General features: G+C 50.8%; 55 protein-coding genes (2 of these 55 cut by a window edge). 27 read left to right on the top strand and 28 right to left on the bottom strand.

Annotated elements, in window-relative coordinates; genetic code table 11:
* Positions 1-214: the 5' end (the start) of a prohibitin family protein gene (locus AC1S52_RS32210; RefSeq protein WP_482033141.1), read on the bottom strand. It extends 602 nt beyond the left edge of the window; 214 of the gene's 816 nt are visible here — the first part of the coding sequence; its start codon is at positions 212-214; the stop codon falls past the left edge of the window.
* A gap of 227 nt (positions 215-441) precedes the next feature.
* On the opposite strand from AC1S52_RS32210, the gene AC1S52_RS32205 reads away from it, so the two are divergent.
* Positions 442-1,200 (top strand): FkbM family methyltransferase, encoded by a 759-nt coding sequence (locus AC1S52_RS32205; RefSeq protein WP_482033140.1) that lies wholly within the window; start codon positions 442-444, stop codon positions 1,198-1,200.
* Between the two features lie 74 nt (positions 1,201-1,274).
* On the opposite strand, the gene AC1S52_RS32200 is transcribed toward AC1S52_RS32205, so the two are convergent.
* Entirely contained in the window at positions 1,275-2,129 is an 855-nt protein-coding gene (locus AC1S52_RS32200; protein WP_482033139.1) for a prephenate/arogenate dehydrogenase, read from the bottom strand.
* 130 nt (positions 2,130-2,259) lie between these two features.
* On the opposite strand from AC1S52_RS32200, the gene AC1S52_RS32195 reads away from it, so the two are divergent.
* The 3 genes from AC1S52_RS32195 (at position 2,260) to AC1S52_RS32185 (ending at position 6,586) form a co-directional block, all read left to right on the top strand.
* Positions 2,260-3,804 (top strand): pentapeptide repeat-containing protein, encoded by a 1,545-nt coding sequence (locus AC1S52_RS32195; protein WP_482033138.1) that lies wholly within the window; start codon positions 2,260-2,262, stop codon positions 3,802-3,804.
* 326 nt (positions 3,805-4,130) lie between these two features.
* Positions 4,131-5,750 (top strand): helicase C-terminal domain-containing protein, encoded by a 1,620-nt coding sequence (locus AC1S52_RS32190; protein WP_482033137.1) that lies wholly within the window; start codon positions 4,131-4,133, stop codon positions 5,748-5,750.
* Positions 5,751-5,974: 224 nt separating this feature from the next.
* Positions 5,975-6,586 (top strand): hypothetical protein, encoded by a 612-nt coding sequence (locus tag AC1S52_RS32185; RefSeq protein ID WP_482033136.1) that lies wholly within the window; start codon positions 5,975-5,977, stop codon positions 6,584-6,586.
* On the opposite strand, the gene AC1S52_RS32180 is transcribed toward AC1S52_RS32185, so the two are convergent.
* Positions 6,529-7,761 carry an ABC transporter ATP-binding protein gene (locus tag AC1S52_RS32180; RefSeq protein ID WP_482033135.1) on the bottom strand — a complete coding sequence of 411 codons (1,233 nt, stop codon included), beginning with the start codon at positions 7,759-7,761 and terminating at the stop codon, positions 6,529-6,531. The two genes, AC1S52_RS32185 and AC1S52_RS32180, sit on opposite strands and share 58 nt — an antisense overlap.
* Before the next feature lie 118 nt (positions 7,762-7,879).
* Between AC1S52_RS32180 and AC1S52_RS32175 the strand changes: the two genes are divergently transcribed.
* Entirely contained in the window at positions 7,880-9,562 is a 1,683-nt protein-coding gene (locus AC1S52_RS32175) for an ABC transporter permease (protein ID WP_482033134.1), read from the top strand.
* A 270-nt stretch (positions 9,563-9,832) separates the two neighbouring features.
* Here AC1S52_RS32175 and AC1S52_RS32170 read toward each other — a convergent pair whose 3' ends face one another.
* Positions 9,833-10,339: a hypothetical protein gene (locus tag AC1S52_RS32170; protein WP_482033133.1), complete on the bottom strand. Its 507-nt coding sequence runs from the start codon at positions 10,337-10,339 to the stop codon at positions 9,833-9,835.
* Positions 10,340-10,409: 70 nt separating this feature from the next.
* On the bottom strand, positions 10,410-12,857 hold the full coding sequence (locus AC1S52_RS32165; protein ID WP_482033132.1) for a GAF domain-containing protein: 2,448 nt from the start codon (positions 12,855-12,857) through the stop codon (positions 10,410-10,412).
* Between the two features lie 323 nt (positions 12,858-13,180).
* Here AC1S52_RS32165 and AC1S52_RS32160 point away from each other — a divergent pair, with 323 nt between their 5' ends.
* From AC1S52_RS32160 to ffh, 3 genes are all read left to right on the top strand, one after another.
* The gene (locus tag AC1S52_RS32160; RefSeq protein WP_482033131.1) at positions 13,181-13,399 is read left to right on the top strand and encodes a BrnT family toxin; all 219 of its coding nucleotides are present in this window, start codon (positions 13,181-13,183) and stop codon (positions 13,397-13,399) included.
* 39 nt (positions 13,400-13,438) lie between these two features.
* Positions 13,439-13,675 (top strand): hypothetical protein, encoded by a 237-nt coding sequence (locus AC1S52_RS32155; protein ID WP_482033130.1) that lies wholly within the window; start codon positions 13,439-13,441, stop codon positions 13,673-13,675.
* Positions 13,676-13,858: 183 nt separating this feature from the next.
* Positions 13,859-15,313 (top strand): signal recognition particle protein, encoded by a 1,455-nt coding sequence (gene ffh, locus AC1S52_RS32150; protein WP_482033129.1) that lies wholly within the window; start codon positions 13,859-13,861, stop codon positions 15,311-15,313.
* Between the two features lie 326 nt (positions 15,314-15,639).
* Here ffh and AC1S52_RS32145 read toward each other — a convergent pair whose 3' ends face one another.
* Positions 15,640-18,474: a GUN4 domain-containing protein gene (locus AC1S52_RS32145; RefSeq protein ID WP_482033128.1), complete on the bottom strand. Its 2,835-nt coding sequence runs from the start codon at positions 18,472-18,474 to the stop codon at positions 15,640-15,642.
* A gap of 234 nt (positions 18,475-18,708) precedes the next feature.
* Between AC1S52_RS32145 and AC1S52_RS32140 the strand changes: the two genes are divergently transcribed.
* Both AC1S52_RS32140 and AC1S52_RS32135 read left to right on the top strand, forming a co-directional pair.
* On the top strand, positions 18,709-18,894 hold the full coding sequence (locus AC1S52_RS32140; RefSeq protein ID WP_482033127.1) for a hypothetical protein: 186 nt from the start codon (positions 18,709-18,711) through the stop codon (positions 18,892-18,894).
* The gene (locus AC1S52_RS32135; protein WP_482033126.1) at positions 18,872-19,201 is read left to right on the top strand and encodes a Uma2 family endonuclease; all 330 of its coding nucleotides are present in this window, start codon (positions 18,872-18,874) and stop codon (positions 19,199-19,201) included. The genes AC1S52_RS32140 and AC1S52_RS32135 overlap by 23 nt, the downstream gene beginning before the upstream one ends.
* Positions 19,202-19,308: 107 nt before the next feature.
* On the opposite strand, the gene AC1S52_RS32130 is transcribed toward AC1S52_RS32135, so the two are convergent.
* Positions 19,309-19,452 (bottom strand): hypothetical protein, encoded by a 144-nt coding sequence (locus AC1S52_RS32130; protein ID WP_482033125.1) that lies wholly within the window; start codon positions 19,450-19,452, stop codon positions 19,309-19,311.
* Between the two features lie 26 nt (positions 19,453-19,478).
* On the opposite strand from AC1S52_RS32130, the gene rpsP reads away from it, so the two are divergent.
* The 4 genes from rpsP to AC1S52_RS32110 all read left to right on the top strand — a co-directional run bounded on the left by rpsP (position 19,479) and on the right by AC1S52_RS32110 (position 22,107).
* Entirely contained in the window at positions 19,479-19,727 is a 249-nt protein-coding gene (gene rpsP, locus AC1S52_RS32125; RefSeq protein ID WP_482033124.1) for a 30S ribosomal protein S16, read from the top strand.
* On the top strand, positions 19,720-20,121 hold the full coding sequence (locus AC1S52_RS32120) for a KH domain-containing protein (protein ID WP_482033123.1): 402 nt from the start codon (positions 19,720-19,722) through the stop codon (positions 20,119-20,121). Before rpsP ends, AC1S52_RS32120 begins: the two co-directional genes overlap by 8 nt.
* Positions 20,122-20,126: 5 nt before the next feature.
* Positions 20,127-21,083, top strand: a complete 957-nt coding sequence (locus AC1S52_RS32115; protein ID WP_482033122.1) for a PhoH family protein — start codon at positions 20,127-20,129, stop codon at positions 21,081-21,083.
* A 106-nt stretch (positions 21,084-21,189) separates the two neighbouring features.
* Positions 21,190-22,107, top strand: coding sequence for a hypothetical protein (locus tag AC1S52_RS32110; RefSeq protein WP_482033121.1), 918 nt, complete (start codon positions 21,190-21,192; stop codon positions 22,105-22,107).
* Between the two features lie 7 nt (positions 22,108-22,114).
* On the opposite strand, the gene AC1S52_RS32105 is transcribed toward AC1S52_RS32110, so the two are convergent.
* Both AC1S52_RS32105 and AC1S52_RS32100 read right to left on the bottom strand, forming a co-directional pair.
* Positions 22,115-23,071: a pentapeptide repeat-containing protein gene (locus tag AC1S52_RS32105; protein ID WP_482033120.1), complete on the bottom strand. Its 957-nt coding sequence runs from the start codon at positions 23,069-23,071 to the stop codon at positions 22,115-22,117.
* A 287-nt stretch (positions 23,072-23,358) separates the two neighbouring features.
* Entirely contained in the window at positions 23,359-24,729 is a 1,371-nt protein-coding gene (locus AC1S52_RS32100; RefSeq protein ID WP_482033119.1) for an AAA family ATPase, read from the bottom strand.
* 209 nt (positions 24,730-24,938) lie between these two features.
* On the opposite strand from AC1S52_RS32100, the gene AC1S52_RS32095 reads away from it, so the two are divergent.
* Positions 24,939-25,493: a hypothetical protein gene (locus tag AC1S52_RS32095; protein WP_482033118.1), complete on the top strand. Its 555-nt coding sequence runs from the start codon at positions 24,939-24,941 to the stop codon at positions 25,491-25,493.
* 263 nt (positions 25,494-25,756) lie between these two features.
* On the opposite strand, the gene AC1S52_RS32090 is transcribed toward AC1S52_RS32095, so the two are convergent.
* From AC1S52_RS32090 to AC1S52_RS32080, 3 genes are all read right to left on the bottom strand, one after another.
* Positions 25,757-26,005 (bottom strand): hypothetical protein, encoded by a 249-nt coding sequence (locus AC1S52_RS32090; RefSeq protein WP_482033117.1) that lies wholly within the window; start codon positions 26,003-26,005, stop codon positions 25,757-25,759.
* A 147-nt stretch (positions 26,006-26,152) separates the two neighbouring features.
* Positions 26,153-26,341: a hypothetical protein gene (locus AC1S52_RS32085; RefSeq protein WP_482033116.1), complete on the bottom strand. Its 189-nt coding sequence runs from the start codon at positions 26,339-26,341 to the stop codon at positions 26,153-26,155.
* Entirely contained in the window at positions 26,320-27,234 is a 915-nt protein-coding gene (locus tag AC1S52_RS32080) for an alpha/beta fold hydrolase (protein WP_482033115.1), read from the bottom strand. Before AC1S52_RS32080 ends, AC1S52_RS32085 begins: the two co-directional genes overlap by 22 nt.
* 279 nt (positions 27,235-27,513) lie before the next feature.
* Between AC1S52_RS32080 and speB the strand changes: the two genes are divergently transcribed.
* From speB to frr, 4 genes are all read left to right on the top strand, one after another.
* Complete coding sequence (gene speB, locus AC1S52_RS32075) at positions 27,514-28,422, top strand: agmatinase (protein WP_482033114.1); 909 nt, start codon at positions 27,514-27,516, stop codon at positions 28,420-28,422.
* A gap of 3 nt (positions 28,423-28,425) precedes the next feature.
* Positions 28,426-28,962: a thioredoxin family protein gene (locus AC1S52_RS32070; RefSeq protein ID WP_482033113.1), complete on the top strand. Its 537-nt coding sequence runs from the start codon at positions 28,426-28,428 to the stop codon at positions 28,960-28,962.
* A 109-nt stretch (positions 28,963-29,071) separates the two neighbouring features.
* A complete protein-coding gene (gene pyrH / locus AC1S52_RS32065) occupies positions 29,072-29,800 on the top strand; it encodes a UMP kinase (protein ID WP_482033112.1) in 729 nt (242 codons plus the stop codon).
* On the top strand, positions 29,787-30,335 hold the full coding sequence (gene frr, locus AC1S52_RS32060) for a ribosome recycling factor (RefSeq protein ID WP_482033111.1): 549 nt from the start codon (positions 29,787-29,789) through the stop codon (positions 30,333-30,335). Before pyrH ends, frr begins: the two co-directional genes overlap by 14 nt.
* A 76-nt stretch (positions 30,336-30,411) precedes the next feature.
* On the opposite strand, the gene AC1S52_RS32055 is transcribed toward frr, so the two are convergent.
* The 4 genes from AC1S52_RS32055 to AC1S52_RS32040 form a co-directional block, all read right to left on the bottom strand.
* Positions 30,412-30,588 (bottom strand): hypothetical protein, encoded by a 177-nt coding sequence (locus AC1S52_RS32055; protein ID WP_482033110.1) that lies wholly within the window; start codon positions 30,586-30,588, stop codon positions 30,412-30,414.
* On the bottom strand, positions 30,588-34,805 hold the full coding sequence (locus tag AC1S52_RS32050; protein WP_482033109.1) for a CHASE2 domain-containing protein: 4,218 nt from the start codon (positions 34,803-34,805) through the stop codon (positions 30,588-30,590). Before AC1S52_RS32050 ends, AC1S52_RS32055 begins: the two co-directional genes overlap by 1 nt.
* Positions 34,806-34,824: 19 nt before the next feature.
* A complete protein-coding gene (locus AC1S52_RS32045) occupies positions 34,825-36,180 on the bottom strand; it encodes a P-loop NTPase fold protein (protein ID WP_482033108.1) in 1,356 nt (451 codons plus the stop codon).
* A gap of 127 nt (positions 36,181-36,307) precedes the next feature.
* A complete protein-coding gene (locus AC1S52_RS32040; protein ID WP_482033107.1) occupies positions 36,308-36,778 on the bottom strand; it encodes a GNAT family N-acetyltransferase in 471 nt (156 codons plus the stop codon).
* Positions 36,779-37,059: 281 nt separating this feature from the next.
* Between AC1S52_RS32040 and AC1S52_RS32035 the strand changes: the two genes are divergently transcribed.
* Positions 37,060-37,662: a diheme cytochrome C gene (locus AC1S52_RS32035; RefSeq protein WP_482033106.1), complete on the top strand. Its 603-nt coding sequence runs from the start codon at positions 37,060-37,062 to the stop codon at positions 37,660-37,662.
* 108 nt (positions 37,663-37,770) lie between these two features.
* A complete protein-coding gene (secA, locus tag AC1S52_RS32030) occupies positions 37,771-40,605 on the top strand; it encodes a preprotein translocase subunit SecA (protein ID WP_482033105.1) in 2,835 nt (944 codons plus the stop codon).
* A 57-nt stretch (positions 40,606-40,662) separates the two neighbouring features.
* Here secA and AC1S52_RS32025 read toward each other — a convergent pair whose 3' ends face one another.
* The 4 genes from AC1S52_RS32025 to clpS form a co-directional block, all read right to left on the bottom strand.
* The gene (locus AC1S52_RS32025; RefSeq protein ID WP_482033104.1) at positions 40,663-40,791 is read right to left on the bottom strand and encodes a hypothetical protein; all 129 of its coding nucleotides are present in this window, start codon (positions 40,789-40,791) and stop codon (positions 40,663-40,665) included.
* A 2-nt stretch (positions 40,792-40,793) separates the two neighbouring features.
* Positions 40,794-41,633 (bottom strand): carbohydrate ABC transporter permease, encoded by an 840-nt coding sequence (locus tag AC1S52_RS32020; RefSeq protein ID WP_482033103.1) that lies wholly within the window; start codon positions 41,631-41,633, stop codon positions 40,794-40,796.
* A 96-nt stretch (positions 41,634-41,729) separates the two neighbouring features.
* Entirely contained in the window at positions 41,730-42,629 is a 900-nt protein-coding gene (locus AC1S52_RS32015; protein WP_482033102.1) for a CPBP family intramembrane glutamic endopeptidase, read from the bottom strand.
* Positions 42,630-42,642: 13 nt separating this feature from the next.
* A complete protein-coding gene (gene clpS, locus AC1S52_RS32010) occupies positions 42,643-42,924 on the bottom strand; it encodes an ATP-dependent Clp protease adapter ClpS (RefSeq protein WP_482033101.1) in 282 nt (93 codons plus the stop codon).
* A 166-nt stretch (positions 42,925-43,090) separates the two neighbouring features.
* Between clpS and AC1S52_RS32005 the strand changes: the two genes are divergently transcribed.
* On the top strand, positions 43,091-43,720 hold the full coding sequence (locus AC1S52_RS32005; RefSeq protein WP_482033100.1) for a hypothetical protein: 630 nt from the start codon (positions 43,091-43,093) through the stop codon (positions 43,718-43,720).
* A 23-nt stretch (positions 43,721-43,743) separates the two neighbouring features.
* Here the strand turns inward: AC1S52_RS32005 and AC1S52_RS32000 are convergent, their stop codons facing one another.
* The 6 genes from AC1S52_RS32000 to AC1S52_RS31975 form a co-directional block, all read right to left on the bottom strand.
* Positions 43,744-43,938 (bottom strand): hypothetical protein, encoded by a 195-nt coding sequence (locus tag AC1S52_RS32000; protein WP_223047966.1) that lies wholly within the window; start codon positions 43,936-43,938, stop codon positions 43,744-43,746.
* Between the two features lie 393 nt (positions 43,939-44,331).
* Positions 44,332-45,006, bottom strand: coding sequence for a hypothetical protein (locus AC1S52_RS31995; RefSeq protein ID WP_482033099.1), 675 nt, complete (start codon positions 45,004-45,006; stop codon positions 44,332-44,334).
* A gap of 244 nt (positions 45,007-45,250) precedes the next feature.
* A complete protein-coding gene (locus AC1S52_RS31990; RefSeq protein WP_482033098.1) occupies positions 45,251-46,975 on the bottom strand; it encodes a CHAT domain-containing protein in 1,725 nt (574 codons plus the stop codon).
* 270 nt (positions 46,976-47,245) lie between these two features.
* A complete protein-coding gene (locus AC1S52_RS31985) occupies positions 47,246-49,594 on the bottom strand; it encodes a protein phosphatase 2C domain-containing protein (RefSeq protein WP_482033097.1) in 2,349 nt (782 codons plus the stop codon).
* Positions 49,595-49,705: 111 nt separating this feature from the next.
* Entirely contained in the window at positions 49,706-50,608 is a 903-nt protein-coding gene (locus tag AC1S52_RS31980) for a glycerophosphodiester phosphodiesterase family protein (protein ID WP_482033096.1), read from the bottom strand.
* Positions 50,589-50,837 (bottom strand): DUF6737 family protein, encoded by a 249-nt coding sequence (locus AC1S52_RS31975; protein WP_482033095.1) that lies wholly within the window; start codon positions 50,835-50,837, stop codon positions 50,589-50,591. Before AC1S52_RS31975 ends, AC1S52_RS31980 begins: the two co-directional genes overlap by 20 nt.
* 261 nt (positions 50,838-51,098) lie before the next feature.
* On the opposite strand from AC1S52_RS31975, the gene pcrA reads away from it, so the two are divergent.
* Positions 51,099-53,456: a DNA helicase PcrA gene (pcrA, locus tag AC1S52_RS31970; RefSeq protein WP_482033094.1), complete on the top strand. Its 2,358-nt coding sequence runs from the start codon at positions 51,099-51,101 to the stop codon at positions 53,454-53,456.
* Positions 53,457-53,470: 14 nt separating this feature from the next.
* On the opposite strand, the gene AC1S52_RS31965 is transcribed toward pcrA, so the two are convergent.
* A complete protein-coding gene (locus tag AC1S52_RS31965) occupies positions 53,471-53,662 on the bottom strand; it encodes a hypothetical protein (protein WP_482033093.1) in 192 nt (63 codons plus the stop codon).
* Positions 53,663-54,062: 400 nt separating this feature from the next.
* On the opposite strand from AC1S52_RS31965, the gene AC1S52_RS31960 reads away from it, so the two are divergent.
* The 3 genes from AC1S52_RS31960 (at position 54,063) to AC1S52_RS31950 (ending at position 56,088) form a co-directional block, all read left to right on the top strand.
* Entirely contained in the window at positions 54,063-54,422 is a 360-nt protein-coding gene (locus tag AC1S52_RS31960; protein WP_482033092.1) for a rhodanese-like domain-containing protein, read from the top strand.
* 215 nt (positions 54,423-54,637) lie between these two features.
* On the top strand, positions 54,638-55,717 hold the full coding sequence (gene hrcA, locus AC1S52_RS31955; RefSeq protein ID WP_482033091.1) for a heat-inducible transcriptional repressor HrcA: 1,080 nt from the start codon (positions 54,638-54,640) through the stop codon (positions 55,715-55,717).
* A gap of 89 nt (positions 55,718-55,806) precedes the next feature.
* Positions 55,807-56,088, top strand: coding sequence for a hypothetical protein (locus tag AC1S52_RS31950; protein ID WP_482033090.1), 282 nt, complete (start codon positions 55,807-55,809; stop codon positions 56,086-56,088).
* Between the two features lie 322 nt (positions 56,089-56,410).
* Here the strand turns inward: AC1S52_RS31950 and AC1S52_RS31945 are convergent, their stop codons facing one another.
* Positions 56,411-56,617 carry a hypothetical protein gene (locus AC1S52_RS31945; RefSeq protein ID WP_482033089.1) on the bottom strand — a complete coding sequence of 69 codons (207 nt, stop codon included), beginning with the start codon at positions 56,615-56,617 and terminating at the stop codon, positions 56,411-56,413.
* Here AC1S52_RS31945 and AC1S52_RS31940 point away from each other — a divergent pair.
* Positions 56,617-56,972, top strand: partial view of a tetratricopeptide repeat protein gene (locus tag AC1S52_RS31940; RefSeq protein ID WP_482033088.1) — the beginning only. The gene runs 373 nt beyond the window's last position; 356 of the gene's 729 nt are visible here — the first part of the coding sequence; its start codon is at positions 56,617-56,619; the stop codon falls past the right edge of the window. The two genes, AC1S52_RS31945 and AC1S52_RS31940, sit on opposite strands and share 1 nt — an antisense overlap.

Genomic DNA, 56,972 nt, shown 5'->3' with positions numbered 1-56,972 from the left:
GCACGGTCAGGTCATACATATCGACTCTAGAAACTAGCGGTGGCTTCAAGTGTATTCCTTCCAGTAATACGCCATCCTGCGCCTTTCCCAAGACACTTAAGACACCCGCCTCACCAGGATTGATGATGACAAAGGAATTTAGTCCGATGAAAGCAAGAATCCCCAGCAGAACCAGTCCTACTGTGGTTAACCAATTTTGTGTTTGTGTTTTCACGTCGTCTTTCCTTTATGAGGCACTCTATGACGATAGGTGTTTATGTAAGGTATCTGCAAGGGTTCCTATTTTCGAGTAGTCAAAGAATGGTAGGCTGAAAGCCTTGTAAATAGAAGCAATAGAATGTTTACTCTAGTACTGCGCGGCGTAAGTTTAGCCCCTATGGGGAAAGAGCCAGGTATAGTAGGCGATTTGTGCCACACCTTACTAGTTTCATCAACGAAAAAATGAAAGAGTTTGTTCAATTAATTCTGGGAAAGTTTGGCTATCGTCTGGTGCGTACAGAAACTCTTTCAGTTAGTCCACCCGCACCCACCCCCAGCACTCCCCTCGATCAGTTCTTTACAGTGCTACAAGGGCTGGGATTTCAACCGACCCATATTTTAGATATCGGAGCCAATCGTGGCGGTTGGACAAGGCAAGCTCTCCGCTTTTTTCCAGACTGTGCCTATACGTTGATTGAGCCTCAAGCACAGCTCAAGGCTCAAATCGCTGATTTATTAGAATCAAATTCAAAACTTCAGTGGATTACAGCGGGAGCTGGGAATGAGCATAAAACTCTCAAGTTTACGGTTTGCGATCGCGACGACAGCAGCAACTTCCGATTCTCCAGTGAAGCAGCCGCAGCCCATGGATTAAACCAAATTGAAGTGGAAGTTTTTCCCTTAAATGATATTATTGCTAACCTTAATGCGCCTATTCCAGAAATGGTCAAAATAGACGCTGAAGGTTTTGATTTAAAGGTAGTTTCAGGAGCTTCTAAACTAATTGGAAAAACTGAAATTTTCTTACTAGAATCAGGAATTTGCGCTAGAGAAATTGAGAATACACTAGCAAGAAATATTGCTGTCATGGAGCGATTGGGCTATGTTCCCTTTGATATTACCGATCTCAACCGTAGCCCAACCCACGGGGTGTTATGGCTCTGTGAAATGGCATTCATCAAGCGAGATAGTCCGCTTTTAAAGCCGGTCGTTTTTTACTGATGGAGACTGGCAGAAATTCTGCTGTAAAGAGTGGATGAGTCACCCATCTACTCATCTAACCAAAAACTCAAAACTCAACTCTCCCTGCCCCTCTCCACAAAGTCTGGTCTTGCTTGCTGAGTTTGCCTTAGAGCTTGTTCCAGAGAAGTCCAATCTTCTTGCTCAATTTGAGCAATGAACTGACTAAGCACTTCCTGGTAAGCCGAGAGCGATCGCACCAGGGCTACCCGGTTGTATTTTGCCATCATCATCCCTAACTCTGGATTTCCCCCACCCACCCGACTGGTATCCCGAAACCCCGAACTGGCAAGTGCTTTAGCAAGGTCTAAAACAGTCGGACTGGTTTCGCCCAGACAGGCAGCAATCAAGCTGGCACTCGTTATCACAGGCAGGTGAGAGATCCAGGCAACCGCGCGATCGTGATCATCAGGATGGCAGTGGTAGATTCGGACTTGCAGAGGGCGCACAATCTCTTCGACTAACTTTGTGGCACTGTCCGGGGTTGATTCCGTTGGGGTTAAAACATAAGGAGCATTCACAAACAAACCGCGCAGAGCCGCTTCAATTCCACTTTCAGCGGTTCCTGCCATCGGGTGTCCCCCAACAAAATTTGCCCACAGGGGCGAAATCGCCTCTACTACCCAGCCCTTAACCGAACCGACATCGGTCAATACAGCTTCAGCCCCAAGATGGGGGATAAGTTCTTCAACGGTTGATTGCATCACTCCCAACGGAGTACAAATAAAGATTAAATCGGCATTATTCATCAAGGTCAGGCTGGTACTTGCATCATCCACCGCGCCACGAGCGATCGCCCGCTGGCAGGTTTCCTGCTTGCGGCTCACGCCTGCAATGTAATGCCCCTGCGATCGCAAATCCAATCCCAGTGATCCACCAATCAATCCCAGCCCTACAATGCCAATATTCATGCCTGCTTCTCCTGGCTCTTACACAGTCCAGCGTCATACAGTCTAAAGTCCAACAGGCATATTTAGTTTAAATCTGGGCACGCTAACGTTGGGTTTTCAGCATCAACCTGGACAGGTAAAAGGGAATTTGATGAAAGCTGAGGAATTTCTAAGCAAATATGCAGAGGGCAGACGAGATTTTCCCGGAGCCAATCTGGCTGAGGCAAACTTGAGTGGGGCAAACCTGAGCGGAACCGATCTCAGTGGAGCAAACCTGAGTGTGGCAAACCTGAGTGGAGCAAACCTGAGCGGGGCAAACCTGACCAAAGCCAAGCTCAATGTTGCCAAGTTGAGCGGTGCAAATCTGGGCAAAGCTAACCTTTCTCAAGCAATTCTCAACGTTGCCAATTTGACTCTGGCAGATCTGAACGGGGCTGAAATGAGTCAGGCATCGCTTGTGCGTGCCGAATTAAGCAGGGCTGACCTGAGTGGAGCCAACCTGAGCCGTGCTAACTTCAGTGGGGCAGATCTTAAGGACGCGAAGTTGCGGCATGTGAACCTGTCAAATGCCAATCTCAGTCGGGCAGACCTGAAGTGGGCAACCTTTACATCTGCCAACCTCTCTCAGGCAAACCTGCATGGAACAGACTTAAGCAGTGCCGACTTTAACGGAGCCGACCTCAGCAGTGCCGAGCTTCGGCAGGCAAATATGAGCCGCGCTAACCTGCGGGGCGCAAATTTGATTGGGGCAAACCTGCGCTGGGCAGACCTCAGTGGCGCAGATCTCAGTGGCGCAGACCTCAGCGGGGCACGGTTAAGTGGGGCAAATCTGACCGGGGCAAGTTTGAGCAATGCTACCCTGTTGGGTACGACCCTGGTACATGTAGATCTGACCCGCGCAAATTTGATTGGGGTTGACTGGGCAGGAGCCGATCTGAGCGGAGCCACCCTGACTGGGGCAAAACTTCATGCAACTCCTCGGTATGGAGTCAAAACGGATGGCTTAATTTGCGAATGGGTTGATCTCAGCCCAAATGGAGATCAGAGCAAGATCTATCGGTTGGCAGAAGAAACCAATAGCCCCTTCTTTCGGGAAACTTCGCCCGCCGTTCGGATTACGGTTGATGCCATGCTGGATCACGATGCTCACCATGCTCTGGCACTCAGCTATCGTCAGATTGCTCAGCACTACAAAGTCCCATCCAACCCACCCAGCATCCAGATTGGTCGCCGCCGAACGACACTTACGTTTGACCTGGAAAGTGATTACGAGTTATTTTTGCTATCTTTTATCGTGGTTTTGCCTTTTAAGGATGCAGCCGATATCCAAAAAGTTGCGATCGCTCTGATTAAACTGACGCAATCGCCAGAAGTAGCCCACAGCCTGGGAAATCCCAAAAAGGTTCAGCCATTAACTGACAGTATTAATCACGTTTTGGTCCGATCAAGCGGACTCACCCTATCCGAAAATTCCCTTAATGCCCTTGGGAAAATCAAATTCTTTCAGGCTCCGACCAAAACAGCCCTGATCAACTCTAGTAATCGCTCCTTAACCATTTACAGTCATCCCACGTTTGGCAAACGAATCGTTGATCAGACTGACCCCATCACCGCCGCTCTGATCATCAAACCAGAACATCCTCCCGAATTACCCTCCCTATCGACTCTGGTTGACTTTATTCAGGGGTTTCATTAGAGGGGAGTTTTGAGTTGAGCGTTTTGAGTTGAGCGTTTTGCAGGATATGGGTAAAGGGCAATAGGGCAGCCCCGTATCCTATGACAAAGCTTGGCAAACTCCCTTTTTTATGCCCTATTCCCTTTGCCTTCCGGGTATGAGAGATTAAGACATCTCCGGTTAAGAAGTTGAAATTTCCTGGTCATGGTGAACCCTTGTACAGGTGAGGAAGAGGAGTGGTATCGCTTGCGTCTGCTGGTAGGCACACTTTCTGGCATAGTAGCAGCAAAGTTTGTGAATACTAGGGTTGTCGGTGCTTTTAACATCTGTGCCAGAATGAAGGTCATTTGGTAGACGAGGGTCTGAAATCTGTGATTGAGGTAGAAGTCCACCAGCAGTTACGTGCTTACCTGCGAGAGCAGGGCAAGCCTTACTGGTCGCATCATCTGACGATGGCGCGTCTGGTAGCGCGTGCGTTGCGCCTGGGACGGAATGCTTTGATGCAAACAGATTCCCTTTCCCGCTATCAAGGGCGTTATCGTCTGAGCTACCTGGTGTCTATCCTGATGTGGCAGGGACCGGTTGTGTTGGTGGCAACTGAGGCAGTACAGCAGAGGCTACTGATGGTAGAGATCCCGCAGTTGCGCCAGTGGATTCAATCTTGTAAGCCAATTCAAACAGGCGATCGCTTCCCCGATCCTGGTTTTCAGGGATTGTTCCTGACCACGCCTGAGAGCTGGTTGAGCGATCGCCTGTTTGAACAAGGGCGCTTTCCAGAGGGAATTCCCACCATCTTGGATGGCGTTGATGATCTGGAAGACTGGACCTGCGATCAGTTGGCTACGCGCCTTCAACCAAGTGACTGGGATGAACTGATGCTTGCCTGCCCCGGTCACGTTGAATCGATTCGGGATGCTCGTGTTCAGTTGACGAAAACCATCTTTGAGCGTCCGGCAAACCCCTACGAAGGTTTTCTGCTAGACCCCTACGAGCGAGAGATTCTAGAAGATCTGCTGCAAGCTCTTCAAACCCCCTCCTTTTCTCCCCTCTCTTCCTCTCTTCCCCTGCCTCCCTCCCCCCCTCTCTCCCTCCCCCCCTCTCCCCTGCTTCCCCAATCCTGGCAACGGTTTTATCAATCACTCCAATCTGAAAAATCCTTACTTTGGGCTGACATTGCCCGACGACAGGGGCAGTTTTTTCTGAACTGTGGTCCGATTGAGATTGCGTCTACGCTGGCTCCTGTGTGGTTAAAGCAGCCGATTGTGTTAATTGGAGGGGCACTCGATCTGGATACAGAAGCAACCGTTTACCGTCAACGGCTGGGGCTTGGAGACCTCACTTGTCTGAAGTTTGCCAGCGATCGCCAGGATGAGTTAATCCATCTTTATCTGCCTGACAAACTGCCCATGCCGAATACCCCGGAATTTCAGCAAGCGCTAATCCGGGAAATGCATACCTTGTTGAGGGTCAGTTTTAGTGCCCAGGGTCTAACGGTTTTGATTGTTGGCGATGTTCCCCTGAAGGCACAGGTCGGTTCAGTTCTGGCATCTGAATTTGGCTCCCGTGTTCAGGTTGAGCGCACCTGCCTGGATGATAACGGTGTGCTGGTGACCGGCTGGGAGTTCTGGCAGCAACATCAGAGCGTGTTGCCCGCTCCTCAACTGCTGGCGATCGCCACGTTGCCCATTCCCTCCTTAGAAAATCCTCTGGTCGCGGGGCGGGTTGCCCATTACAAGCAACAGCGCCAGGATTGGTTTCGTCTTTACCTGCTACCGGAAGCGTTAAGCAAATTGCAGCAAGCGATCGCGCCCGTGCGAGAACGCCAGGGTGTAGTCGCCCTTCTGGATAGCCGTGTCGTTCACCGCAACTATGGCAATCAGGTTCTAGCTGCCCTCCATCCTCTAGCACGTCTCAGTTATCTAGATGCCAGTCTATTCAACCAATCAGACTGTTCCTTGCTTGAGTAGAGCCACCCCCATTCCTCACCTTATCCCTCCCACCTGCTAACTCCTGCATTTCTAACCAAGCCTCTACTTCATGCAAAAGGCTATTGACTAATATTCTCAAGTGTTTTTAATATTAGACTTGGTCTTCCTGCAACTTCATCTGAGTGAAAAAGTTCTTTTCTCATAAAAAAATATTGATTTGGTTATTCTGGATGGGTTCTTTGGGGCTACATGGACTGCTCCTCATGGTGCCAATGTCTGCTCCAGAGCAGCCAGTTGAAGAGAAGACCGTGAAGGTGGTTGCACGCCCCAAGCAACCTGTTCCGAAGCCGCCATCCTCACCGGTGATTGCCAGGAAGCCTCCTGTAGCAAAGGCAAAGCCTTCACCCAAGCCATCCCTTCCCCAGCGTCCCCCAGCCATCATTGCCAGTCCTACGCCAATCCCCACGCCGGACCCAACAGCAGAAGCTCCTAAACCCTCTCCCTCCCCCTCTCCTCAACCCGATCCATCTCCTACTCCAGAAGAATCTGGTCTGGGAAAATTGCTGTCCACCTTTGCGGAAGTTGATGGAGCCAAACCGGGCTGTCAAAATGGCAAGAAAGATTGCTGGCGATCGCAGAACACCCAAATGCGGTCAGTCGCAGATGACCTGAAGCAACGCTTTGAGGCTCAAGGTTACAAGATTGAGGAAAAGGATGATCTGTCCGAAACAGGCATGAAGATTTATGAGGTCTCAAAACCGAGTAAACCCCCTTCTTCCTACCTTCACTTTTTTTCAACTAGACAAGGAACCGTTTATTATCTTAACTCCGAGCCTTTGAGTGTTGCAGAACTGGAAAATATTGTTGGAGTGTGATGGTTGCTTGGGAACACCCTCAGCGTGGAGTCAAGCACTGATAGCCTGACCCGAGTTCCAATTTGTAAGGGATTTTCGGTGGTGCTGCGGGCGTGGAGCCTTAGCCCAGAGGGAACGACCACACAATAGCGATGTTCCCGCCCCAAAAACTGGCGATCGCGCACCACTGCCACCCCTGCTTCATCTGGCTCCAGGAAACAATCCTCCTGGCGAATCATCAAATCCGCCAGCAGTTCTTTAACCTCTGAATTTTGAGCCTGAGTACTCAAACCCAAACCATTCTCCTGCTCCTCTGCTCCTCCGCTCCTTTGCTCCTCCGCCCCTCTGCTCCCCTGCTCCTCTGCTCCCATCCTTACATCACTGCCATCAAAGCATCCCACCTCCGTTTCCCACCGTTGCCCATCCCACCGGGCAGGCAGAAAATTCGCCTGGGTGACAAATTCAGCCACAAAGCGGGATGCCGGTTCCTGATAAATCGTCTCTGGCGCTCCCAATTGCTCCATCTGCCCCTGATGGATGACAGCCACCCGATCGCAGATGGAAAGCGCTTCTTCCTGATCGTGGGTGACAAACAACGCAGAGGTTCCTGTTTGCTTCAGAACATCCCGAATTTGCTGGCGTAGCCGTAACCGCACCTGGACATCCAGATTACTCAACGGTTCATCCAGCAAAATCAGGGCTGGTTGGGGAGCAAGGGCACGGGCAAGGGCAACCCGTTGCTGTTGACCTCCCGAAATCTCGTGGGGATAGCGTTTTTCCAGCCCTTGTAGCCCCACCAGGGCGATCGCCTCTTCCACCCGTTGTCTAATTTGGAGGGGAGAGTAGCGGCGAAACCGCCGCCGATTTCTCAGTCCAAAAGCGACATTGCCTGCTACAGTCAGGTGGGGAAACAGGGCATAGTCCTGAAACACCATCCCTACATCCCGCCGTTCTGGTGGTAGCCAGTATCCGCCGCCTGCAACGGTTTGCCCATTTAGCTGAATGATTCCCGCCTGGGGTTGTTCAAATCCAGCAATTAACCGCAGTAGAGTGGTCTTGCCACAACCAGAGGGACCCAAAAGCCCTAAAATATCGCCCTGGTAGAGCTTTAAGCTGATATCACTGACAGCAGCAGGGGTTTGGGGAGAAAAGCGTTTGGTGACGTTCTCCAGTTGCAGAATAACGGACTGGCTCATTAGAGAATTTCAGGCAACCTGAGGCTTTAAACAAATTGTTGAGACTAATCATCAACAATTTCGGTACCTTAGTAAAGGAATTTCTGAAATTCTTTCTCATTAAATGGCTTGAAACACTGTGGTAAACCGCGATCTTCCCACCGCTCCCTCTCGCCTGACCCTCCAGGCTCCTTCGGCTTATCTTTGGACTGTGGTGGTAGGGGCGATCGCCCTACTGCTGGCGTTACCCGTGCTGGTTATCCTGAGTACGGTCCTGGCGGATGCTGGAGAGGTGTGGAAACACCTGGCAGAAACCGTTTTATGGACCTACGTTGCCAATTCCCTGTGGCTCATGTTGGGAGTCGGTGCCGGTGTGACTGTGATTGGCACAGGAACCGCCTGGCTGGTGACGATGTGCCGGTTTCCAGGTAGGTGGCTGTTTCAGTGGGCGCTACTACTCCCCCTGGCGGCTCCCGCATACATCCTGGCATACGTGTATACCGAGCTATTGGCGTTCTACGGGCCGGTGCAAACGGGATTGCGCAATGCCTTTGGTTGGGAAAGCGTGGCGGACTACTGGTTTCCCAATATCCGATCGCTGTGGGGAGCGATTCTCATGCTGACCCTGGTGCTGTATCCCTATGTCTATCTTCTGGCGCGATCAGCGTTTTTGAGTCAATCGGTTGCCATGAGAGAAGCCAGTCGTAATTTAGGTTGTGGACCATGGCGCAGCTTTTTTGCCGTTGCCCTGCCTCTGGCGCGTCCGGCAATTATGGCTGGGTTGGCGCTGGCATTAATGGAAACTCTGAATGACTTTGCTACAGTGCAGTTTTTCTCCGTCGATACCTTCACGACTGGGATCTATCGCACCTGGTTTGGGCTGGATGAACGGCTGGCGGCATCCCAACTGTCGGCGTGCCTGTTGCTGTTTGTGTTCTGGCTGGTGTTCCTGGAACGCTGGTCGCGGGGACGGGCGAAGTACTACCAGACAGTGAGTTCCCAGCAACAGATGGTGGGTTATCACCTAGGCTGGTTGGCAGCGATCTCCGCCTTCCTTGCCTGCTTGATCCCTGTCAGCCTTGGTTTTCTGGTGCCGGGAGGAATATTGCTCAAAATGGCGCTGGCAGACCCCAGCCAGTCTTTTGATCAACGATTTTGGAGCTTTGCCACCCATAGCCTGATCTTAGCCCTGGTAACGGCTGCCCTGGCAGTGGTGATTGCTATTGTGATGGCGTATGGTTTGCGCCTGTACCCTACTTTAGGAATCCGGCTGGCAACCCAGACGGCGGCAATGGGCTATGCGGTTCCTGGTTCGGTGATTGCAGTTGGTATCCTGGTGCCCATTGGGGGGTTGGACAATGCGATCGATGCCTGGATGCAAGCTAATTTCGGCATCTCCACTGGTTTGCTGTTGAGTGGCACCATTGCGGCTCTGGTCTTTGCCTACCTGGTGAGATTTCTGGCAGTTTCATTCAGCACCGTGGAGGCGAGTTTGACCAAAATCAAGCCCAGCCTGGATGATGCCTCTCGCAGCCTGGGGCATGGCACCCTTAGCACGCTGGTACGAGTCCATATTCCGTTAATGCTGGGCGGATTGCTGACCGCTGCAACCCTGGTGTTTGTTGATGTGATGAAGGAACTGCCTGCAACCCTGATTGTCCGTCCCTTTAACTTTGATACGCTGGCAGTCCGGGTCTACAACCTCGCCTCTGATGAGCGGTTGGCAGAGGCATCGGGGGCAGCCTTGGCGATCGTGCTGGTGGGGTTAATGCCCGTCATCCTGCTCAGTCTGGGCATGAGCAGAGCAAAGAGATCGAATTAACCGAAGGGGAGAGGGGCGAGTTGAAAGTTGAGAGTTGAAAGTTACAGCCGTTTTCATTTGAATTCACTACACCCCCCACCCTATACCCCCCACCCAAGATCGCCCCTTGCCGTAGGTTAGGTAGAGCGCCAGCGAAACCCAACACCCACAAACCACCTCCAGCCTACAGCGATCTACAATTTTGAAAAAGTGTTGAATTGCTCCTTTTGCGTAGTTAGTAATGTTGGGTTTCCTGTCGTCAACCAACCTACAAGTCGGGCGATCCTACTGTTACAGCGGATGGTTCGGCATCTTGGGGAGTTCCTGTCGCTTCCACTTAGCGACAACAGAGTCGCGGTAGAGTAAGGGCAGCACAGTGTTCTGGCCCATGTGCAGAAACTCATCGCGGGAGCACATCCTGCCCCTCTCAACAATAGGCTTGGCGCAAATCTTCTTGATCTTGGGGTGCTCGAAACTCGCGTCTATTTCATGTGCGAAGACGTTCCTCACTTGGCGGACTGCGTCGATTTTGTCGCGCTCGTCTTTTGTGATTAGTCCGAGGAGATATGCAAACTTGGTCTTCCCCGAAAGTGAGCCGAGGGGGGCGTAGGGATCTTCAAAGAGATCTTCGACGTCCTTCGAGTCAAGCAGGAAGCTCTTGATGATCCGTTGCAAGCACCCTTCAATATGCGAAGCAATAACTAATGTGATACCGCGATCACTCTCGCCAGCCGAGTGTTTCAGCACGGTCAGAAGCTCCTCGGCTCGCATCAACTCCCTTTGCTCATCGTCCGTCATAGGCGCTAAACCCTTCACGTCCTCGCTGGTTTAACGGTTCGGCTGAGCGGTTGTAAGTAACCAATCGCCTTCATCTTTCATCCTTCCCTTCTGGCAGCACTCTAACGCGAGCGTATTTCAAGCCGTTGACTCCCTGGAGGGGCTGGACTGAGCCTCGTTCGATCGCGCGATCGACCCATCCCTCTCGCGTCAAATAGCGCAGATATTGCTGATACTCATCCCATTCTTCTTCAGTGGAGTAAACCAGAGTCAGCATTCCTGGCTGAGTAATCCGAGTCTGAGTTTCCTCATCAATCGCCTTATCAATCCGCTTCTTCACAATTTCATAGCGGGTGTCGCGGGTGCCCCGCACATCAAATAACCGCTCCGTGGTTTCGTCATGAAAAATATCCACGGTTAAATCCTGCACCAGAATCAGGTGGGTTACCTGCATGCTGGTATCGTATTTTTGCTGTAAGCCCATTGCCGTGCGGGCACAGTCACAGACGGCTTGTAGCTGCTCATAACGCAGGCTGCGAAGCTGGAACCTACCAAACTTAGGGTCTATAGACTTTCCGGCATAAATCATATGGTCAATGCCATCCGTTGACTCCAGATCACAATAGTGGGGACTGATCTGCTGCATTTTTACCTGCCAGCGTTCCCAGGTTTCCCGCAACAAATTATTGATTTTGCCCACCATCTCGTCATAGCGGGTGCGTGCCCGGTACACACACTGATGGTCGTTATCACAGGCAGCCCGATAGGCATTGACGGCAGCGGCGGCGGCATCACCACACGCAGCAAAATAGTCGAAATACGACTCCAGATTGTCTCGCAGGTAGCGGATACCAGACACCTCTGCATCGACTGTGACAGATTCCTGCAAGCGCTGAACATACTCCAACAGGTCAAGGCGAAGTTGTTGACCCAGGGCTACCTCTTGAGCAACGCAAACCGCTTCTACCACTGCCAGCCCCAGACGAAACTGTTCTAGCAAATCTGTCTGGATTGCCCGGTTGCGTTCATCAGACGACCCACGAATATCTGAGATGCCATACAGTGGGTAGACTTCGGTAAACACAATCGGTTCGGGTGGCAATCCCAGGCTACGGTGCTCTGCCTCTTGAAGAAAACGCCATTCTACAGCAGGGTGAATATTGGTAATAAACCGTCGCTGCATTAGTTGTCGTTGGGCATCGGTCAACGCGGCTGTAAAGGTTGGGATCAATTGTTCGGCATGGCAACAGTCCAGAGCATCAAAATTATGGGGGCGATCGCTCAGCAGGGCAACAACCCCCACCACAGGATAGGAAATTTTGGATTTCAGATTTGGGATTTCAGATTTGGGATTCTCCTCGTCTCCCCATCCCCCCATCTCCCCATCTTCCCCATCCCCCTCGGCTCCCCATCTCCCCATCTCCTCCGCTCCCCTACCTGCAATCTGAGGCACCAGCGGAATCAGCAACAGAGATCGCACCCCCAACGCCAGTAACTTCTGCCCCACTTCACTGTGGCAGTTGTCTGCCAGGTCAGAAACCGCAAGCACCTGATTCGTTTGCACCGCTTGCAGGAAATGGGAGTTCTGCAAAGATTCGAGGGAGTAGGTGGAATGATCCAGTTCCTCACTCACTGAACCTGTGAAAAGGCGGGTCTGATTGCCTTCAATGCAGAGGATAACAGCATTTTGGGCACGGAAGAGTGATTGCATCTGCCCATTCACTTCGCAAAATTTCTCTGGCTGCAAAATCGAGTCCTGATTAATCAATAGCTGAGTGATTCGACGCATCGTTTCGCGATCGGTCACATCTACCCCTTCCAGCAGCAACCACCCTTCTACGCGATAGTTCTCCAGATTTAACCGCTGCTCTAACTGTTGAAACTGATGCGGGTCAGTCAATTGCCGTTCCAGTTGCTCGACTGTCATTTGCTGCAAGCCCAGATCAGCAAACTCATCCAACAGGGAATTTAAGCGAGTAATGGCTAATTGCTCAGACCGGAACCAGAACTCGATATGGCGGGGGGCTGCATAAAGGGGACTTTGCAGCGTCAACATCACTGGCTCATCCAGCAAGCGACAGCCACGCGGATCAACTCGGAAAAAATCCCGAAACACCAGATGTAACAAATGCCTGCGATACAACCGCTGCACTGCCACATGATCTGCTTCTGAAAGTAAGTGGTTCAGAACATCCCCCAAATTTCTCCCCAAATTTTCTGGGTTCTCAGCAGACAGGCGATCGCCCCCTATGCCCACCAGCTTGCAAAAATAATCGTTGGCATACCTCAGAGCCAGTGTGGTTGGTTCAATCACTGCCACCAACAGCCGACTACAGCGCTGAAAATAATTCAGCCAATCTGTGCGCTCTACCAAAGCCTGAAGTTGCTGAATTTCAGCCACATCCGGAAACTGAGCAGCTAATTTTCGTAACCCAAGGTTCCCTGCCTGCTGGTTTCGAGTTGGGTTTTCGAGAGGTTGAATATCCCGTGCCGTGGGGTTCTCCAGCGACACTCCAGCCACTGATTCAGAAGTGTGCATAGATCCGCAATTCCTATGACGATTCAGGTTTAAAGTCTGTCCAAAAAATCCCTGGATTGACTACGGGCTTTGGCAATTAGGGTTTTTCAGATAGGCTTTTAAGCTCTAGTTTGCCTCTTTTGCCTGCGTGAATCTACGTTTAAAGTACATTCTTATTCCTTCTTTCACATCACCCTTTTTCACACCTTCAGCTTTGTTGAAAATAGGGGAACATGGAAGTGATGGAAAAATTTGGAACGAGGAGAGCGGTAATCTATCTATTGCAATTCAAACGCTAGTGTACTGATTGACTCAGGGAAAGAAGCCATCACCTGCTTGGGAGCATGATATTTGATTGGGATGAAGCAAAAGCCAAAAGCAATCTTGTCAAGCATAATGGTTCCTTTGATGAAGCTGCTTCTGTTTTTGATGATCCGTTATTTCTGACCTTTGCCGACCCGGAACACTCCCTTCAAGAGCAGCGTTTCATTATTATGGGAGAATCAGCCAAAGGACGATTAGTAGTTGTCGCCTATACAACCGTGCAGGCACCACACGCTTAATCAGTGCCCGTCTAGCTACCCGTAAGGAACGTAAAGCTTATGAGTCAGACCTTTGAAATGGATGATGACTTGCGCCCTGAATATGACTTTACCCAACTTTCAGTTGTAGCGCGGGGTCAAGGACGAAAACGTTCCCCCCTAACTGTCCAGTTAGATCCCGATGTGGCAGCAATTTTTCCAGATTCTGGAGCAGTCAACGAAGGGTTACGCCTGTTGATGAGGCTGATTCAACGGTCATCACCTCAACCAAGTACACAGTCTGTAACTTTATCATAAGAGACTAAATGACTAGTTGTTAGCTACAAATACCCTCAAATGCTCCGTATCATCCCGTCGTGAAAAGCTTTTCTATAAACTTTAAATATTAGCTACGGGGGAGTGAGCACTCTAACCCTGTCACTCTGACATCTGCGCTAGTCTAACACCTGATACCCGAATCGTTCTGTCTAAGAGACACCTATGTTTGAAGCCCTTTCCGATCGCCTCGAATCTGCCTGGAAAAAGCTGCGCGGTCAGGACAAAATCTCCGAATCGAATATTAAGGAAGCCGTGCGGGAAGTCCGCCGTGCCCTGCTGGAGGCAGATGTTAACCTCCAGGTTGTGAAAAACTTTGTGGCAGAGGTGGAAACCAAAGCCCAGGGCGCGGAGGTTGTTGCTGGGGTGCGACCCGATCAGCAGTTTATTGAAATTGTCTACAACGAGCTGGTGGCGGTGATGGGGGGCGAAAATGAACCCCTGGCAGAGTCGCCAACAGCCCCCACCATCATCCTGATGGCAGGCTTGCAGGGAACCGGGAAAACGACGGCAACAGCCAAACTGGCGCTGCACCTGCGTAAGGAAAAGCGCAGCACCATGCTGGTGGCAACGGACGTTTACCGACCGGCGGCGATCGACCAGTTGATTACGCTGGGTAAACAAATTGAGGTGCCGGTATTTGAGTTGGGCAAGGATGCAAACCCGGTGGAAATTGCCCGTCAGGGGGTCGAGAAAGCCAGGGAAGATGGGATTAACACAGTCATCATTGATACCGCCGGTCGTCTGCAAATTGACCAGGATATGATGGCAGAGCTTGCCAGCATCAAAGAAACCGTGCAGCCTGATGAAGTGCTGCTGGTTGTGGATGCCATGACGGGGCAGGAAGCCGCGAATCTGACCCACACCTTCCATGAGCAGATTGGCATTACGGGTGCCATTCTAACCAAGATGGATGGCGATACACGCGGTGGGGCAGCGCTCTCGGTGCGGCAGATTTCAGGGAAGCCGATTAAATTCATCGGGGTGGGTGAAAAGGTCGAGGCACTTCAGCCCTTTTACCCTGAGCGGATGGCATCCCGCATTTTGGGCATGGGTGATGTGCTGACCCTGGTTGAGAAGGCAAGGGAAGAAGTAGACCTGGCAGAAGCTGAGAAGATACAGGAGAAGATCCTGTCTGCCAAGTTTGACTTTACTGACTTTTTGAAGCAAACCCGGCTGCTGAAAACAATGGGTTCTCTGGGCGGCATCATGAAAATGATCCCAGGCATGAACAAAATCAGCGACGACCAGCTTCAGCAAGGAGAGACAGAACTGAAGAAAGCGGAGTCAATGATCGGTTCCATGACGGTCGAGGAACGAAAGAACCCGGAGCTACTCGCCGGTTCACCCAGTCGCCGTCGCCGGGTGGCGCGGGGTTCTGGTCACTCAGAACGGGATGTGGGGGATCTGGTCAGCAAGTTCCAGAAGATGCGGAACATGATGCAGCAAATGGGTCAGGGCAATTTTCCCGGTATGCCCGGTATGCCAGGAATGGGAATGCCAGGAATGGGAGGTGGCAATCAAATGCCCCAACCTGGCTGGCGGGGGTATTCCAGCCCAAATCCCGGTGGGAAGAAGAAGAAAAAGGAGAAGAAGAAAAAGGGATTTGGAACTCTTTAGAAAGTACTTGTAAGTAATCGTTGTCGCTCCCCCTAAATCTCCTAGAAAGGGGATTTTAGATTTGTGGTTTGGACCCCTCTTTTTAAGGAGGGTTAGGGAGGAGCTAAAATAGTGTCCGTGGCGGTGGCAAAGTCCCAGGATACCGACTCTACTTGAGGTAGAAACGCTGTATCAAACTGTTACGAACGTTTGAAACCTTTAAAGTGCTAAAGGCTAGGAGTCTCGGAGATCCTTCACGTAGTGCTAGATAACAAATATTGAAAAAATAGGAAAACTGTGTTAAAGCAGAGCATTACAAACCTTTAGAAACAGACAGGAACGCCATCTTAAAGTTCACAATTCATTGTCCGAAAGAAAAGAAATGAGGATTTAATTTCTAGCTGTACAACGTCATAACCATCCACATAACTCATTCCCAAATTTGCCCCCAAATGCAACCCCTCACCCAAAATAGATACTACGGGGAATTCTCCCATAACTGACAATCCAAGGTCAGAGGCAAGATCACTGTAGTCTAACCATGAGCTGTTTTCCCGCCAACCGACACGATCGCCAAATTTTTCCCACTGGTCATTGTATGACCTTGGTCTGCCGCATTCAATCCAGATTTGCTTCTGGATGCTAAAGCCAAATTGCCCTCCGCTGAACTTGACCCACAGTTCGTCAATGGTTTGCAAATCCTCACAGGGAAAATTCTCGATGTCATCAACATCTAAATAGCCTCGCTCAGTGCATTCTGCGACCTCCAGCATGACACGGCTTGTCTCTTGGTCCGCTTCTTTCCAGCGTCCATTTGCTAGATAGTTGACTAGGACCTTATATCGTTCTGGCAACTGAACCCGCACAATTCTGATCGCGTTCCCTGGACTATTCACTGAGTTTATAAATGGGATGAGATTTCTACCATCTTCTTTAAAGAAGGGGACTTCAGCTTGTTCAGTTCCCCCTTTTTTAAGGGGGACTAGGAGGCATCTCAACTCCTCCTCATTAGGCAAGCGATAATCGTACACCCCTTCTTCTGCCTGCAACTCTGCTTGCGTGGTTAACCAGGCACAAAACCAGCGGGCATCCTGCCAGGAAATATCACTGACATATTGAGGTTCAACCATTTGGGGCAAAAACTGGGGTAGTAACTTCGGATCGGCTTGAGAATGGAATTTTTTATCTAGTTGGTCGCTGATAAACAGATTGTACTCATCCCAAGTAATAAAGCTGGAATCAATCTCCGTCTTGTCATCGACTCGGATCAGGTTACGAAATCGTTGTTCTAACCGAACCTTTGCTCCCAGTTCCCCAACCAGATGGGCTTCTCCCCATGCCTGTTCCAGTTGTTGACGGATGGCTGGATCAATCTTGCTTTTATCTTCCACCACCATCCGATGGGCCAGTTTTAAGGCACGTTCCCACAGATCTGGAGAGCTATTCAGGATAGCTCTAACTAATTCGTTGGCATTTGTCAGAGCTGCAAAAAAGCAAACTACTTCTTCCCAATTGGGGTTATGCAACTGTTCAATGATGAGGAATTCCCGATCTTTTAAGGACACGGCGGCTAAATATTCTTGAAAGGTTTTGTGGGAAAACTGGTACAAGTCGCTTTCACCACCTGCTAACAGTCCAGCGATGTGCTGAATTTCCCAGAAAAACTTTTGGGGAGCAAGTTTGGCATCAACATTGGTCCGTACTAACTTTTCCCGAATCCACTCAGTTCCCTGTTTGCATGTAAATTCGGTAGCATTGCTTTCGAGTAGTTTGAGTGCCACCACTTCCAACACTGCTTGGTTGTCTTCTGCCGTGGATAGGGTTAGCCTGGTTTCCCGTCTTTTCGGACGATCTTCTAATAACAGGCTAAAGATCTTTTGATAAAACTTAACACGCTGATGCGGCAACGACTCAAATGTTTCGTGCAAGGTCGCCACGATTGTAACCAGCAGCGGGTTACTGGCTAGCTCGTTAATAGCAGGGTTCTGTGCTAGTTGATTAATCAGATCCGTCGCTGCTTTTTCAGCCTCATCTGTGATCTGTGCTTCCACCTGTTCCCGTTGGAGGCGGCTACCGTCTGATTGAGCCTGATTCCTTCGCCAGAGTTCATCCCAGGTGCCCTGCATCCGAGCACGATACCATTTGTAGATAAAATCGCTTTTTTCCTCTCGGTTGAAGGGTTGAATTTGGACAGGTTGCACTCCCTCAAACAGACTACCGTCATATCCATGAGGGCGGGATGTGAGGATAAACATGCTGATACAATTCTGCATTTGCCAGTTAATCCAGTGGCTGACTTTTTCACGTTGTGCCTCTGGTACCTCATCCAATCCATCTAGCATCACCAGGCATTTTCCCCGCTCTAGGCGCTCCCTAAACCATTGGCTGGAGGGTTCTAACTCCCGGCAACGGGGCAAGTGTTTTACCTGCTCCACAATCAAATCGGCAAGGGAGGGAGTTTCATTCGTTTTAATTTGGGAATGAATGCTTCGCAGCAGCAGTAGAACAGGCAGGAACGCTTGGACGTTGTGAGATTGGAAAGAACCGTTAGCGTAGCTGAGGGTGAGGTGACGAGTAAGGGTGGTTTTGCCAAACCCCGGATCGGCAATGATAGCAATCCGCCGATAGCGAGAATGTTGAGGGTATGCCGGGTTTGCAGAGGGAGGGGGGAGCAAGTCCCAAATTTCTTTCTTAATGGCTGTGTGAGGATTGGCAATCCGGGGCTGGGCGGAATCGGTAATGATCCTTAGCGGGACAAACACTTCTTCCAGTGTCAGAGGTGGGAGATAACCTTTGAAACCTTCAATCTTGAGTTCATAACAGTTGACCTTGAGAGCTTCCAGATATTGCTTTTCAAAGCCTGACAGATTACTCCAAGTCGTACCTATTGCTTTATCAATGCTCTGGTCAATTTCTCTACCCAATCGTTCTCCTTTGGCACTCATCCCCTTCTTCAAAGGTTTCATCAGTCCTTCGCCAAAGCTTGTTAATAAACCTGCGAAAGCTGCAATAAGGACAGCGAGAAAGGCTTTGGGAAGTTCATCGATGTAGAGAAAGTAGAGAGCTGTTCCACCACTCCCAGTAACCAGCAGTTTGAGCAGGGCATCAGCCAATTTCTGGGAATTTTCTATTTTTATGTCAGTTCTTTTTGACTCTTCCTGGGGAAACGATTCTTCAGGCATAGAACATTATTGCGATCTCTTTCCCCAGTCTACAGAGAGAAAAAACTGTTCTCCAGAACAGATTGAGCTTTTTAGTTAAAAATGAAGTCCGCAGACAGACATCGCTATCATTGACTCTAGCGGTTTTTCCATCCAGGCAACCGAACCGCCGTTTAATGACAGGTTTCTAATGACGCCACGCTTACTAGACCTTCAGCCTGCTGAAGCCCGTTATCCAACTGGTGATGGTGAACTGTGGCAGAAACCTATGACCATTTATATGCCCTCATGATTGTCCTGGAGGTATTGCGTCAGTTTCTGGCAGGTCGTCAGGCAACCGTGTTGGGCAATCAGTATCTCTACTACGCCCAGGGGTTTCCACGTTTGCGCACCGCCGCAGACATCATGGTGATTTTTGATGTCCCTCCTGGTGGACGGTAGCTACAAAATTTGGGAGGAGGGGCAGGTGCCTGCGGTCATCTTTGAGATGACTTCTGAAGGAACTCGACACCAGGATGAGGGTTTTAAGAAGACCCTGTATGAACAGTTGGGAGTTCAGGAATACTGGCAGTTTGATCTCAAAGGGGAATGGATACCAGAACAGTTACGGGGCTATCGCTTGCGGGGAGAGGCTTATGAAGCTATCACGGATTCTCAATGTCAATCTTTACAGTTGCGGCTTGCGGCGGAGGGTAGACTAATCGGATTTTATCGTCTGGACACGGGGGGAAAAGCTGTTAATTCCTGACGAACTCGCGGCTGCCTTAGAGCAACAAAGAACTGCCCGACAACAGGTAGAAGAACGGGCTGAACGACTGGCAAAGCGGTTGCGAGAATTGGGAGAAGACCCGGATGTTATTTGAATAGAACCTGTAGCCTGATTAAGGGGATGGCGCGATCGCTTTCCCGTGATAAAATAATGAGTCTGTGATCTTTTTTGAGGGTTTCTTGCAGGTTGGCGGCTGACTCCTGTGCCTCAATTCTCTTTATCCTTGTCATTTCTTGGAAGAAAACACTTACACAACATGATCAAACTGCGATTAAAGCGATACGGCAAAAAGCGCGAAGTCAGCTACCGAATTGTGGCAATGAAAAGTACTTCTCGTCGCGATGGGCGTCCGTTAGAGGAATTAGGTTTTTATAACCCCCGGACTGATGAGACGCGGTTGGATGTACCTGCGATTGTCAAACGTCTGAAGGAAGGGGCACAGCCCACGGATACGGTTCGTAGTATTTTGCAAAAAGCCAACGTTTTTGAACAGGTCAATGCCTGAATCCGTTACGCAACCATCTTCTAACATGACTGCTCCAGACTATGCAGGGCTGGTTCGGTTCCTTGTGGAGCCGTTTCTAGAAGTGCCAGACTCTTTAAAGGTTGACTGTGAAGTTTCCCAGAGTAAGGCAAAAATCTGGGTTCGTCTGGCCTTTGAGGGGTCTGACAAGGGGCGTGTGTTTGGGCGGGGAGGACGAAACATTCAAGCGATCCGAACAGTCCTTGAGGGAGTTGCCCGATCGGTTGGCTATGCCGCCCACCTCGACGTTTATGGGGGGGTTCCCAATGCGCGGGATGGTGATGGTCACCATGAGGCACCGTCGGATCGATCGGGTTCCCGTCGCCCCGGTGGCAGAGGCGCTCCCAGACCACGATCGCGTAGCCACCCTTCTTGAGCTTAATGGCAGAACCTCTTGTAATCCAGTTGCCCAGTATTGAGAGTGCGATCGCCCTCGCCGGTGAGCGGGAAGAAAACTTGAAAACGCTGATGCAGCAGACAGGTGCCCGCTTGGTGTTGAGAGGGCAGGAGTTGTTGATTTCTGGGACAGACAAACAGGTTGACTTGAGTAGTCGCTTGGTGAGGGCGTTAGAAGACTTTTGGAGTCAGGGCAAGCCCGTAACGGGAGTTGATATTGTGACTGCCCGCCATGCCCTGGATACTCAACGTCAGAACGACCTCCAGAACTTGCAGCAAGATGTCCTTGCCCGGACTCGTCGAGGTGAAGAAATTCGGGCTAAAACGTTCAAGCAGCAGCAGTATATTCAGGCAGTCCGCCGCTATGACCTCACTTTTTGTATTGGTCCGGCAGGCACCGGAAAAACTTTTTTAGCGGCTGTGTTGGCGGTACAGGCGCTTCTAGACAACCAGTATGAACGTCTGATTTTGACCCGTCCTGCCGTAGAAGCTGGGGAGAGGCTGGGTTTTTTGCCGGGAGACTTGCAGCAGAAAGTGAATCCCTATCTGCGCCCTCTGTACGATGCTCTGTATGAGTTTATTGACCCGGAGAAAATTCCCAGTTTGATGGAGCGGGGAGTGATTGAGGTTGCGCCGATCGCCTACATGCGGGGACGAACCTTGAACAACTCCTTTGTGATTCTGGATGAGGCTCAAAATACGACTCCAGCTCAGATGAAAATGATTTTGACCCGGCTGGGGTTTCGTTCTCGCATGGTCGTCACTGGCGATCTGACCCAGACTGACCTGCCCCAGAGCCAACTTTCTGGACTGGCGATCGCTGAGAAAATTTTGCACTCCGTTGAGGGCGTTGCCTTCTGCCATCTATCGAAAGCCGATGTGATTCGCCACCCTCTGGTGCAGCGGATTGTGGCGGCGTATGAGCAGCATGAGAAGATCTGATCAGTTGTTAGTGGCTGGTTATTAGGTTGTTAGAAAAAGGGGAGGAGTGTTCGCCTTTGGCGTTCCCGCAGGGTGGAGTAAGGAGTGAGGGGGGTGAGAGGGAGCAATGCTGGTTTGGTTTATGCATGGGGCATCGGTCAGACAGGTGGGTTATGCAGATCCGCTGCGATCTCATCTGGTTGAGGAATTCTCAAATCGGGGACTGGCGCTACCAGAGTTTTACTCCAGCTTTTGGGGGGATGCTCTGGGCGATACGCATCAACTCTGGGATTGGGTGCAGCAGGATTTAGAAACATTCAGGTTGGAACACCCCCAGGTTGACATTGAGGATATCTTTCACTATCGGCAGCGGCGAGAGCAGTTGATCTCCGGCTTTTTCAATGATATTTTCACCTATCTCAACCCAGTACGTGGGAAAGAAGTCCGCCGCATCATTGCCATTCAGTTGCTCAACTTCCTGACCGACACCCCGTTTGAAGAAGACCTCCATATTGTTGCCCATTCCCTTGGCAGCATCATTCTATGGGACATTTTGTTCTCAGATATCTTTGCGCCCAACGACCCAGCATTCTATGTCCGCAATGTCATTAAAGGCTTGAGTGAAGCAGGTCAGGGACGAAAGGTGAGACTGAGGAGCGTCACGACCCTGGGTTCTCCTTTGCTCTTTTTTAACCAGGTGCTCAACATTGATATCCAACGGTTGAAGCAGTTTGCCAGTCGCTATATGGGCACCCCTTTACGCTGGATTAATGTCATCCATGCCTCTGACATCTTTGCTTACCCAATTAAAGCCAGCCTGGAACTGGAGGATTCGACCCTATATCTGCAAGACTGCTACCTGGGTGAGCGAAATTTTTTGAAGAAAAATATTGGAGATGTGGCAATGGCTCTGGGGCTGATATCGGAACACAGCCGGTATTGGCGTAGTAACCGGGTTGCCCGTTTGGTCACAGCTAATTTACTCGAAGAGTATGCTGTTTTAGAGCAGAACAGCCCGATTCTGGAATTGGGAGAGCTAGATTAGGGGCGAACTAATCATGTACCTTCCCATCTGGCATAATTGCCTCCTTCAGGTAAACGCCCTGGAGATTCGCTCCTTTCAAATTTGCATCCTTCAGGTTTGCCCGGTGGAGATTCGCTCCTCCCAGGTCTGCCATACTCAGGTTTGCCTGACTTAAATTGGCTTCCCGCAGATTTGCTCGACTCAGATTGGCGCTAATCAGGCTGGCTTCGCTTAAATCAGTCATGCTGAGCGTGCCTTCCCGCAGATCCGCCTCCCGTAAGTTAGCTCTGACCAGTGACGCTTTGTAGAGATTTGCGCCTATTAGGGTGGCGTTGACCAGATTTGCCTGGTGCAGATTGGCATCAATCAAATTAGTCATGCAGAGGTTCGCCAACTTCAGGTTAGCTCGGCTCATATTGCTGCCATAGAGGGTTGCCCCTACCAAATTCGCCATACAGAGGTTTGCCATGCTGAGGTTCGTCATGCTCAGGTTTGCCTCCCGCAAAGTTGCCATATTGAAATCGGCTTCGCGCAGGTCTGCTTTGTAGAGGCTGGCTTCCCAAAGGTTTGCCTTGTAGAGAATGGCTGTATAAAGGGTAGCGCCTTCCAACACAGCGGTACAGAGATTTGCCTCGCGTAAATTTGCCATGCTGAGATCGACCTGGCTCAAGTCGGCTTCGCGCAGGTCGGCTTTGTACAGATTTGCCTCGCGCAGGTTCGCTTTATAGAGAACGGCTGTGTAAAGGGTTGCCCCTTCAAGCGTAGCAATCCCCAGGTTTGCCCCTTCAAGGTTCGCCATGCTGAAATCTACACGGCTAAACGTTGCTTCTCGCAGATCAGCCCGACAAAAGTTGACTTCCCTCAAGTTGGTCTCCTTGAGGTTGACACCTTCGAGGTTGGGCTTATTTCTGGGATGATCTTGCCACCATTCGTTCCATGTTGCCACCCCTTGCTTGAGTAGGGCAAGGTGTCCCTCGTCAGCCATTTGTTTCGTACCTCTAGCTGCCACCAAAACTGTATGAGCAGGTGCCAGGTGTCAGGGTCAGGTATCAGGGTGCGAGGACTCAAGAAGAAACCAGAAGTCACCCGTCAGTCCTGTCTACTGTTCTAAACTTGCTGGCTTGCTGCCAGTAGAAATTGACTCCTGCAAGAAACCCTGTTGCTACCGTAAAAGTCCTGCTCCCAGTATTCCCAGACGGGTGTGATTCTACTCACGTTTTTTTACCCCGATGAGGTATTTACAGAACAGTGAAGCCAGGATTAAGCGTGGAACTACCGAGAGATTAACCGGCTCAGGTTTGGGATGTCTTCTGGCAGGATGGTAGTCAGGATTTCTTTGGTCAGGGAGGGCATGACTGCCAACCGATTTGCCTGCTGCTCGATGGTTTTCTCGAACAGGTTGCGTGCTAGGCGGGCATTGCCAAAGGTTCTGTCGCGGCTGTCGTATAGCTGATTGAACAAGTCGTATAGTTTTTCGCTGGCAGCTTCAGTGGGTTCAAAATGGCTGTCTTTGCAGAATTTGTTGAAGATGGCAACCAGTTCCTCTGGGGTGTAATCATTGAAGTAGAAGTAGCGGTTAAAGCGGGATTTTAGACCGGGGTTTGCCTCCAGGAAGGTCTGCATTTCGTCGGGATAACCAGCCACAATCACCACAAGCCGCTGGCGATAGTCTTCCATGCGTTTGAGCATCGTGTCGATCGCCTCTTGCCCAAAGTCCTTCTCTGAACCTGTCTCCAGGGCGTATGCTTCATCGACAAACAAGACTCCATCCAGAGCAGACTCTACAAGTTTGGACACTTTCTCTGCCGTGCCACCAATATGGGATGCGACCATACCGGCGCGATCGGTTTCAACCAGGTGTCCTTTTTCTAAAAAGCCGAGGGCTGTAAAAATTCTGCCCATTAACCGGGCAACAGTCGTTTTTCCGGTGCCGGGAGGACCGCAAAATACAGAGTGGAGAGAGACGTTTGTTTTTGCCAACCCCTGCTCCACTCGCACCCGTTGAACTTTCAAGAAATTTGTCAGCGTTTGGATCTCATCTTTGATGTTGTCCAATCCAATCAACTGATGGAGTTCATTCAGCACTTCCTCCAGCCCTTCTGTATGGAACATCAGGCTACCATCTGCGCCTTTTGGTGGTGGAATTTCTACTTCCGCATCATAAGTGTGCAGCAGCTTCCAGATCAGGGCGAGGGCATCGAGATCTTGCATGGTGCGTCGGTCATCGACCTTGATAATGACCTGGGCGAACTGATAGAAGGCGTTGACCACTTTATCCAGAAAGCGGGTGCCCTTTTCCTCATCCAGTCGGTTTAAGGCAGAGGGTAATACCAACTGATCTTTCTGGTTAGTTTCGTGGGTCAGGTCGAGGATGAGTTGGAGGCTTTCTTTTTGGTATTTCTGACAGATCTCGGTGGAGGTGTCCCACAGAGAAATAGCGGCATTGAGCTTTTCGGAGTCGTTTTTAATCAGGGCATAGACCAGCAAAAATGCCAGCAACTCTTGGGAGGTAATATCTCCTTTTCCACGCCCGCAAATTTGAACAATTTTTGCCAGGTCTTTCAGGATTAGCGTTTCGTAGTTTGCATTAACCTCTAGCAATGGCTCCAGGGCTTTATAGAGATCGCGAGCGCTTCGTTTCACTTCCCTGGTTTCCACATCTGGCTCCTTAAATTAATTTTTGGTTGCTATGCAATGGTTCAGAAAGCGGTTGGGGATTTAAATTCTTGTCTTGTTTGACCTGCCTTGTGCATGATAGCGGCTAGGAACAGGTTATGGTTCGTTAATCTGTTCTGAATCGTGCTGTTTCGACTTCTCGTTCAAAACTGGCTTCTACTCACCATATCGTTTCTATGAAAGCTACTCACATTCCTGTTTTTTCTGCGATCGCGTTGATGATTGCCTCGGTTAACCTGGGTGGTTGTAACGACACCGCCGCTCGAACGACGCAACCCACCCAAGGGGAAACGGTTGCCCCCAGTTTACAACCTGCAAATTCTCAAAATCAGAAACTCTCTGCAATTGATCAACCGAATGCTGGAAAAACTGCTGGGCAACCTCCTTCCAGGATTGCGAAAGACCCTACGCCAAACGATTTGTCTGATCTGGAACCCGAAGTTGGGGAGATTCAGGAGATTCAGCAGGGTGACCTCATGTGCTACATCACGTTCAAGGATGAGACTGGAGTCAAACGAACCGTTGGAGCCACGTTTGAACTATGCGAAAATTCGCAGCAGTTTATCAATCAACGAATGCGGTTGGTCTACGGGATTCGTTCGGTCAATGATTGCATGAGTGCAGAGCCTTGTGGCAAAACCCGTCGTGCCCAATTAGTGATTCAAATGCACCCTGTTGATTCGGAGGGGCGCTCAACAGATTCTGATTCTGTGATCTTAAAAAAACACTAAGAAACGTGGATTAAATAACCTGCGAGACTTGCAATTGCGTCTGCCCTCATCCCCAACCCTTCTTCCCAAGGAGAAGGGAGTAAGCTTCTTGTTCCCTCTCCTGGGGGCTACGGTGTATACAGATCTCGGCTTCGTTAGAAACTGGCTCTGGGGGACTTCCCCCCAGTCCCCCGCCTTTTGGGGTCCTAACTCCCCCAAAACCCCCGAAAGGGTCTAGCGTTGGGGCTTCAAGTCTAGCGTGACGGGAATCGGTCAAAAATGCCTCAAACTTCAAAGACAACCGCTCCCCTTGCCACCCGTATGCCATTGCTTGAAGACCCAGTGGAATGAGGGTTGCCATTCACGCCGAGATCGCATCGTTTTGGAGGGGGTGCGGGGGACGCAACCTGTTTTACGGGTGAGAACTGACAAAGCTTGTCTCGTGTTCTCACCCGTAAAAACTCTGCAACGGGGGGATTGGGGGGCTGCCCCCCAAGCAGGGTTTTGGCATTCACCGTTGACTCTGCGATCACCTACCGATTCAACTTTCACACTTGTGTATACACAGTAGCTCCTGGGGGAGAGGGCTAGTAGTCTGTGGCGTAAATCTAACTACCATGCCTTACGGTTGCCGAACTTCCGCCTTGCTGCACTAGGGTGAGGGCAAAAATTGCAGGTTATTAAATCCTTATCCCTAAGTGGACGATCGCAATTAGACATCGCAATTCCTGGTCTGGGGTGAATGGCAATGCAGTGCGATCGTCCCTCTCGCTGTGGATGATAGGTTCCGCTAAAATCGGCAAGACGGGTGAAAAGCTTACGGTGCCAACCTGACACCTATCACCTGCTAAGCCTGCTTCAAAATCCATTCCTGCAAAATGGGATTGACCCGTTCCGGCGCTTCATCCTGGGGGCAGTGACCGACTCCCGCCAGGGGAATGAACGTTTGCACCTGGGGGAACTTAATGAATTCTCGACCCAAGGCGATCGGCTCCCAGGGGTCATCTTCGCCCCACAGAATCAGAGCCGGACAGGGCAACACTTCCAACAAATCCTCTGGTAAGGGTCCCTGGGAATAGCCCGTAAATGCCAGAAACACCTCCGCCGCACCAGAATCCCTCGCCGGAGCCAGCAGCAGTTCAACCAGTTCATCCGTAACCGCATCTTTGCAACTATATGCCTTGAGTAGAATCTTGCGAACGGTTTCAGTCCGAGCAAGCTGGTTAAAGAACGCTTTGCCAATTCGCTTTTGCTTCAGAATGCGCTGGAGTAGGGGAGCACCCAGCCGTTTAAACCAGGGTTGGGTGGCACGGCGGCGATCGTGTAATAGACGCAGGGTGCAGTTGATCATGGCAACCCCGCGAACCATGTCTGGGTTGTCCACGGCTGCTTGCATGATGGCAATACAGCCAATTGAGTTGGCAACCAGAAAGGCAGGTTCCCCCACCACCTCCCGGCAAAAGTCGGCAATTTGTTGCCCCCAGGTTTCAAAGGTATATTCCACCTGCTCACCAGGTTTGAGGGGACCGGGAGTAGGCTTTGCCGCCCCGCCAAACCCAATCAAATCCAGAGCATAGACCCGACAGGTGGATGCCAGCACTGGCAGATTTTTGCGCCAGTGGCAGAGGGATGCCCCAAAACCATGAACCATTACTACAGCGGGTCCCTGATTACCCTGAGTCTGATAGGTGATCGGAAATCCCTGCCAGAGCCAGGTCTTGGTGGCGATCGCGGAGCTTGCGGAAGAAGTGGTTGCAGTCATGGAAGCGTCGTAAATAAACCCAATAGCCAGCCTTTCTCCCTCTATTCTGCCAAACTTTTCTTAACAAAACTTGAAAGAGTGAGAGGGGGAGGGGAGAGGAGTGAGGAGTTGTTAGTTGTTAGAAGGTGGTCATTGGTCATTGGTCATTGGTCATTGGTCACTGGTCACTGGTCACTGGTCATTTTCAACTCTCAACTCTTACTCACCCCCCTCACCCCTCAGTAGCCGATTCAGCAAAGTCTGTGTCAGGATTGAGTGTTACTTTAATTCATTCCTGCCATGCTGGTGCAAACGCCTGTTTCCGATTTGCCATTTCTCGGTAGCGACTTTGCGGTGGATTATGACAATGCCCGTGCTGTAATTCTGCCGATTCCCTACGAAGCCACTACTACCTATCGTCGGGGTTGCGAGAATGGTCCTGCGGCGATTTTAGATGCGTCTCAGCAGGTTGAGGTCTATGACGAAGAGCTTGACCGGGAGATGTGGGAAGTGGGGATCTGGACGCATGGGGCGATCGCCGACACGCGCCACAATCGTAAAGTCCCGGCGGAAGAAATGTTGAAGGTGACGCAAGAAACTGTCGCTAAACTGGTCAAAGCTGGTAAGTTCGTGATTGCCCTGGGGGGAGAACACAGCATTACCACGGGAGTCGTTGAGGGATGCCGTCAGGCTTATCCTGATGAAGCTTTTACAGTTGTGCAGGTCGATGCCCACGGCGATTTGAGACATGAGTATGAAGGCTCAATCCATAACCATGCCTGCATCATGCGGCGCGTCCTGGACATGGGCTTACCGACCTTACAAATAGGTATTCGCAGCATTTGTAAGGAAGAAGCCGATCTAATTAAGCAAAAGCATCTGGCAGTGATTCGGGCGCGGGAGATTGCCACCCAACCAGACTGGATGGAGCGGGCACTGGGCAGCATCAAGACTGAAAAAGTTTTTATCACCATCGACCTGGATGGCATTGACCCAACTCTGATCCCCGGTGTGGGCACTCCTGAGCCTGGTGGGTTGAACTGGTATACCCTGCTTACCTTTTTACAGCATATTTTTGAACGTCATCAGGTGATTGGAAGTGATGTCATGGAACTTGCCCCCATCACAGATTCCGTGGTTTCAGAGTTCACTGCCGCTAAATTGGTCTATAAACTGATTGGATATCAGGCAATGGCAAAGGGATGGTAGTTCATGGGTACTTTGATTGGCGGTTACGCTCCAGACTTTGAAATACCGGGAATTGATAGCTCGGTTCATCACCTTGCCCGCTACCTGGAGCGATTTCGAGCGGTAGGAGTTGTTTTTATCTGCAATCACTGCCCCTATGTGCGGCTCTACGTCGATCGCCTGAAGCAGATACAGGCAGAGTTTCAAGACCAGGGGTTTACCCTGATTGGCATCAACTCCAATGATGCGGAGCAATTTCCTGATGACAGCTACGAGAATATGAAGAGTTTTGCATCTGACAATCATCTGAACTTTCCCTACCTGCGAGACGAGACTCAGGATGTTGCCCAAACCTTTGGAGCTAAAAAAACACCCCATGTCTTTCTCTTAAATCGGGAAGGGGTTCTTTGCTACAGCGGGTGCATTGACGATAACCCAAATGATGCAGGCTCGGTTCGGGTCAACTACTTGCGAGATGCGATCGCCAAAATTCTGAATGGAGAGTCGATTACTCCCACCAGTACAGAAGCGGTTGGTTGCTCAGTAAAGTGGCGGACGTAATGGTGTAGAATTTAACACCATCTACCTATATTAGGTATGCCTGACGACTTGCCTCTTAGTGCTATCTTAAGGTTTAGGTACAGACTGGAGTAGAGACAGTAATCACCACATGGGATTAACTTACCAGCGGGTTCTACTAAAGCTAAGCGGCGAAGCCCTGATGGGCGATCTTTCCTATGGCATTGATGCAACGATTGTTCAAGATATTGCCCAGGAAGTAGCGGATGTCGCTGCTAGCGGTGTTCAAATTGCGATTGTGGTTGGTGGCGGTAATATTTTCCGAGGCGTAAAAGGCGCGGCTTCGGGCATGGATCGGGCAACGGCTGACTATATCGGTATGATTGCCACCGTGATGAATGCCATGACCCTCCAAGATGCTCTAGAGCGGATGGATGTACCCACACGGGTACAAACTGCAATTTCCATGCAAGAAGTTGCAGAGCCTTATATTCGGCGGCGGGCAATGCGTCATCTGGAGAAGGGACGTGTGGTTATCTTTGGGGCAGGCTCCGGCAACCCCTTCTTTACCACCGATACGACGGCTGCCCTGCGGGCGGCTGAAATCGGTGCAGATGTGCTGTTCAAAGCAACTAAAGTAGATGGTGTTTATGATTCTGACCCACGGGTTAATCCTCAAGCCCGTCGGTTTCAAACACTCACCTATGGACATATTTTGACCCAAGATCTGCGGGTTATGGACAGTACTGCCATATCCTTATGTAAGGACAATAATATCCCTATCATTGTGTTTGACCTCTCAGTTAAAGGGAACGTGCGTCGGGCCGTGATGGGAGAACAGATTGGAACCCTTGTCGGAGGTTTTTGTGAAGTTAGCTGACATTGAAGACCATATGCACAAGTCAGTTGAGGCAACTCAACGGTCTTTCAATACCATCCGCACCGGGCGGGCAAATTCATCCCTTCTGGATCGAATCACGGTGGAATACTACGGTGCGCCGACCCCCCTCAAGTCTTTGGCTAGTATTAATACCCCGGACGCTTCAACCATTACGATTCAGCCCTTTGACCGCAGCAGCCTGGGCTTAATTGAAAAAGCGATTCAAATGTCCGATTTGGGGCTAACTCCCAACAATGACGGTTCGGTCATCCGGTTAAACATTCCGCCCTTGACCAGCGATCGCCGTAAGGAACTGGTCAAACTTGCCGCCAAGTTTGCTGAAGAAGGCAAGGTTTCTATCCGCAATATTCGTCGGGATGCCGTTGACTCGGTTCGTAAGCAGGAAAAGAGTAGCGACGTTTCTGAAGACGAAGCACGGGACACTCAAGATAAAATTCAAAAGCTAACGGACAAGTATATTGCCAAGGTAGACGAGCTACTGACTGAGAAAGAGAAGGATATTACGACGGTTTGATGTTGGTTTTGTTGAGAACTTGTTGATAACCAACTTCACAGATTGGACTGATTGTTACCTTGATGGTCGCCACGGTCTAGTCATCCCATAAATCTTTCAGGTCTTCCTCAGTGAAGGGCGTGCGGTTGGGTGAGCGGCGGAGGCTCTCAATCCAGCGTTGGCAGCGTTCCCTGTTCTCTTTCCAGTCTGGTTTATCTTGAGTCCAGGCAACAAAGGTTTGAAAGTCGGTAATTGCCCCCTGGGTGTCACCCATCAACGCTCTGGCAATTCCTCGGCTGTCACGGTAGTAGGCGATGGAGCCTTCGGGGGCGATCGGTCTACAGATTCATCATTTTCAGGTAAGGTTGGCTGGAAATCTTCTGTTGATACCTCAACAATCGAGCGCGCTTTCTGGATAGTCTTTGGATCACTAATTGATCTTATAAAAAACTCAATTGCTAAACATCCAACAAAGGAGTTTTGGCGGTGAACTTCAGCAAGTAACTCTGTTGTACGCTGCAATCGTAGCTTTTCTAGCTCATTCGCTTTTAACAGCCCAATGGTTATAGCGGATGAGAAAATAGCTAATAGGGCTGGCACAAGAGGAACCCACCAGCCCATCAGAAATGCCTTGTAACAAATGATGATCAACCCAAAACCCAGTAGAACGACTACTAAAATCCCCTTCTGAGACGAGCGTATTTTCCAGGCTACCTCGGCAGCTAAATATGCCCACACCACAATCCACAACCACTTTAATGGTTCAGCCCAAACCTGGATCATTCCACGCTCATCCAGTGCAGCGCTGAGTACCTGGCTGACAAACTGTGCCTGGAGTTCTACCCCAGAGATGGGTTGGGGAGATTGTCCAAGGCTATGACTGTAGGACGTGTAAAAGAAATCCTTCAAGCTAATCGCAGTGGAGCCAATCAACACAATCCGATCTCGTAGCATTGCTGGCGACACACGTCCTTCTAGCACATCGTTCATGGATACCGTGGGAATGGTGTTGATAGGTCCCCTCAAATTAGCCAGAATTTGATACCCGCCATCGTCTGCCCGAATGTAAGCCCCATCGTTTGTTTCAAAGCGGCGAAACACTACATTTCCAAGCTGTAAATAATCAGAGTTACTGATCGCTGGTTGGGGAGTGATTCCTTCTGCCTTGAGATAGAGTAGCGACAGTTTCAGAATTAAGCTTTCATGAGTTTTACCGTCGTCTACTGTCCAGTACAGTAGCCCTCTCCGAACTTTGCCATCCGCGTCAAAAATCAAGTTATTAAACCCGACCTGACCGCGATCGCCCAGGATTGGAGGTGCCGGTATACCCGCACTGTCCCGATCCTTAATCTGTTCAATGCCAACTAAGTGAGGTATCTCTCTGTACGCCTTGAGCAGTTCTGCATGACCGGGTTCAACGGGTAAGTCCCGATAAATATCCAGTCCAATGGCACGGGGTTGGTAGGTTTGAATCTTTTGTAGCAGTTGAGCCATCGTAATATCGGGCAGGGGCCACTGCTTCGCTTTTTGCAAATCAGCTTCGTCAATACCCACTACCACAAGTCGTTTATCCACCGGTTCTGACGGACGTAGAGAGAAAAACTGATCCAGAGCTGTCCACTCCCATGTCTGCAAAATTCCGGTGAGGCGTATGATTCCTACACAACCTGCTACTGCTAAAGCTGCCACTCCAGCCTTCAAACTGATCCAGCTTTTTGGGTAGGCTGCTTCACGACTGGCTTTCTTTTGCACATCCGCTAGAATTTGGTTTGCCTGTTCTATATGAGTTAGCCTGTCTTGGCTCAGCTTTTCCCGTAACTCTGCCTGCTGTCGATGTTTGCGCTCTAGAGCGAGTTCATTAATCAACTCACTGAGTTTAGATCCCTTTTGCTGGCGAATGAAGGCAGCGAGATAGTCATGTACCAGTTGATAGCGGTCTTCTGGAGCTTCCGGTAACAGCAGCACCAATCCAGAATCGACAAAGATACGCAGCACCAGATCGAGGGATTGATCCGTTTCAACCCGGTGGGCGGCAAACTCCTGCAACTCTTTCTGCAATTCGGCGCGGGTTTTCAGGGGACGGGTGCCCTTCTCATCCGTTAGCAGATACAATACCAGTTCCGCCATCTGCTGGTTTTCCTGACCGCAACTGTTCACCACGGCTTGCAGGTAGCGTTCCACCAGGGTTTCCTTGGGCTGGTCTCCCAGCGCCCGGTACTGCACCAGGGTTGTGATCTGGTCTTCCTGGAGCTGTGCCCCCACCACCTGAAGTTCGATCGGGCGTACCTCGCCCAAATCACTGGCTAAGTCCTGGACCAGTTGCTCCACCAGATCCGGTTCCAAGTAGAAGCGGGCACATTCCGTCAGGTTCTGGATAATGGCGCGGGTATCGGCAGCGGAAAAGTTACCCAGGTAATAGCGCACATTCTGACTCAGAATATCGATGCCAGTTGCCTCAACCCCTCCCAACCGACCACATTCCAGCATGAAGTGGAGGTAGTCTTCTCGCAAAGACAGAATCACCTTGACTGACAGGACTTGCAAACAACCCGCCAGAAATTGGAAGAAGGGACGACGCTGTTCCGGTCTGGGATAGGTGAAGAAGAACTCTTCAAACTGGTCAAAGATCAAAATGCAGCGCAGGTGCCGTTGCTCCAGATGGCGCAGTTTCTCGACCAGGGTTTCCACCGTGGGCTTGTGTCCGTCAACAGAATCGTCGCCCAGGGCTGGGGTTAGTCGTCGGTCTAGCTCCTCTTCCCAGTGGGTATAGACCCGCAGGACGACGGGTAAATTTTGCTGGTAGCCGATCGCCTGGTGCCTTAAAGCAGGCACCAGCCCCGCATTGACCAGCGAACTTTTGCCCACCCCCGAACTGCCGTGCACCACAATCAAACGATAATCATTGCGTCCAATCCGTTCGATCAGTCGCTCCAGGTCTTGCTGCCTTCCCGCTGTGGCAATTTCGGGGGCAACCATCCCCTTCGGACGCACAGGTATCTGCCCAGCCTCCAGCTTTTCTGGATTGATTGCCTCCCGCTTCGGTTGTAACCGTCCCGCTCCCACAAACGCCCGAATCCCATACTGCTGCTCAATTGACAGTCGCTCTCGCTTGACCTCAAACGCCTCCAGGTAATGCTTCTGCTCAAAGTAAAGCTCTCCCAAGGTTTCCAGGATATGGCGGTAGATGGTGGGTTGTCCCTGATCTCCCAATTCCCTGGCTTCCACCAGATGAGCGATCGCCTCCTGAGGTTTGCCCAGCTTCCGCGCTGCCCACGCTAGATAGAGCAGGTACAGGGGACGGAGCCACTGGCTTTCCGGCGGTAGGGTTTTCACCGTTTCCAATACCTGGCGGGCAAGGTCGTATGCCTCCCCTGCTCGGTCTTGCCGCAGCATTGCCTCCGCCAGAAAGCCCTGGGCATAGACCAGCCGAAACGAACTGGGAGCCACCGCTTGCAGATCCAGCGATCGCCGCGCCAGGGTTTCTACCTCGCTCCAGTGCTGCTGACTGTTGAGTACCCGCATCAGTCGATTCAGGCATTTGGCAACCAGATCAGGACGGTTTGCCTGCTCAAACTGGGCGATCGCCTGCTTTAACGATGTACTGATAGTTTCCCAATCCGGCGGCGGCTCTTTTGTCTGATCCAGCAGGCTGTAGCCACGCCGCCCCAGGAAGTAGTGGATCAGCCCCCGCTTGAGTTGAGCATTGGGAGCGGTGGCAGCCTGGTTCTGAGATTTGCCGTCCTCTTCCCGGTTTTGCCAGAAGCTCAGGCTTTGCTCAAGCTGGCTCATTGCCGCCCGATCATCCTCGACCCATAAACCCTGTACCAATGCCAGGTCAGCCTGTAACTGGGGTTCCAGCAAAACCTGCCCTGCCTCAAGCTCCTGCAAGGCAGCGTTTAGTTCTCCCCGATGTAAAAAGCCCAATTCTCCCACCTGGGATAGCAGATCCATAAAGGAAAGTTCAGGCTTCTCCTGTAGCAGGTGGGACCACAGCCGATCCACTCCCTGCCGAAGAGAAGACAGGAGGGCATCCGGGGGAATGGTGAACTCAGTGGTCGTCGCCCAACTTTCAAAATCGGAAGCCAGCCGCATCAACTTCTGGTGAATCTCATCCGTGACCCACACCACCAGAGGGAAGGGGAAATGGGTGCGAAACTCTTCCCGCACCTGATTCGTCAGGCTCAGCAGATGATCCAGATCCTTCACCGCCTCCAATCCAAAAACCAGTACTCCTCCCGGTGGTTCGTTGCCCAGGGCATCCCGAATAGTCGTATACAGCGTTTGACTGGCAGGCTGGAGCGCAATTTCCTGCAACGGCATCGTACAGATCTGGTGAAGCTGCTGAACCATGCGATCGCGCAACTTTGCATAATTACACCGTGCCAGGATGAGCGAAAACTTCCCGGCGGAAGACTCGATCGCCCACGCCAGTTCCTCCAGTGCCTGCTGGTTGTGAACAATCATCTCCTGGGAATCGACCGGGTCATTCATCGCCTTCTACTCCACTGTTTTAGTCCCCCTGGAGTTCCTCCGCCTCTGCCAGGATAGGATTGACATCAAACCAGGACTCGCCGCGATCGCGATACTCAAACACTAACCGACTCCGAATCAGTGTCTGGTAGCCCTGGTCGCCGCTCACCTTCTTCCGCTGCCGTACCTGGCGCAACAACTCCCACTCATCATCGGAGATGGGCATCATCATCTCATTGCGGCGGGCACGAATCACCTCCTCCAGCATTTCACGGGAAAGGGGAACCTGCCTTCCCTTCTTAATCCAATCATTCAATAGCCGCAGCAAATCCCGCACATGCCCACCACTGATGCAGCACAACCGTTCCAATGATGCCGGACTATCAAAAACCTCTGGGATCTTTTCCAACCGCCTACTTTCCTCCAACTCAGGCAACGCCCGTGCCATCACCATCTGTTGCAACAGGGTCAGTCCTTCAACACATGCCTGCCCATCGCGAAACTGCAAGGGCACCATTGGCAGTACCTTTGGTTCCTCATAACGCTGGGTCAACATCCCATACTCATTCGAGAACTTCAGTGCCAGCGGCATCGTATAGACCAGATGGCAACGAAGCCGGGTGAGACATTCACTCTGGTCAATGAACAGATATTCCTGTTGCGGTCGCCCAAAGGATTTGGCCCGACTGTCGATCCGGTCCAGATTATCGACAATCACCACCAGCCCCTTCTTTCCCCGCTGTTTCAACTGAGCGATCGCAGGCTCCAGCAATTCCTGATTGATGGCATCCAGCAGCTTATTTTTTTGGGGTCCGAGAAACTGATTCAGGCGATCGCGCAGGGTCTGGTCATTCTTTGCCACCAGGGTCAGTTCAGCGATTCCAGCGGATAGGGAGACTTGTCGCTGATCTGTATCCACTCCAACTTTGGTACCCAGCAGATTGACCCCCGCCTTCACATTTACATCTGTCAGCAGCACTTTCTTAGTTGCCGCTAACAAGGCTCGAAAGCCTGTTGCCTGCGTGTCTAAATTTGCCTGTTCTAAACTCTCACTCACCCGCTTGGCGATCGCCAGCAGCACATCGCCAATGTCCACATCTGCCATCTCCAGGTCTTCACTAGACTCGAAATAAACAACATGGAATCCTTCTTGCTCCAGTTCTGCCTTCAGCCGCAGTAACTCCGTGGACTTACCACAGCCAATGTGCCCCGTAAACAGCACACAGGTTGGTTCATCCGGCGAGAAGAAGGTAATATTCTCCCTCAACTCCTCAATAATCTTGCCGCCTCGCACGGAAGAAAAGTCAATATAAAACTTTTGATCCTCAAGGTTCCCTGCAACTAAGGTTTTACTGGGGTTGGTTGCCTGAAAGAACCTCTTTAAATCGATAGTCATAGAATTTTCGACAAGAGATTTGTATGGTTATAGGCTAACTCTAACCAGAGAATTTGTAGACAAATCTCAAACCTTCTCAAATATTAAGCCGTACAGCCTTTAGCCTACTTCCCCTGCTCTCAACCCTTCACTTGCCCACCTGCTCCCCGCTGATCACGGCTAGTAACTCTGAGGGATTCGCCACCAGCGGATTGTGCAGCACCATCGTCGTACTGGAATTGCACTCAAACCCAATCCGCTCATAGAACGACTGCTGGTGGGTGGTCATCAAGTAAATGCGCTCGACTCGGCTCATGCGAGGATGGGCAAGTACGGTTTCCACCAATCTACGTCCTAAACCTGCCCCCTGGTAGTGGGGATGAATCACTACATCCCAAATCGTTGCCCGGTAGATGCCATCCGACGTGGCTCTGGCAAAACCAATGAGTTGTTCCCTGTCCCAGGCGGTAATCACCGGCTCACTGTTAGCGATCGCCACCGCCAAATCCTCTGCCCGTCGATCCTTTGCCCAAAACGCCGCCAGTTTCAACAATGTTCTAAGTTGTTCCAGGTCTATCCGTTCCTTCTGGTCACAAAACTGAATATGACGACAATCCATCCTGGCTATTGAGAAACAATAGGGTGTGCATCCTCAAAATAGTGCAATTTTCCGAAGTCTGGTTCATGCAGATGGTGGATTCTGCCCATGCTTTAGAGATTGGAAAGACGGGAACAGCCAGTTTACAGGGGTTGAACGGACGTGAATTTGTGGTCACTGTCAGAAAACCATGAAATTCTCACAGCAGAGTCGCTAAAATACACAAGAGTAGGTGTGTTTGGATCAGGTTGCCTACTAACTTGCGAAGGATTCATTAGTTCCCTCAGTTTTCCTGGTAAAGCGTGCGTTATTCGGTTCGTCCCCACTTTAGAAGTGCTAAACAGCGTCCACCCCGTCGGGGACGATCCATTACTGTTTTGCTCCTACTTCTGCTAATTTGGAGCATTTGTTTGGGTTGGGGATTGTCCCTGGCAGCGGAACCGTCTGTTGTCAACCGGATTGCTCAAGAAACAAATCCATCTGAAGCTGCGGTCTCTGGTACCGCGATCGGTACGGTAGACGCAGTGCCCGATCGCCTTAAAGCAGGGCAAACCCTTTACCTGGAAAACTGTGCCACCTGCCATCTTGGCTTACCACCCGCTGTCATGCCCACGGAAACGTGGCGACAGTTGTTACAGGACTCTCAGCATTACGGGGTTGACCTTCAGCCATTGACCAGCCCGTACCTGCAAATCGTTTGGGAATACATCCGCTACGCTTCCCGTCCCCAGTCTGAACAGCAACAGACTCCCTATCGGTTATACCAGTCCAACCATTTCAAAATCCTCCATCCGCGAGTCAAGCTACCATCACGACCTGGTCTTTCTAGCTGCATTTCCTGTCATCCCGGTGCAGGCAACTACGATTTCCGAACCTTAAGCAGTGAGTGGCAGAACGCCCCTTGAAAGGCTGAAGGATGAAGGATGAATCGAAAGGACATTTCAGCCTTCAGCTTTCCTACTTCCAATCCTTTGCCTTGCTCAAGTTTTTTTGGAAATTTATCACTTTCTGCCATGCTAAAGACTCTCTTCGGCGACCCCAACGCACGTAAACTCAAAAGATACCAGCCCATCGTCACGGAGGTTACTCTCCTCGAAGACGAAATTAAAGCATTGTCTGACCAGGAGCTTCAGGGCAAAACGGTAGAGTTCAGACAGCGGATTGAAAAGGGCGAGTCCCTGGATGACCTGTTGCCGGAAGCCTTTGCTGTGGTCCGGGAAGCTGGGCATCGCGTTTTGAACATGCGCCACTTCGATGTTCAAGTCCTGGGCGGCATGATCCTGCACGATAACGAAGGGGGACGGGTTAAGGGACATATTGCTGAAATGAAAACTGGGGAAGGGAAAACCCTGGTTTCAACCCTGCCCGCCTATCTCAATGCCCTGAGTGGAAAGGGTGTTCACGTTGTCACCGTGAACGATTACCTGGCACGGCGAGACGCTGAATGGATGGGGCAAATTCACCGGTTTTTGGGCTTAAGCGTTGGGCTGATCCAGCAAAATATGAGCCAGCCTGAGCGCCAGCGCAACTATAGCTGCGACATTACCTATGCCACCAACAGCGAATTGGGGTTTGATTACCTGCGCGACAACATGGCAACCTCCATGGCAGATGTGGTGCAGCGGCCGTTCAACTATTGCATTATTGACGAAGTTGACTCCGTCCTGATTGACGAAGCCCGGACTCCTCTGATTATCTCAGGACAGGTTGAGCGTCCCAGTGAGAAATACATCCGGGCATCGGAAGTTGCCGCAGCCCTGATCCGCAAAGAGAACGAAGACGACCCCAATGGTCACTATGAAGTGGACGAAAAGCAGCGGAACGTCATCCTGGCGGATGAGGGCTTCATTGAAGCTGAGAAGATGCTGGGAATGACGGACCTGTTTGATCCCCAAGATCCCTGGGCGCACTATATCTTCAACGCGATTAAGGCAAAGGAACTGTTCATCAACGATGTGAATTACATCGTCCGCAATGACGAAATTGTGATTGTTGATGAGTTTACGGGACGGGTGATGCCGGGACGACGCTGGAGTGATGGTCTGCACCAGGCGATCGAGGCAAAAGAGCGGGTTGAAATTCAACCGGAAACCCAAACCCTGGCAACCATTACCTATCAGAATTTTTTCCTCCTCTATCCCAAGCTGGCAGGGATGACAGGAACCGCGAAGACTGAGGAAGCCGAGTTTGGTAAGATTTATAACCTGGAAGTTGCAACGATTCCCACGAACCGTCCCAATGTTCGGAAAGACCTTTCTGATGTGGTCTATAAGACAGAGGATGCCAAGTGGAAAGCGATCGCCAGTGAGTGTGTTGAGATGCACGAACTGGGTCGCCCGGTGCTGGTCGGTACAACCAGTGTGGAAAAGTCAGAATTGCTGTCGCGCCTGCTGTACGAGCGCAAGATTCCCCATAACCTGTTGAATGCAAAGCCAGAGAACGTTGAGCGGGAATCGGAAATCATTGCCCAGGCAGGACGAAAGGGCGCACTGACGATCGCCACCAACATGGCAGGGCGGGGAACGGACATCATTCTGGGTGGTAATGCCGAGTATATGGCACGCCTGAAGGTACGGGAATATTTCATGCCGCGTATCGTGCAGCCAGAGGATGAAGACAGCTTTGGCGTTACAGATGTCCCCGGTGCTGAACACAAACGGGGTGGTGGACAGGGCTTCGTTCCTGGGAAGAAGGTCAAAACCTGGAAGGCATCGCCCCAGATTTACCCAACCCAACTTACGAAGGAGACTGAAAAGCTGCTGAAGGCAGCGGTTGATTTTTCCGTTCAAACCTATGGTGAGCGGTCTTTGCCCGAACTGGAAGCAGAAGATCGGGTTGCCGTCGCCTCTGAAAAAGCACCCACCGATGATCCAGTGATCCAAAAATTGCGGGAAGTCTACAATCGTGTGCTTCAGGAATACGAGGCTTACACCCGCCATGAACATGAAGAAGTGGTGCAGTTGGGTGGTCTGCATGTTATCGGTACGGAGCGCCATGAGTCTCGCCGGATTGACAACCAACTGCGAGGACGGTCTGCCCGTCAGGGTGACCCTGGCACCACCAAATTCTTCCTCAGCCTGCAAGATAACCTGCTACGGATCTTTGGCGGCGATCGCGTGGCTGGCTTGATGAACGCCTTCCGGGTTGAGGAAGATATGCCGATTGAATCTGGGATGCTGACGCGATCGTTGGAGGGTGCCCAGAAGAAAGTCGAAACCTACTACTACGACATTCGGAAGCAGGTATTTGAGTATGACGAGGTGATGAACAACCAGCGCCGTGCCATCTACGCCGAACGCCGTCGTGTCCTGGAAGGGCAGGATCTGAAAGAGCAGGTGATCAAATACGCCGAACTCACAATGAACGACATTGTGGAGGCAAAGATTAACCCTGATCTGCCGCCGGAAGAGTGGGATTTGAAAGGTCTGGTCAGCAAAGTCCAGGAGTTTATTTATCTGCTGTCAGATCTAGAGCCAGATCACCTGGAAGATATGAGCGTTAGTGAGATCAAGACATTTCTGCACGAACAGGTGCGGATCGCCTACGACCTCAAGGAAGCTCAAATCGACCAGATCCAACCTGGTCTAATGCGGCAGGCAGAACGCTTCTTCATCCTTCAGCGGATTGATACCTTGTGGCGTGAGCACCTGCAACAGATGGATGCGCTACGTGAGTCAGTCGGCTTACGCGGCTATGGACAGAAAGATCCGCTGATTGAGTACAAGAGTGAAGGCTACGAACTCTTCCTGGAAATGATGACTGAGATCCGACGGGATGTTGTTTACTCAGTGTTCCAGTTCCAGCCTCAAATTCAGCCTGCGGCTACGGCAGCCTCAGAGGTCGTCTAGATTCGGCGCTGCTGCATAGCAGTATGAATTGAAACTCCATTCCAATTCATACAAGCTCTAATCCATACCCAGATTCAGCAACACCTCTAAATCTGATTGGGCATTTGGTGGTTCTGAAGAGTTGGATGAATTGAAAACTTTCAATTCATCCAACTCTTTCTCATACCTGGAATCAGCAGCGCTCATGCTTAGCCCTTCACCCCACTCCCCACTTCCGTTGGCACCACATACCGCTGCATCACCATAAAAAATAGAATGATTGGCAGAATCGAGATCACCGACCCCGCCGCCACCAATCGCCAGTCCAGATTCAACTGTCCCGCTAACTGTGCCACCCCCAGAGGCAGCGTGTAATACTCTGGGCGATCCAACACAATCAGGGGCCACAAAAAATCGCTCCAGGAACCGATAAAGACAAAAATTGCCAGCGTTACTAGGGCAGGACGAATCGACGGGATCATCACATACCACCACAAGCCCAGTTCCGAACAGCCATCCATCCGTGCCGCTTCCTCCAGTTCCTTGGGCACCCCCTGAAATGCCTGCCGCAGCAGAAAAATGCCAAAGGCAGAGGCGATCGCCGGGAAAATCAGCCCCAGATAGGTATTCCGCAACCCCAATTGCACGGTCAACACGTAAAGCGGAATCATCACAATCTGAAACGGAATCATGATGGTGCAAACAATCGCAATAAAGATTCCCTCCCTTCCCCGAAAGCTCAACCGTGCTAGGGGGTAAGCCGCCAGGGCACAGAACAGCAAATTCAAACAGACGGTCAACATCGCCACCAGCGTACTATTGAATAAATAGCGCCCAAATGGATTGGTTTGCCAGACCTGGACAAAATTTTCCAACGTCGGTTGGCTGGGTAATAGCTGCGGTGGGTACTGAAAAATATTTTCCGTGGGCGACTTCAGCGACGTGCTGACCAACCACGCCAGTGGCACCAACATCACGATCGCGATCGCCCCCAGCAACAGGTACATCCAGACATTTTGCCAGTATCGAGCCAGTTGTTTTTGAGCCATTGGGGTGGAGGAGTGGAGGAGGGGGGAGTGAAGGAGTGGAGGGGTGAAGGGGTGGAGGTTACTGACACCTGGCACCTAACACCTGGCACCTGACACCTACCACTCATCATTAAAAGACTTTGACCGGGTTTTTTGAGCCAGCGATCGCATCGTCAGGTACAGGATCAGGAGAAACAGTAAACCCATGGCTCCTGCCAAAGGATTGCGATCGATGCCTGTTATCCAGGCAGGAACGCGATCAGTATAGCCAACTAATTGACCAACGTTAATGATGTAGTAGCCCCAAACCAAACCCGCATGAAGCCCGATGGGTAGACCCAACCGCCCTCGATAAAATCCACCTTGCCAACGACTGCGGGAGCGCTTTGCCCAGACCAGGGTTGCACCTAGCAAAAGTAACGCCGGGAAGGTGATCGATGTCCGGCGTAATTCTTCCAACGGCTTGATGAAATGCACGGCTGCAAAGACAGCGGCATTGATCCAGAGGGCGATCGCCGGAGAGTAATCCCGCTCCAACTCATCTAACAGCCATCCCCGGAAGAATAACTCCTCTGCAAACCCAATCCCCAGCGATACTAACAAACCTTCCAGAACGACACGCACCAGTTCCAGGGAAGAAGTTTCCCAGACTAACCAGCCCAAGAAACCCTGAGTAGCGAACAGGGCAAATAAGCTAATCAGCCCAATCGCTAAACCAATCAGTAACTCCAGTCCATTGAGACGAGTAAATTCCAGTCCACAACGCCAGAGCAAATTGGGCTGTCCATAAATCCGCTGTCCCCACTGCCGCACTAGCCAGATAAACTCTGTATAAAGCAGCAGTAGCGTGACAATGCTTGCAGTGTTCTGAATGCTCTCCGGAGAGCCACCCCCACGAGCGATCGCTGTATAAATCAGACCTGCCAGGGGTAGCCAGAGGACAAGCAACAAACCGATAAAAATCCCCAGCCTCACGGAAACCGGAAACCGGGATATGCTGGAAAAATTAATTTTCAACCGACCCCTCTGGCTACTCGTCCGGCTCAATGGTGCTGCTTAAGCCGTGGCTTTTCAATGTCTCACTGTAAAACTCAGCATGTTCCTGGGCACAGGTAATCACCAGAGCCAACCCATTGGTGTGAGCTTCCATCATAATATCGACCGCTTGAGGCTGGGTCAGACTGGGCACCGTTTGCAACAAAGCCTGTACTACATGCTCCATTGAATTGTAATCATCATTGTGAAGCAAGACCCGGTAGCGGGGTGCAAGCTTCCTTACCGTCGAACGCTGTTCAAGGGTTTCGACAGACACTACGCTATCCTCTCCGTGAACTATCTGGAACAATTAACGAGACTGGGCTTTGGAACGAATCAGAGACGGTATCCCGAAAATAATTCATCCCCGCTTAAAGATTAGCGCACCCACTTTTCACTGCTCAAATCAGAATTAAACCTCATCTACAGCAGTTTTTAGACGAGTGCCACAGAATGAATGCCGTTGTATTAAGGAACAACCAACGTTCTGTGTGGCAGGCACAAAGAATATACCAGAGATCGCCGTCGGCTTTACATTGCGTAATTTCATTTATACCACTCAACCCCTAATCCGACATCTTCAGTATCAACTTCAGTGTTGTAGCGGTAGAAGCGAAGACCGACAACCCTTTAGAATTGGAATAAAGCTATTGATCCCGATTCTTATGGGCTTGTCATCTAAGCAGGAGTTCCTGAAAAACCAACCCTTTCAGCCTTGCCAGATTGTCTGCTTGGAACACGAAACAGGCTACCTGTATGCTGAAGTCATCCAAATTGTAGAAGCCCGCCAAATTTGCTGGGTGCGCCCTCTGATACTCGCCATAAAGGGTTCTAATACTGATTACCAGGATGCGATCGAGTCTGCTTGTTATTACGATCTTCGCTCTGGATCTGACCTACTCTATCCGCTGGCACTTTTCCGCGCTGCCCTGGATACCGAGATAGTTCCGTTACTTTCTGCGATCTACGCTTCAGACCATGACCTAGACGGAAACCAGATCAATCCGAATGGGCATCACCAGCTTCGACAATTTATTCAAAAAGTGTGGCAAACTTATCCAGAAGCATTCTAAAGCCTTCTCTGGATTAAAGCTGTTTATGGGCTGGGAACCAGTTGAATCCGACCTGAATCCATTTCATCCATCAACAGTTCAAGCGCTTCATAATCGACATCTGAGATATGTCCCAGCCGAGTTAGCTCATAGTTGATCTCATTTTCGATGTCGGGGGTCAGCTTTCTGATATGGAGAGCTTTTTCTACAAGTTGCCGTATAATCGCTGAGTTTTTCATGGGGTATGGTAGGAACTCTAGCTAAAATTCTCTACTGACTGCCCGTTTAGTGGAGTGATCTGAAACGGATGGGCTCAGTGATTTAGATCACTGAACAATTTCTGGTTTATCTTACAGATTTTTTATGGGTATTGATATTTATATTAGAAAACTTTGCATTTCCGTCTTAGCGTTTTTGAATCCAGTGAGGTATGTGGATAGCCGTAAAACCCTTGAGTCAAACCGATGAGATGTACCTCGCCCAGAAAGGAAACGCTATAGTACTTTCAAGCAGATTTTGCACCCCTTTCCTACCCCAGACTCACAAACACAAAATAGACTTGTAGGATAGCACCCGTTTGGGGCACTATCCTACAAGTTTGCTGAAAGTTGGTCGTTGATCCTAAATGCTGGTTACTTTTGCCCTTCAGACTCCAGTTCAAGCAGGGCGCAGCGGGCAACTGCCAGGCTGAGGCGGGCTTGTTCAACTTCGGATAGTTCTTCCCAGGCAGCGGTACGAATCTTTTCCAGGGTAGAATCGACCGCACGACGGGACTCACCATTACGCATGGCATAGGCGAGGGGACGCGCCAGCACATACAAGTCTTCTTCTGCCAGATTGGGCAGAGCGTTTTGAACACATTGAACTAACTGGTCTGCCAACGATTGAGAAGCTACTAAGGCTTGCTGTGCCTGACTGGCGATCGCCCCCAGCAACTCCTGGGGAATCCGTGCTGCAAACCGCTCAGCCAGAGATTCTTGCAGACTGGCAACAGACCAAAGTTGATTGACTCTGGCAAAAAAATCACTGGCACGGGTCGAAACTTCTTCTTCCTGCCAGTCATCGAGTGAAAAGCCTTGTTCCAGCTCATTGAAGAAAGATTCAGCTTCCGGTTCGGCGGGGTTCCAGGGATAGGGCGTTTTCAAGTTAGGATTCTCTTCTACGGAAAATAGATCCTCAGTAAGCGGTTCAGTTCCCTTCCAGGAACAACTAACTCCGTCGGCACGGAGAAGTGAATTCCACAGATCACGCTCAATATCAGTCTCAGAATTTCCCAGATTACCGGAACACATCGCTTTCTTCTCCATCACCGGACTCCTGCATGCACTAATTGAAAATGAACTTGCTTTGCTGGGAATGACTACATAGCGATCGCAAACCGTTCCGCAACCTAATTTAATTTAAGTGATTTCGCTGAAAAAGGCTCTATAGGGAAGAAAACAGTGAATGGCAAAAGTTTTACTCTATCAGATTGAGAAGTGGAGGCTCAGCAAACCATTCTATGAATGTCAGGTACTCATAACGAATTCAATCGATGAATACCACCCTTACTCACATTAAGGAGTCATAGTCACTCTGCACAATAAACTCCAGCGTCTCATTCTGGGAACTCCCAAACTTGATCTGGGCCCCTGAATGGAGGGGCACTTCCTGCCGATGGATTTTTTGCCAGCCATTTGGTTCCACGTCTGGGTCCAGGAGCCAGGTGCCAAACCGGGAAAAGTCTTCCAGGAAATAGGTAATCTGGCTGTCACCATCCTGGTGAGATTGACGGCAAAAGATCACGGCATGTTTACGCGATACTCCGCTCTGGTCATCCTGAATCACCAGATCATTTTCTGCCCGGTCTCTCCCGACCCGCATAATCCCTCCCTGAATGCTCCAAACTTTGGCAGTTTTAAGCGATCGCAGAGAGGCGTTTGAAATTTCCTGCCCAAATTTGGTGATGCTTCCTGGCAACTCGGTTGGCGTTGACTCCATCGGCTTCAGCAATTCGCCATCATACTCCGGGTGCATATAAAGGACCGGCAGCGTCCAGGCTGGCTGATTGAAGCGGTAGAGGGTCAGCAGGTGCTGCCTTGCCACTGCCACTGCCTGGTCGATCGGCATCCGCTCTGCCAGAGCTTTAGCGAAGGCTTGAATAAAGCTGAGTGCTTCTTCATCCGTAATTGGCTCCCGCATTCCTAATACAGCAGGGACTCCATGATGAATCAGCACCTCTGCCAGACTGCTACGTGGGATGGCATGGGATGGGTTGGGGTCGGATGAATCGGCGGAACCGTGGCTGCTGTGGTCTGGTTGGGCACCCCAACAGGCATTGAACACTGCCAGCTTAACCTGCCGACGAGTTAGAACCTGAGCCAGTTCCGTTCCGTTCAGGGTCATATTGGGATTCAGATAGAGCAGCCCGCCATCGGGCGCTGGAACCCCATGACCAGAGTAGAAAAATACGTTATAAGCCTGGGTTTCCAGGGTATGAATCAGCTCTGCCGGGGTAGGCTGTACCAGCGTATCCACCTGGCAGGGGGTACTCGTCATTCTACCGATCCCTGTACTACCAGAGATTTTTAAGACACTTGCTAGGGCATCTGCCTCTTGCTTAAGCTGAAGAATATGGTTATCCGGGTAGCTCACCGATTCTGCCGTGGCGTATGCACCCTCAGGAGCAGAGTCCTGACCCAACACCAGGAGAATTTTCAACATATAGTCTGACCGAAGCGGGGGCAGTACATGCACATCGCTGGTGGTGCGACTAAACAGTAGTTGCTGACTGAGGGAAACCGCTTGCTTTCCAGCAGCATCTTGCATGATTTCCCAGGGAAGGGCAATCATGCTGGGATCTCGTATTTCTAACCTTAGTCTCAGGGGTTTTCCCTGCCCCATCGCCATCCCCTGACTTTGATTCAGGCTGTTCTGAACCAGGCCATCAAAGAGCCACTGCCAGAGATGAATCCCCAAGTTCTGCATCAGGCGTCCGGCTCTACCAACCCGTATGCCATTTTCATGGGGAGCTTCCATGGGAGCCGTTTCTGGTACCAGTGCAGAGTCAGTTAGGGGGGCATTGACCTGGGAAACCTGAGGCACACTCGGCAATACTCGAGTAGAGAAGATTTCCTGCCATCCTTGCCATAACTGGGTGAGGGACTCGGTCCAAAGGCACTCATGTAGAACAAACCCTCCTGGGTAGGGGGCTTTGATCACATGAATGGCAAAGTGCCCTGCCGTTCGCAGGGGCGCGATCGCCAAACTTAAGCAGGGTATCTCAGAAAAGGACATTCGAGGGTTTACCTGGACCCATGAGGCAATTCACTGTCTTATCAGTCTAGTTGGTGTTTGGTGTTCGTTGTTAGTGATTCCTTATCAAGAGTTTAAGGATAGGGACAGGAGTCAGAAGCCCGAAGTTAGAAACCTCACCGTGAGTCGATCACTTGAGCGGTAGCTAAAGGGTTAGCAGCCAGAAGGCAGGAGGCAAAGCTTTTCGTTTCATCAGCAAAGCAGGAATTTAGAGGGGTTGAAGGGAAGCAGAAATGAACAGGTTACTGACCCTCAAGGGGTTGTGGATGCCTGGGAGGGTGGACTTGTGGCACAAACACCCAATTGGGTGGGGGTCAGGGAAAGTTCCTGAGTAACCAGGGGAGAGATCGTTGCTTCCTCAACCCAGCCACTTTGTCCTGGCTGAACTGATTGGGAGGTCACGCCCGCCTGGGTGGGGACTGAGCAAACTTTTAACCGCAGCCAGTTACCCTGATTGGGAACGAACTGGCGGCTAGAAACCTGTAAAACACTGCCGATCGGAATGCTACCAGTTGCAACAATGCCCTGAGTTACGTCTGGTGTCGGTGGCTGGGGCAAGAGCGTAATGGGAAGGGGTTGGTTACCCCCAGGAAGCAAAAGGCTGACCTGCACGAGAGAACCAACGCTTAAAGGTGGCGGGCTGGGAGGAGGTGGGGGTGGGGTGGGAATCGGTGTAGGAGATTTCACCACCAGAGGACTGGGGCTGACATCGGCTGAAGGGTTCATCCGCGATCGCAGCACTGGAATCAGCAGAGCGGCTACCAGACTTGCTAAGGCAATTATGCCAGCCAGACTCAACACAAAAGAAAGGGGATTGGCAGAACGACGGACGGGAGAAATCTCCGGTTTGAGTGTCTGTGAGGAGAATGGGGATAGTTCCGCCTGATCGCCCGCCGGAACTTGACCCTCAAGCGTCGGGGTCGGAACAGCTAGAGCGGCATCCAACGGTTCCAGCGGGGCAGAATTACCCTGGCTTGTCTGACAATAAACCAGCCCAACCGTCACATTGTCGTGTCCGTTCTCACGGTTCGCGATCGCCACGAGCCGTTGGATGGCAGTTGCCAGGTCTACTCTGCCATCCAGAACAGGCACTAATTCCGTCTGCCAGTGTTGCTCGACGCGATCGTTGTCGCTGAGACCGTCTGAGCATAGGAGAAATAAACAGTCCTCGTCCAAAATAAACCGTTGCACTGTTGGATGTAGCAGCGAGGATGCATTCATTCCCAATGCTTGAATTAATGAGCCTGAACCGGGCTGTTGCAATGCTTCCCGATAAAGGGCATAGCCCAACCGGACTTCCCTGGATGCCAGATCATCATCCAGCGTGACTTGATGGCAACCGGTGCGACTAATCCGGTAAGCACGGCTATCCCCAACATGGGTAATGTAGAGTTCGTGGTGATGCAGCAGAGACATAACCAGGGTTGTCCCCATACGCTGCCGCTCCTGCCGTTGTTCACTGTCGTTACGCTGGCTGATGACATCATTGGCGCTGAGGGCTGCCTGCTCCAGTTGGCTCATCAGTGCGACTGGGTCAAGGGTAGTCGGGTGGGCAGACAGTCGTTGTAGTTTCTGTTGAATCGTGGCGATCGCCAGGTTCGATGCCACATCTCCCCCTTCATGCCCCCCAATGCCATCACAGACCACAACCAGGGATGCAGACGTTTCGGCTAAATCAGAACTTGGATTGAACTCATTCCCACCAGAAAGGGAAACCCCTAGCACAGAGCCACTCGGAGGATAGCAAGCATCCTCGTTTCGCTGCCGACTCGGTCCCTGATCGGTGCAGGTTGCAATTTGAATTTGGTAAGACTGCTCCTGCCCACAAATCGTCAGTGCCCGATCTAGCACCATCCCAAGTTGCTCTGCATTCCGAATCTGTCCTTCTAGCATTTGCTGACAAATTTTCTCCAAAAAGCCAGCAATTTCTATCTGTGCCGTAGACTGCCACTGCTGCCATAATTGCGCCAGGTTAACCAGAGATGGAGCTTTCCTGCCATCTGCCTGCAACTCCAGCAACCGGACCAGTGATCCCTCAACCCTCAAAAAGTCTGGACACAGGAGCGTGGAAGCGGCTCCCTCCAGGCTAAACGGTTGCCACAACTGGGCAATCTGCCACAGCCAGTTCAGTTGCCTCAAACGACTGCTTTTGCTCCAAACATCCTCCAACGCGGGCATTAATCTTCCTTCCAGGGCAGGCGTTAATGAATTGCCTATCCCATCCGGATAAATTGGAGCCTGTTCCAGTAACAGAATCTCAGAAGTAGCCCGCTTTTGTTCGACTCTCACCACGCCAAAGACCTGGGGAGTGTGGGGCTGAAAAATCGAAAGTTTGAGGTAGGTTTCCACCGATGAAGAAAGCTCTTCGGGCAGTTCGGGGGGTAACCCAGGATGGGTATCCAAAACGATACGATCCTGCTTTAGCAGATAACGTCCACCCAAAAAACTGCCCGACTGCAATGATTCCATTCCTTTTCCTGTAGCCCACAAATACCGCTTGGGAATGGGAGTGCGGCACTGATGACAAAATTTGTGGCTCTCAGGATTGGGAGCCTGACACAGGGGATTGGGACAAAAAAGTCTGACCGCGTCGCTTTGCATAGCGATTCCTATTGATTCCCTCTATGTTAAACCGAGGAATTTAAGTAGCTAACAGAAAAAAGTATTGCCAGGGGAGGTTTGAAACGAGATTGCTACAGGGAGTGGCACTTGTCAAACATCCTCTCGAAGGAGATTAGGAAAGTCTGTGATTAACCCATTCACACCCTGGTCAATTAACTGTTGCATAGTTGTGAGTTCATTGACTGTCCAGGGAATGACTCCAAAGCCTGCTGCCTGTAGCTCTGAAACGGGTTGCAGGAATGTTGGAGATGCGGGTAGAAGGGTTTCAAAGTTGGGAGAGTAAATATCTACAAAACCAGTTGCCTGAAGCAGGGCAGCGAGATTCCCCTGAAAATCCTCAAAAACCAACCCTGCCAGGAATGGTGATGCTTCCCTAAAACCCCAGAGTGTACTGGTTGCTTGATTATGTAACACCAGCGCAGAGGTTGTAATGGCTGGGTGGAGCCGTTTGACCTCGCGTAACACTCGCCAATCAAACGACTGGATGGTTGCTCGTTCGATCAGATTATTTTGGACAATGATAGCTACCAATTTCTCAGCAAAAACCGCTGGACTGGCGGTTGCTTCAGGCTGCAAGGGGCTAACCTTACTCTCAATGTTGTACCAAATTTGGGGATTTCTAGCCTCGGACAGGTCAAACACCTGCTGTAAAGTCGGAATCTGGGAGCCTGGAATCGGCTGCTGTTGTGGAAAACGAACCGGGTCAGGATTCAAAGACCCACAGTCAAACGATTGGATCTCGGCGACAGTCAGGTTTTTGATCCAGAGGCGAGGTGAGGACGGGCATCGATCGCCCCTGGCATCCAGGCAGAGGGATGGACTAATGAATGGATCATGGCAAACAACCAGAACGCCATCTGCGGAAATGCCGGTGTCCATTTCCAGGGTGGTCACTCCGAGGGCGATCGCATACTCAAACCCTGCCAGGGTATTCTCTGGACGTAAACCCCTTGCACCCCGATGCCCCTGGATATCAAAGCGTTTCTGACCCATCTTTCTTTGCCCATTCCTTCAGCAAACTACTCGATGCCACTAATCGGGGATACAGCACCAGAAAGAACCCCATCCAGATCAATACCGGAACCGCCACAATCACACTCACCCAAATCATTCTCGTCAGCAACCAGCTTCCACCAATTAACCCGCAGCCTGTCAGCAGGATCGACCAGGGCTGACACCACCAGGGCTTGTACCTCCAGACACTTGGAATTTTTTCGGACATTTTTTCTGAGATTGGATTTGTTAATAACCTCTTCAAGCATAGAACCAGAGGATGTTTGAAAGATCCTACCGCCTGTAGCAGACGTTTATCGCCTGCTTGCCCGTCGTCAGAAGTACCCAGGCACGAATCCGTCATTGCAATGAACACAAGCCCTAACCCGTTCAAATCGCTCCAGGATTCAGTGAGATGCGATACCCTTGTCTAGAAGCGACCTTCCGGCTTTAATGGCTGTTCTCCCGTCCAGTTGCTCTCTAGCGCTCCATGACTCAAACGACTGAATTTCTTAGCCATCTCAATGTCTCTCAGCGGCAAGCGGTTGAACACTACTGTGGTCCACTGCTGGTGGTTGCCGGGGCAGGCTCCGGCAAAACGCGGGCACTGACCTATCGCATTGCCAATCTGGTATTGACGCACCGGGTTGACCCGGAAAATATTCTGGCAGTAACGTTTACCAACAAAGCTGCCAGGGAAATGAAGGAGCGAATTGAAAAGCTATTTGCTGTTCGCGAGGCACAGCGCGAGTACGGCAAACCCCTGGAGTCCCTTTCAGATAGCCAGCAAACTCGCCTCAAGTCCCGTGTTTACAAAACTATTACCAAAGAGCTTTGGATTGGGACGTTTCATGCGCTTTGCTGTCGCATTCTGCGGTTTGATATTGAAAAATACCAAGACAAGAACGGACGCAAGTGGACACGCACCTTTTCTATTTTTGATGAGTCCGATGCCCAAAGTCTGGTTAAGGATATTGTGGTTAACCAGCTCAACTTGGATGACAAAAAATTCGACCCGCGATCGGTGCGGTTTGCCATTAGCAATGCCAAAAACCAGGGCTGGTCACCCCAAGACCTGGAACAGGAGCAACCCAACTACCGGGGGAGGGTGATTGGCAATGTCTACAGCATGTATCAGGATGCGCTGGCGGCAAATAATGCGCTGGATTTTGATGACCTGATCCTGATGCCAGTGAAGCTGTTTCGCCAGAATGAGCAGGTGCGGGCTTACTGGCACAACCGCTTCCGCCATGTGCTGGTGGATGAGTACCAGGACACCAACCGTACCCAGTACGATCTGATTCGTCTACTGGTGACGAATGGAGAAGACTCGGAAACCTTTGATAACTGGCACTATCGTTCCGTGTTTGTGGTGGGCGATGCCGATCAATCGATCTATTCCTTCCGAGCGGCAGATTTCACCATTCTGATGGACTTTCAGGGGGACTTTGGCGATCGCCTCCCCGATGACGACACCCGCACGATGGTGAAGCTGGAGGAAAACTACCGCTCCACGGAAAACATCCTGGAAGCCGCCAACCAACTGATTGCCAACAACACCGAGCGAATTGACAAGATCCTGCGTCCCACCCGTGGCAGTGGGGAACCGATCTACCTGAATCGTGCCGATGATGAGACAGAAGAAGCCGAATTTGTCGTGCAGAAAATTCGCAAGCTAGAGCAGGATAACCCTGAACTGAAGTGGAATAACTTTGCCATTCTCTACCGCACCAATGCCCAGTCCCGCAACTTTGAAGAACTGTTGACCCGCTTTAGTATTCCCTACAAAGTGGTGGGCGGGCTACGGTTCTATGACCGTAAGGAAATTAAGGATGTAGTCGCGTATTTGCGGGTGATCGCCAATCCCTACGACACCATCAGCCTGCTGCGGGTGATCAACACGCCCCGCCGTGGCATCGGCAAAACCACGGTGGATACCTTGATCAAGGCGTCCCAGGAGTTAAATCAACCCCTTTGGGAAATTTTGACCGATGAAACCTCGGTCAAAACCCTGGCAGGGCGTTCTGCTAAAGGTGTTTTGAGTTTTGCCCAGATCATTCAAAAGTACCGGGAGCAACTGGATACCCTGCCTGCCAATGAGGTGATTCAGGGTGTGCTGGATGATTCTGGCTACGTTGCAGACTTGAAGGCACAGGGCACCGAGGAAGCCGACGATCGCCTAGGTAACGTGAGTGAGCTTTACAACGCAGTGCTGCAATTTCAGGAAGAAAACGAAGAAGACCCCAGCCTGATTGCCTTCCTTGCCAATGCCTCCCTCGCTTCTGACCTGGACAATCTGGAGGAAGGCGATAACAAAGTTTCCCTGATGACGCTGCACTCCTCAAAGGGATTGGAATTCCCCGTTGTGTTTCTGGTCGGACTGGAGCAGGGCTTGTTCCCCAACCACCGTTCCATTGATGATCCAGTCGCCCTGGAAGAGGAACGTCGTCTCTGCTACGTCGGAATTACCCGCGCCCAGGAACGACTGTTTATCTCCTATGCCCGTGCCCGCCGACTATATGGCAATCGAGAGTACGCCGAACCCTCCCTATTTCTATCGGAGCTACCCAGAGAAGAAATCGAGTCAAATGTCAAAGTCCCCCTGCCGACTCGCTGGTCAAAGACAACCGCCCAATCCCGTCAGGAGCGGGAAGGTAATGCCGCCTTACCCAATACCCATGCGGATGATTGGACGGTGGGCGATCGCATTGTCCACAAAGCCTTTGGGTCAGGTCAGGTAACCCACATCTTTGGAGCAGGCAACAAAATCTGCCTAGCTGTCAGGTTTCCAGGGATGGGGCAAAAAATCATCGATCCTAAACTGACTCCCCTTCAGCGCTTAGAGTAAACCATTGCTCCTGATCAACCAACGGCCTGTTGAAATTCAGCCAAAATTGCCTGAGCATCCGCCTGAGACTGGAGCCAGTATTGAGCATTAAACAAATAGGAAGCTCTGCGCTTGTCCTGTGGCTCTGGTACAGGTTCCCAAACTCTTAGCACCCAGGGATTTTTACGGTTACGATGGGGCTTATAAAGGATCGAGTACTTCATCATTAGGCACAACTCCTACCAAATCAAATCTTGCAGAATCAAATCTTGCAGATAGCAGATGCACCTTTGCGTTTGAGCAAATTCCGAGGGAATAGGAAGCCATTCGATTTCAGACCAACCTGGTTCCACTATCTTTTGAAATTAAAGCAATTAACCTCTAGCTATCAGTAGAGACCCTCTACGTCTTTCGATAGATATATCTCCTCAATAGTCCACAAAGGTATCAGATATCGACTAAGAAAGCGGAGGAGTAACCGGGTGAGAAGGTAAAGAGTGATGGAGTGAAGAGTGAGAGAGTGAGGAGTAAACGTTTTACCTGCCATCTGCTCCTAGCCACTAACACCTAGCCACTAACACCTGACACCTAAGACCCTCTCTCCCGTCCACTCACGCCCCAAAAACCATGTCTGACCAGTTTTTCACCCAACCGATCGCCGAAATCACCGTCAAAGAACTCGCCCAACTTCTGCAAGACACGCCCGCCGACATCCAGTTTGTTGATGTAAGGGAACCCCGTGAACTAGAACTTGCCAGTCTCCCGCATTTTCAAAACTTTCCCCTGAGTGAGTATGCCGAGTGGTCTGGAGAAATTCACTCCCGCCTAGATCTGGAGAAGCCAACGGTTGTCCTTTGCCATCATGGGATGCGCTCTGCCCAGATGTGCCAGTGGTTGAGGAGCCAGGGCTTTACCCAGGTGCAAAATGTAACCGGCGGGATTGATACCTATTCCGTCCTCGTAGACCCCTCCCTGTCTCGCTATTAGAAATTTCAACTGGTTATCATAAAAGAATCATGAGTGCTTTTTGACAGTCCTGATCCGTGTTTTCAGTCACAGGGTTTACTGAACTTTGACTGAAACTAAAGAGAAACTAAAGCATCTGCTATCTTAGTTCAAACTACCGATTTAGCATTTTAGTGGGGATTCTACTATTTCAGCCTTCATCTCCATAACCCGTTTAGGATTAAAAACTTTTGGCAATGTCCCTCCATGTCAATCTTACAAACCGCCAGCAGCAAGTCCTTTGGGCAACCGTGCGCCATTATATCGCCACGGCTGAACCGGTTGGCTCAGAAGCACTGGTCAAGGAATATAACCTGAGCGTCAGTTCAGCCACCATCCGCAATGCCATGTCAGTGCTTGAGAAGACGGGACTGCTTTACCAGCCTCATATCTCTGCTGGGCGAGTACCTTCTGACTCTGGCTACCGAATTTACGTGGATCAGCTCATTACTCCGTCCAATGATTTGACCTGTCAGGTGGAGCAACTGTTGAGCGATCGCCTCAATCGGGAGGACTGGAGCCTTGAGGCTTTACTGCGGGGAGCGGCTCAAATTCTGGCAACGGTCAGTGGCTATATCACGCTGATCACCCTGCCTCTGACCAATACCACCTATCTGCGCCATGTTCAGCTTGTCCAGGTAGACGCTGGACGAGTGATGCTAATCTTTGTCACCGACTCCTACAAAACCCAGTCTGCCTTGATGGATCTGCCCAGTCCCTTAGAGGGGTCTGAACCTGATACCGAGCTACTGGAGCGAGAGCTTCAGATCCTATCGAACTTTTTGAATGAGCAATTACGCGGAAAGGCGATCGCCGAACTAGCAACCCTCGACTGGAGCGAACTGGATCGCGAGTTTAAGTACTATGCCGACTTTTTGCGGGCAGTGCGGGTAGAAGTCACTCGTCGTTCTCAAGCGTCTGCCCCGACTCAGATTATGGTCAGCGGATTGGCAGAAGTTTTGCGCCAGCCCGAATTTTCTGAACTGCATCAGATCCAGACCATCGTTCACCTGCTGGAAGAAGAGCAAGACCAACTTCTGCCCCTCATTTTTGAACAGCCCGACTCTCCCAAAAATGGTAAACGATTAACCATTCGGATTGGGGCTGAAAATCCGTTAGAACCTATCCAAACCTGCACCTTGATTTCCTCCACCTACCACCGGGGAACCGTTCCCGTAGGCAGTGTTGGCGTATTGGGACCGACCCGCATGGTCTACGAGAATGCGATCGCCCTGGTTGAAGCAGCGGCAGACTACCTTTCCGACACCCTTAGCTGAATTTCACCCAAACAACCAGATTCTAAGTTCTAGCAATGAGTTTGAGTAGCGGAAAGAGGTTTCGATGGTGGGTAGCAGTTCCCTTGTTCATGGATGGATTTTTGCTTCTGTGGACATTAGGTATTGCCTTCATGATGGAAGTTTCTGAACCCCTTGCCCAATGCACTCGCCAAAGTAAACATTGTGACTGGATGCTTGATGTAGTAGATGTAGTTCTACCATTAACCCTCCTTTGGCATATTGGCTTAGTACTGCTTGTAAAGCCAAGATTCAACTACTTCCTCTATGCCTTAATTCACGGGGTTGTTTTGTTTTGGTGGTGGTTGTTTTGCCTGTTTTGGTTGATGGCTAGGTTTGGTATATTGAGTTAGTAGAACCTGGTATAAATCTAACTCTGTTCCTGGCACCTGACACCTTTACAGGGGTTGCCAAGCTTACGTTGTAAAGCTTTCAGATTGTTTTACTAGATGGTTGTGCTCGTTGAAGCAATTCATCCATCGATAGAATTAGGTGAAACAACGCACTATTGGGTTTTGACTTGCAGGCTTTTAGTACTGGATTACCCTTTGGGGTACTTTTCGCTATCTGGACTTGAAGCAAGAATTGAAGGGCTGGTTCAAACAGCGCTATCCGCCAAGGGTTCGGGTCAAGTTTGAATATTTTGTAAATCTGGAATTTTGCTGAGTAAGGTTTCTATGCCAGCGGGAAATCTTTGAATAGTCCCTTGATGGGCGATCGCACCTCAGCTATAGCGATCGTCCACAAAGGTTGGGGCAGATTAACAAGCGTAAAGCCTTGTCTCACCGTCCTTTCCCCCTGACACCTAATCCCGCTATCAAACAGGCTTCTCAGACCCATTTGCATGGTTTGGTAAGCCAGTGCATTAAAGGAGTCTTGCAATGGTTGAAGCTCTGGTAATGATATCCTCTGCGTTCTGGATGTTGATGATTTTTGATTGTGCCCGCAACGATCCAGAACGCAATACCTGGCTGTGGATTCTGATCTTTCTGAATTTCCCCGGGGCGGTCATCTACTTCCTGGTAAGGCGATTGCCCCAGATGGATCTGCCCGTGCCCAACTACTTCAAGCGCTGGACCCTGCGCGACCAACTCTGGAAGGCGGAAGCAGGAGTCCGTAACATTGGCAAGGCACACCAGTATGTTGCGTTAGGTAACGTGCTGCTGGAAATGGGTGAGTACGGGAAAGCAGCGGATGCTTACCGTCAGGCACTCGAAAAAGAGCCAAAGAATACCCA

It is taken from the genome of Kovacikia sp. CALU 1929, assembly GCF_056784235.1.
This window is presented reverse-complemented; position numbering and strand designations above follow the sequence as displayed.

Excerpts from the sequence above, each read along its gene's own strand:
- AC1S52_RS32205 (WP_482033140.1), top strand. The coding sequence starts at position 442 with ATGAAAGAGTTTGTTCAATTAATTCTGGGAAAGTTTGGCTATCGTCTG.
- AC1S52_RS32200 (WP_482033139.1), bottom strand. The coding sequence starts at position 2,129 with ATGAATATTGGCATTGTAGGGCTGGGATTGATTGGTGGATCACTGGGA.
- AC1S52_RS32195 (WP_482033138.1), top strand. The coding sequence starts at position 2,260 with ATGAAAGCTGAGGAATTTCTAAGCAAATATGCAGAGGGCAGACGAGAT.
- AC1S52_RS32185 (WP_482033136.1), top strand. The coding sequence starts at position 5,975 with ATGGTGCCAATGTCTGCTCCAGAGCAGCCAGTTGAAGAGAAGACCGTG.
- AC1S52_RS32180 (WP_482033135.1), bottom strand. The coding sequence starts at position 7,761 with ATGAGCCAGTCCGTTATTCTGCAACTGGAGAACGTCACCAAACGCTTT.
- AC1S52_RS32170 (WP_482033133.1), bottom strand. The coding sequence starts at position 10,339 with ATGACGGACGATGAGCAAAGGGAGTTGATGCGAGCCGAGGAGCTTCTG.
- AC1S52_RS32165 (WP_482033132.1), bottom strand. The coding sequence starts at position 12,857 with ATGCACACTTCTGAATCAGTGGCTGGAGTGTCGCTGGAGAACCCCACG.
- AC1S52_RS32160 (WP_482033131.1), top strand. The coding sequence starts at position 13,181 with ATGATATTTGATTGGGATGAAGCAAAAGCCAAAAGCAATCTTGTCAAG.
- AC1S52_RS32155 (WP_482033130.1), top strand. The coding sequence starts at position 13,439 with ATGAGTCAGACCTTTGAAATGGATGATGACTTGCGCCCTGAATATGAC.
- ffh (WP_482033129.1), top strand. The coding sequence starts at position 13,859 with ATGTTTGAAGCCCTTTCCGATCGCCTCGAATCTGCCTGGAAAAAGCTG.
- AC1S52_RS32145 (WP_482033128.1), bottom strand. The coding sequence starts at position 18,474 with ATGCCTGAAGAATCGTTTCCCCAGGAAGAGTCAAAAAGAACTGACATA.
- AC1S52_RS32135 (WP_482033126.1), top strand. The coding sequence starts at position 18,872 with ATGTCCCTCCTGGTGGACGGTAGCTACAAAATTTGGGAGGAGGGGCAG.
- AC1S52_RS32130 (WP_482033125.1), bottom strand. The coding sequence starts at position 19,452 with ATGACAAGGATAAAGAGAATTGAGGCACAGGAGTCAGCCGCCAACCTG.
- rpsP (WP_482033124.1), top strand. The coding sequence starts at position 19,479 with ATGATCAAACTGCGATTAAAGCGATACGGCAAAAAGCGCGAAGTCAGC.
- AC1S52_RS32120 (WP_482033123.1), top strand. The coding sequence starts at position 19,720 with ATGCCTGAATCCGTTACGCAACCATCTTCTAACATGACTGCTCCAGAC.
- AC1S52_RS32115 (WP_482033122.1), top strand. The coding sequence starts at position 20,127 with ATGGCAGAACCTCTTGTAATCCAGTTGCCCAGTATTGAGAGTGCGATC.
- AC1S52_RS32110 (WP_482033121.1), top strand. The coding sequence starts at position 21,190 with ATGCTGGTTTGGTTTATGCATGGGGCATCGGTCAGACAGGTGGGTTAT.
- AC1S52_RS32105 (WP_482033120.1), bottom strand. The coding sequence starts at position 23,071 with ATGGCTGACGAGGGACACCTTGCCCTACTCAAGCAAGGGGTGGCAACA.
- AC1S52_RS32095 (WP_482033118.1), top strand. The coding sequence starts at position 24,939 with ATGAAAGCTACTCACATTCCTGTTTTTTCTGCGATCGCGTTGATGATT.
- AC1S52_RS32085 (WP_482033116.1), bottom strand. The coding sequence starts at position 26,341 with ATGGATTTTGAAGCAGGCTTAGCAGGTGATAGGTGTCAGGTTGGCACC.
- AC1S52_RS32080 (WP_482033115.1), bottom strand. The coding sequence starts at position 27,234 with ATGACTGCAACCACTTCTTCCGCAAGCTCCGCGATCGCCACCAAGACC.
- speB (WP_482033114.1), top strand. The coding sequence starts at position 27,514 with ATGCTGGTGCAAACGCCTGTTTCCGATTTGCCATTTCTCGGTAGCGAC.
- AC1S52_RS32070 (WP_482033113.1), top strand. The coding sequence starts at position 28,426 with ATGGGTACTTTGATTGGCGGTTACGCTCCAGACTTTGAAATACCGGGA.
- pyrH (WP_482033112.1), top strand. The coding sequence starts at position 29,072 with ATGGGATTAACTTACCAGCGGGTTCTACTAAAGCTAAGCGGCGAAGCC.
- AC1S52_RS32055 (WP_482033110.1), bottom strand. The coding sequence starts at position 30,588 with ATGGGTGACACCCAGGGGGCAATTACCGACTTTCAAACCTTTGTTGCC.
- AC1S52_RS32050 (WP_482033109.1), bottom strand. The coding sequence starts at position 34,805 with ATGAATGACCCGGTCGATTCCCAGGAGATGATTGTTCACAACCAGCAG.
- AC1S52_RS32045 (WP_482033108.1), bottom strand. The coding sequence starts at position 36,180 with ATGACTATCGATTTAAAGAGGTTCTTTCAGGCAACCAACCCCAGTAAA.
- AC1S52_RS32040 (WP_482033107.1), bottom strand. The coding sequence starts at position 36,778 with ATGGATTGTCGTCATATTCAGTTTTGTGACCAGAAGGAACGGATAGAC.
- secA (WP_482033105.1), top strand. The coding sequence starts at position 37,771 with ATGCTAAAGACTCTCTTCGGCGACCCCAACGCACGTAAACTCAAAAGA.
- AC1S52_RS32025 (WP_482033104.1), bottom strand. The coding sequence starts at position 40,791 with ATGAGCGCTGCTGATTCCAGGTATGAGAAAGAGTTGGATGAATTGAAA.
- AC1S52_RS32020 (WP_482033103.1), bottom strand. The coding sequence starts at position 41,633 with ATGGCTCAAAAACAACTGGCTCGATACTGGCAAAATGTCTGGATGTAC.
- AC1S52_RS32000 (WP_223047966.1), bottom strand. The coding sequence starts at position 43,938 with ATGAAAAACTCAGCGATTATACGGCAACTTGTAGAAAAAGCTCTCCAT.
- AC1S52_RS31995 (WP_482033099.1), bottom strand. The coding sequence starts at position 45,006 with ATGGAGAAGAAAGCGATGTGTTCCGGTAATCTGGGAAATTCTGAGACT.
- AC1S52_RS31990 (WP_482033098.1), bottom strand. The coding sequence starts at position 46,975 with ATGTCCTTTTCTGAGATACCCTGCTTAAGTTTGGCGATCGCGCCCCTG.
- AC1S52_RS31985 (WP_482033097.1), bottom strand. The coding sequence starts at position 49,594 with ATGCAAAGCGACGCGGTCAGACTTTTTTGTCCCAATCCCCTGTGTCAG.
- AC1S52_RS31980 (WP_482033096.1), bottom strand. The coding sequence starts at position 50,608 with ATGGGTCAGAAACGCTTTGATATCCAGGGGCATCGGGGTGCAAGGGGT.
- AC1S52_RS31975 (WP_482033095.1), bottom strand. The coding sequence starts at position 50,837 with ATGTCCGAAAAAATTCCAAGTGTCTGGAGGTACAAGCCCTGGTGGTGT.
- pcrA (WP_482033094.1), top strand. The coding sequence starts at position 51,099 with ATGACTCAAACGACTGAATTTCTTAGCCATCTCAATGTCTCTCAGCGG.
- AC1S52_RS31965 (WP_482033093.1), bottom strand. The coding sequence starts at position 53,662 with ATGATGAAGTACTCGATCCTTTATAAGCCCCATCGTAACCGTAAAAAT.
- AC1S52_RS31960 (WP_482033092.1), top strand. The coding sequence starts at position 54,063 with ATGTCTGACCAGTTTTTCACCCAACCGATCGCCGAAATCACCGTCAAA.
- hrcA (WP_482033091.1), top strand. The coding sequence starts at position 54,638 with ATGTCCCTCCATGTCAATCTTACAAACCGCCAGCAGCAAGTCCTTTGG.
- AC1S52_RS31950 (WP_482033090.1), top strand. The coding sequence starts at position 55,807 with ATGGATGGATTTTTGCTTCTGTGGACATTAGGTATTGCCTTCATGATG.